Genomic DNA, 57,517 nt, shown 5'->3' on the forward strand with positions numbered 1-57,517 from the left:
CATTACCGAGGCACGTCTAGCAACCGATGCCCTGGAAGCCAAGATTGCCGAGCGTACGCAAGAACTGGGCGAAAGCCATACACGACTCATTACGGAAATCTATGAGCGTGAACGTGCGGAAGAGGCCTTGCGCCAGTCTCAGAAGATGGAAGCCATCGGCCAGCTTACCGGTGGGATCGCACACGATTTCAATAATATGCTGACCGGAATCGTCGGAGCGCTCGATCTTATCCGCATGCGTGTCATCAGTGGTCGTACCGATGATCTGGATCGCTACATCAATGCCGCCACAGCCTCAGCCGACCGAGCCTCAGCGTTGACCCATCGGTTGCTGGCATTTGCCCGTCGTCAAACCCTGGATACGAAACCGGTCAATCTGAACGAGCTTATCGATTCCCTGCGTGATCTGTTCGTCCGCACCGTAGGCGAACAGATCAAAATCCGAACACACCTGGACACTGAGCTGTGGATGGCATTCAGCGATGCCCACCAGCTTGAAAATGCCTTGCTCAATCTGGTCATCAACGCGCGCGATGCTATGCCGGATGGCGGTGACCTGAGCATCGAGACCTCAAATGTTACCCTGGACGCCGAAACGGCACGACGTGAAACCATCGAACCGGGCGATTACATTCGTATCCAGGTCAAAGATACCGGCCAAGGCATGACACCCGAAGTCATGACCAAGGCATTCGAGCCGTTCTTTACCACCAAGCCCTCTGGACAAGGTACTGGGCTTGGTCTGGCGATGATCTACGGCTTTATCAAGCAATCCGGCGGAAACGTACGGATCGATAGTGAAGTGGGACGAGGAACAGCCATCACCTTGTTGTTGCCGCGCCACCTCGACCCTGTAATGGAAACTCTCGTGACCGAAACACCCCATGGAATGCCCCGCGCCCAGGAGGGCCAGACGGTACTGGTAGTCGAGGACGAGGCTGCGGTACGCATGATCGTACTCGAAGTGCTGTCCGAGCTTGGCTACACCGCCTTCGAGGCCGGCGATGCCGAACAGGCCATTCCTCTCCTCCAGAGCGACCAGCGAATCGATCTCCTAGTAAGTGATGTGGGGCTGCCCGGCATGAATGGCCGCCAGCTGGCAGAGGTGGCGCGCAAGCACCGACCGAATCTGAAAGTCCTGTTCATTACCGGTTATGCCAAGAATGCCGAGATCCGTAGCCAATTCCTGGGCAAGGATATGGACATGCTGACCAAGCCCTTCGATATCGATGCATTGGCCAGCAAGATCCACGAAATGATTCAGGCGCCCTAAAGTTCGAACCAAGTACCCGCTCGAAAGCCAAGCGGCTCACGTCCTTTGAAGGCACTCTGCCTTCAAAGGAACTCGTTTGGCCCGCGTCTTATCTAAAGGGAACCTTTAGAAGGAGATGTTGCTATGCGCCTCAAGAAGTTTGCATTGGTTCCCCTTGTACTGCTGCCGTTTGCTGCCGGATCTGCTATGGCCGATGCCAAATTCTGGCGTCATGTCGCCACCTCGGGAGCGACAACCGGCTCGACCTACCTGAGCAGCCGTGACGACCACAAGATGGTCATTGCAACCCAGGACGACGCCAGCGCCTTCCTCGCGAGCAATGGTGAAATTCGCGGTCCTTACCTGGAAGCCGCCCTGCGCGAAATGCGCAACGCAACGCCAGGAAGCTCCGCCAGCGATATCGACCTGGCGACCAAGATCCTGACGGCCCAGCAGTAAAACCATGCGGCCATGAAAAAGCCCCGCCGGAATCGCCCGGCGGGGCTTTTTCTTTGAATGGGATCAGTCGTTGGCGGCGCTATAGGCGTCGGCATCCATCAACTTGTCCAGCTCAGCCGTATCGCTGGGCTTGAGCTTGAAGAACCACGCCGTGTAGGCGTCGGCATTGACCTGCTCAGGCGCATCAGCCAGCGCCTCGTTTACAGCGATGACTTCACCGGAAACCGGTGCATAGATATCCGATGCCGCCTTTACCGATTCCACAACGCCTGCTTCCTGACCAGCCGCCAATGTTTTGCCCACTTCAGGCAGCTCGATGAACACAACATCACCCAACGCCTCCTGGGCATGGTCGGTAATGCCGACCGTGATAGTGCCATCGCTTTCCTGGCGGGCCCACTCGTGGCTGGATGCATAGCGAAGTTCAGCGGGAATCGTGCTCATGTTCGGCTCCTTATAAGGCAATCGGCTAATCGTTATAGCCCAAGCGTAGCGTGTCGAATGGTCTGCTCGCCACGCCTGACGTGAAAAAAGCGCAAAATAGCCGATTACCTGTCAACGTGCTCAAATAAGTGTCTTGCCAAAACGTACAAAACACGGCTTGACCACACGCACCGGCAGCCATTTCCCACGAATCTCGACCTCAGCCCGGTCTCCTGTCTCTACCGGTACTCGGGCCAGCGCAATGGACTTGCCCAGGGTAGGCGCATAGCTGCCGCTGGTGATCTCGCCTTCGCCACAACCGGCGATACGTACCACCTGATGCGCGCGCAACACACCTCGCTCCTCCAGTACCAGGCCGACCAGCCGTGAGCGGGGTCCGGCATCACGCTCTTCCTCAAGGGCCTTGCGGCCAATGAAATCACGTCCTTCCGGTGCCCAGGCAATGGTCCAGTCCAGATTGGAGGCCAGAGGAGAGACATGCTCATCCATCTCATGACCATACAAGTTCAAACCGGCTTCCAGGCGTAACGTATCGCGCGCCCCCAACCCCACCGGCCCTATTCCGGCCCCTACTAGCTCATTCATAAAACTGACGACTTCATCCGCAGGCAGGATGATCTCCAGTCCGTCCTCGCCGGTATAGCCGGTCCGGGCAATGAACCATTGCCCTTCCGGCATGGCCTGGAACGGCTTGAGTGAGCGAATCAGCTCGGCGCGTTCCGGCGAGACTACATCCGCAACTTTTTCACGGGCCTCTGGACCTTGAATAGCCAGGATAGCCAGCTCCGGGCGGGGCGTGAGGGTAACGGCGTACCCCTCGGACTGCACGTCCAGCCAAATGAGCACCTTTTCGCGAGTCGAAGCATTGGTAACCAGTCGATAGCCCTGTTCGAGGCGATACAGGATCAGATCGTCCACCACGCCGCCATGGGCGTTGAGCATGATGGAGTACAGCGCCTTGCCCGGCGTGGAAAGACGCGCCACGTCACCGACCAGCAGGCGGGAGAGATAGCTTTCAGCCTGCGCACCGTCGATATCGACAATGGTCATATGAGAGACATCGAACACACCACAGTCACGCCGCACCTGATGATGCTCTTCGACTTGCGATCCATAGTGCAGCGGCATATCCCAGCCACCGAAATCCACAAGCTTGGCGCCCAGGGCCACATGCAAGTCATAAAGCGGGGTGCGCTGTCCCATGGGGATCTCCTTGTTGTCCGGCTGGCTGCAGCGGCCGGCATTGTAGTCGTTCGAGATGACAAGCGGGCGTTTGAATTTCTCCCGTCTGTCTTGATGGCAGACACAGACCGCGGCAGACGCGATCAGTGCCGTGCCGAACGACGAATCAGTCCAATGACCGGCAACAACCCTACCAGGACCAGCGTCAGAGCCGGCAGCGCCGCACGCGCCCATTCGCCCTCACTGGTCATCTCGAAGATCCGTACAGCCAGTGTGTCCCAGCCGAACGGGCGCATCAGCAGCGTGGCGGGCATCTCTTTGAGTACATCCACGAAGACCAACAAGGCAGCCGACAGCGCTCCTGGCGTCAGCAGTGGAAGATACACACGAATGAACAGCCCCAGTCCGCCGATACCCAGGCTTCGGGAAGCCTCCGGTAACGACCGCCGGATACGCGCCAGAGCGGATTCCAGCGGCCCGTAAGCGACTGCCAGAAAGCGGATCAGATAAGCCAGCAGCAGCGCACCCAGACTTCCCAGCAGAAGCGGCTTGCCCGCACCGCCCAGCCATTGAGACATCGGCACGATCAGCTCACGGTCCAGCAGACTGAAGGCTAGCATGATAGCCACCGCCAGTACCGAGCCCGGCAGTGCATAGCCCAGGTTGGCGAGCCCGATAGCGGAGCGAACCGTGCGGCGCGGCGCCTGACGACGAGCAAACACCAGCAGCAACCCTACGCCTACGGCCAGCAGCGCGGCAATCAGCCCCAGCCCCAGGCTATGCAGGATCAAACCGACATAGCGCTCATCCAGATCGAAACGGCCACGCTGCCAGAACCAGACGACCAGCTGCACGACCGGAACGGCAAAGGCGCAGGCAAAAACAAGGCTGCACCAGCCCGTGGCAAGGATTGCCTTCCAGCCTGTCAGCCGATACAGCGCGCCGCTACGAGCCCGCTCATTGGCGGGCCGGGCTACGCCACGCAGCCTGCGCTCTCCCAGCAGCACCACACCGACCCCAAGCAGGAGCAGACTGGCCAGCTGGGCCGCGCTGGAGAGGCTGAAAAAGCCATACCACGTCTTGTAGATTGCCGTGGTGAACGTGTCGAAATTGAATACCGAAACGGCACCAAAATCGGCCAGCGTTTCCATGATGGCCAATGCCAGGCCAGCACCAATGGCCGGCCAGGCCATTGGCAAAGCAATCCGCCAGAAGGCCTGCCAGGGCGAAAGTCCCAGTGTGCGGGCTGCCTCTGTAAGCCCTCTGCCCTGCGCCAGAAAGGCGCTGCGGGCCAAAAGATATACGTAGGGATAGAACACCAGCACCAGGACGACGATGACACCGCCCGTCGATCGCACTGGTGGAAACCGCAGACGCATGTGAAACAGCTCGCGCAGAAAGCTCTGTACGGGACCAGAAAAATCCAGCAGCCCCACGAACACGAACGCCAATACATAGGCCGGGATCGCAAAGGGCAACATTAGGGCCCAATCCAGCCAACGTCGGCCTGGAAACTCGCAAAGGCTGGTCAGCCAAGCCAGGCTTACCCCCAACAGTGTGACGCCCACCCCAACGCCAATCAGAAGCATCACGGTATTGCCTAGCAGGCGGGGCAGCTGCGTACTCCACAGGTGCGACCAGATCTCGGTATCGATGTGCTGCCAGCTAAGCAGGAGCACGCACAGTGGCATGAGCACCAGACCTGCTGCCATGAAAGCAATGACATACCAGCGGCGAGCAGCGAAATGAGACACGGGGTATACCTGAAAGCAGTCCAAGGGCGTGCGGTCTAGGCATCGCCTCAGGACGGTATGGCAGTAGATTCGTAACTGTCAGGGCTGGGCGCACCGCGTGATAGCGGTGCGCTGGATATCAATTCCAGCCGACGCGGTCCATCATCTTGATGGCTTCCGCCTGACGCCGCCCTGCGACCTCGACAGGAATCGTATCGGCCTTGAACTGGCCCCAGCTGGCAACCTCTGCCGAAGCCGGTACGCTCGGGTTGGCCGGGTACTCCTGGTTGATACCGGCAAACAGTGCCTGTGCGTCTGGGCCGGTCATCCATTCGACCAATGCCTTGGCGGCTTCTGGATGAGGCGCATGCTGCGTCAGGCCAACACCCGACAGATTCACGTGCACGCCACGGTCGTCTTGGTTGGGCCAGAACAGCTTCACGCCCAAATCAGGGTTCTGCTTGTGCATCCGGCCGTAGTAATAGGTGTTCACGATACCCACATCGCACTGCCCTGCATCGATAGCCTGCAACACGGCGTTATCGTCCGGGAAAACGCTGGTAGACAGGTTGCGTACCCAGCCCGCCAGGATTTCTTCAGTCTTGGCGGCGCCATGGGCTTCGATCAGGGTAGCCGTCAGCGATTGGTTGTATACCTTCTTGGCGGTACGCAGACACAGGCGGCCCTCCCATTCCGGGCCAGCCAAGGCTTCATAGGTACTCAGCTCGTCCTCGGAAACGCGGTCCGGTGCATACGCAATGGTTCGCGCCCGGAGCGTGAGCCCTGTCCAGCGCCCCGTCGAGGAGCGGTACTGTGATGGAATATTCTGGTCAATGATGGCCGACTGCATCGGTTGCAGGATACCCATCTGCTCGGCCTGCCAGAGGTTGCCGGCATCGACGGTGATCAGGAGATCGGCTGGCGTGTTGGCACCCTCTGCCTTGATCCTGGCCATCAGGGGCGCTTCCTTGTCGGTGATGAACTTGACGCTTACGCCGGTCTGCTGGGTGTAGGCATCAAACACAGGCTTTATCAGCTCATCGATTCGCGATGAGTAGACCACCACCTCATCAGCCGCCTGGGTGACCCCAGCCGTTAGCCACACTGCACACGCAGCAACCACTTTGCGAAACGGCATGTAAAGCACCTCCCTGAAAGACAGGTGCAAATGATAAAGACTCTCGCCTATCGAGCCGTCTCAACAAATGTGTCGAGTTGTGTCATTACCCTTATCAGACACGGGCCAATGTTGGCAGATCGCCGGTCTGGCCCAATGCCTGACGGACAAAGACAGCCTTCGCCTCAAAGTGATCGTTGACCAGCTTGAGACCGGTGTTACGCAGCCAGCGCACAGCCAGACTGTCATTCTGGAACAGGCGCTGAAAGCCTTCCATCGCGCCCATCATGGCAAGGTTATGCGGCATGCGACGGCGCTCATAGCGGCTCAACACACGCACATCGGCCAAATGTTCGCCCCGCTTGTGCGCATGCAGCAGGACCTCAGCCAGGACAGCGGCGTCCAGAAAGCCCAGGTTCACCCCCTGCCCGGCCAACGGGTGAATAACGTGGGCGGCATCGCCAATCAGAGCCAGCCCCGGCTCGACATAACGCTTGGCATGGCGCTGGCGCAGCGGAATACAGACGCGCGGATCGGACTGCTCGATCGCGCCCAGTCGGTTTTCAAATGCACGACCCAATGCGGCGCAGAATGCATTGTCGTCCATCGCCATCAACCGCTCGCTTTCCTTGGGCGTGCAGGACCAGACGATCGAGCACCAATGTAAGTCCCCCTCGCGATCCAGAGGCAGGAACGCCAGCGGGCCATCGTCCGTAAAGCGTTGCCAGGCGGTTTTCTGGTGGGGATGCGCGCAGCGGACACTGGTCACGATGGCGTTATGCAGATAATCCCACTCCCGCGTCTCGACACCGGCCAGACGCCGTACCGCCGAGTGGGCACCATCCGCCGCAATGACCAGCGAGGTACGGACGGCCTGCCCGCCAGCCAGCTGAATCAGCCAATCGTCACCAGAATGACGCAACAGCTCCATGCGGGCGTCAGGCATCAGCTGGACACTGGAGGCCTGCAAGCGCTCCATCAGCGCATCCTGAATGACACGGTTTTCAATGATATGTCCCAGCACATCGGCATGAACGCTACTGGCGGTAAAATCAATGGCACCGGTGCCTGAGCCGTCCCAGACATGCATGCGTCGATAGGGACTGGTACGGCGAGAGGCAATACCCTCCCAGGCCCCGAGGTTTTGCAGGATACGTCGGCTGGCTTCGGACAAGGCACTGACACGCGCCGCAAAGGGCTGGGCGGAGTCGAAGGGCTTTACCGTCATCGGACCGCGGTCCAGGAGGAGCACCTTCAGGCCGCTGCCCTCCAATGCCAGCGCCAGGGCGCTACCCACCATGCCGGCACCGACAATCGCGATGTCTACTTGGGTTTCCACGGTCAAAGCTCCTTTGCAGCGGTTATGGACCTAACAGGACAGGAATGATCAAAACAGGGCATGGGCCGGGCGTGTCCCGAGTCCCATTGCCTGACGGGCAAACGTCCCCTTTGCAGAGGGCCATAGTTCCAGGCCGATCAGCCCGGCATTACGCCCCGCCGCCAGCCACGGATTGCCATTGGAAAACAGCCGCGTTACCTGGTCGGAGAAACCGATGGTCAGCTGCTGATCAAGACGCTGACCCTCCAGGTAATGTTGCAAGGTTGCAAAGTCACCGGGCTTGGCTTCGCTGTTTTCCAGTGCTTCAGCCAACGCGGACACATCCCGTAGCGACAGGTTGAAACCCTGTCCGGCGATCGGATGCAGACTATGGGCGGCATTGCCTAGCACCACAAGGTGTGGCCTTACCTGCTCCTGCGACTTGATCAGGGTCAGCGGATAACTGTGGCGTACGCCTACCTGCCGGAATGTGCCCAGTCGATAGCCGAAAGCCTGTTGCAGCTCAGCCAGAAACGATCGCTCATCGATCGCGGCCAGCCGTTCTGCATCAGCCTGCGGGCGGGTCCAGATCAGGGCGCAGCGGTTTTCAGGCAGCGGCAGCAGGGCCAGCGGCCCGGTATCGGTAAAGCGCTCGAAGGCCCAGCCCTGATGCGGATCACCCGGGGTGATATTGGCAATCAGGGCCGTCTGGTCATAGGTCGTCTGTTCCACATGAATGCTCAGCTGCTCGCGCAGCGCCGAGCGGCCGCCATCGGCCAGAACCGCCAGATCGCAGGTCAACTCACTGTCATCATCCAGGGTCAGTGTATAGCCATCCGGCCCTGCAACCAGACGACGAACCTCGGCAGGACAACGCCACTCGATGATGTCACGGTCCAGGGCGTGCCACAGGCAATGCCCCAGCCAGGCATTCTCGATGACGTAGCCCAGCGCATCAACGCGCTGCTCGGTGGCATCTAGGCGAGCTGCACCAAAGCGTCCACGATCCGAGACATGGATGTGTTTGATCGCCTCGGCGCGCTCGGCCAGGGCCTTCCATACGCCCAGCCGTTCGTAAATCAGACGCGAGCCATAGGACAGCGCCGAGGAGCGGGCATCATAGCTGGGCTGAAAGGCATCACCCGGCGCGAAGGGCTCGACCATCACGATCTTCCAGCCACGCGCCCTTGCCAGCTCCTGAAGCGACAGGGCCAGGCTGGCGCCTACCAATCCGCCACCAATGATTGCCACCGTGCAGCGCTGCATGTCTTCTCTCCTTACACGGCCGCGTCGGACGCCGAAGCGCCACGGGCATCAGCCATCAATCGTTCAATCTCATCGACCGCCTTGGGTACGTGGCGGCTCAAAATTTCGCAGCCGTGGCGGTTGACCACGACATCATCCTCGATACGGACGCCAATGCCCCGCCATTTCTTCGCTACGCGTAGATTGTCTGACGCCACGTAAATGCCCGGCTCAACCGTCATGGTCATGCCCGGCTCCAACATCCGCCACTGATCACCGATGCGATAGTCGCCAACGTCGTGTACATCCAGCCCCAGCCAGTGTCCGGCCCGATGCATGTAAAAATCACGATACGCGCCCTCTTCGACCAGGGTATTGATCTCGCCCCGCAACAGGCCAAGATCAACCAGCCCTTCCGTAATGATACGGACCGTGACCTCATGGGCCTCGTCCCAATGGCGCCCGGGCGCAATGCAGGCAAAAGCCGCCTCGTTGGCTGCCAGCACGATCTCGTAGATAGCCTTCTGTTCAGGCGAAAACCGACCATTGACCGGAAAGGTACGGGTAATGTCACTGGCGTAGCAGTCGATCTCGCAGCCGGCGTCGATCAACACCAGATCGCCGTCCTTGAGCAGCGCATCGTTCTGCTGGTAGTGCATGATACAGGCGTTGCGGCCGGAAGCGACGATGGAACCGTAGGCTGGCATCCGCGCCCCGCCCTTGCGAAACGCATAATCAAGCTCCGCCTCCAGATGATACTCCCTGAGCCCCGGCCGACAGGCCTGCATGGCCCGAATATGAGCATCACCCGACACACTTGCCGCCTCACGCATCACCTTAATCTCAGCCGCGGTCTTGAAGAGACGGGCCTCATGCAGGAGAGGATCAAGTGCAATCAGCTCCTTGGGTGGCTGTGCCCCCTGGTTGGCCTTGGCGCGGATCAGGTTGATCCAGTCCAGTAACTGGCGATCGAAATCCGGGTTTGAGCCCATGGCGTAATAGACCCGCTCCCGCCCTTCGATCAGCCCCGGCAGGATGTCGTGGATGTCGCTGATGGGAAAGGCATCGTCAGCCCCGTATTGACGAATCGCGCCTTCCTGACCGGCGCGCGGGCCCGTCCACATCTCCTGGACAGGATCCTTCTCCCGGCAGAACAGCACGTACTCACCGTGCTCCCGCCCCGGAATCAACGCCATGACGGCATCCGGCTCGGGAAAGCCGGTCAGGTATTGAAAGTCACTGTCCTGACGGTAGGCATATTCAATATCGCGGTTACGCACACGCACGGGTGCGGCGGGCAATATCGCAATACTGCCCGCCGCCATCTCGGCCATGAGCGCTCGACGCCGACGGGCGAACTCGGCCTTCGGAATGCGGATCATGCGAACTCCTTAACGGAAAGCTCGCCCTCGCCCGCCGGGTCAATCCTCAATGGATTGAAGGCTTGGGTGCAGGCGAAGGATTCTTGCCGTACTCGCTATAAAGAATGACAGGCGCCACACGAAGATACTCGGTGACCTCCATGTAATCGTTTTCGCCCTCCTCGGACTCCTCGAGCGTGTCCTGCACCTGCGCGATGGCGGCAAGATCCTGCAAAACTTCTTTGGCTTCGTTGGACAGCTCCGCCGTACGACTGGCCAGCCCAAAGCCGGACAGGAAGCCCTGGCACCATTGCGCCATAGCGGCCAGGCGCTCCTTGAGCGGCGCTTCGTCGGTTGGCAGGAGCAGCACGATGGCCACTTCGTTGGTGGCGAATTCCTGCTGTACCATGCCCAGAAGCCCTATCAATGCTGACTTCAGGCGGTCACTCGGCGCCCCGCCCAGGAGGTCGGTAGCGGCGACGAGCCAGTCGGATTCGTCAAACCCGGCGCCGGCGCAGATACGGCCCATCAGATGGCCATGAAGCTCGGCCGGGGAGACAGGAAGAGCCGCTTCGCTCAATAATTGTGTGAACGCGGCGTATGCAGATGATGTACTCGTCATGGATGGCTATGGTCGTTAGTCGACGTGATGGCTAGAATGAACCTTGTATCCTACGCGTTGACCTTGTTACCGGCCAACCTTGTATAGCTCGGAGCAGCAGCCATCCATGCGCGAGTCCTCGATCGAAAACGATCTCCAAGTACTGACCGATAAAATTGAGCAACTGCTCGAACACATCGAACAGCTTAGGAAAGAGAATCGCCAGCTGCGCGCCCATGAGCGTGGCTGGCGAGAAGAACGCGCCAAGCTAATCGAAAAGAACGATTTGGCTCGACATAAGGTCGAAGCGATGATTTTACGCCTGAAAGCCCTGGAGCAGGACTCATGAGCACCGACACCGTCACCGTCCACATCCTCGACAAGGACTACTGCATCAGCTGTCCACCGGACGAGCGCGCCAATCTTGAAACCACTGCGCGCTACCTCGACGGCAAGATGCGAGAAATCCGTGCCAGCGGCAAAGTGATTGGCGCCGACCGCATTGCGGTCATGGCAGCCCTCAATATCACCCACGACCTGCTGCATCGCCAGGATGGCGTGAACTTCGAAGTCAGCAGCACGCGCGAGCGCGTTCGCGACCTGCTGGACCGTGTCGACCGGGCTCTGACAACAGAGCAGGACGAACGGGGGGTTTGATTCTCGTGGCGAAGGGGTATACTGGACACACTCTCTGGTGTGTTTGCCAGTCGGTCATGTCCCTGAGCCGATAAGCAACACCACGGGGGTCGCTCGCTGGGCTTGTGTGCATGTCCGCACGCCGGAAAGCCTAATGGCCCACGACTTCTCCCACCTTGAACTCTCGGGTTCAAGGGCTACACCGGCAGCGGCATTCCGGGGAGCTACCTTCACTCATGATCAAAGCTTCTGATCATTCTCGTCCGGCCCTGCGTCGACTCCTGCGTCAGAAACGTCGGGCCTTGAGCCCTACCGAGCAAAAGCAGGCTGCTCGACAGCTGCATCGTCAGCTCAGTCATCATCCCTTGTTTCGCCGTGCCCGGCAGATTGCCTTTTATCTTCCCAATGACGGTGAAATCGACCCGCGTCCGCTGCTTCGAACAGCCCAGCGCCGCGGCAAGGCCACCTTCTTGCCTGTATTGAGCCGTTGGCCAGCCACGCGTATGCATTTTCAGCGTGTCCGCTCCCACGAGCGCTGGGTGCGCAATCGCTTCAGGATCGTCGAACCCAGACCGAATCGGCTACAGCAGCGCAAACCCTGGACACTCGATCTGATTCTGATGCCGTTGGTAGGATTCGACGCACAGGGCGGTCGCCTGGGTATGGGTGGCGGCTTTTATGATCGGAGCCTGGCTTATCTCAAACGTCGCATCGCCTGGCGCTCACCTAAATTGTTAGGATTGGCCCACGAATGTCAGAAGGTGGATCAGCTGGCCCTGGCCAGTTGGGATGTGCCGATGAAGGCAACCGTGACGGATAAGGGATGGTACGGGAAGGAAGAGAAGGCCTGAACCCTGCGCCAAACTACAACGCAGGGTATTCCACAGCGCGTTGCGAAGATTCAGCGAGACACTTGCTGAATCACATGAGCGGACGGTGAATTGTCCTGCTGCTTTTCCCAGAGACTTTGGGTATAGCCTGTCGTCACAACGCCCAAGCTAAACAGCGCGACCAGTACCCAAAGCAAGTCCGGCTTGCGTTTCATCTATGTGCCTACCCCTTCATTGGCATAATTAACGACACCGCCGACCTGTTTATATGCCAGGCCGTACGGCTACTCAAAAACCGCGGCATTCTGCGCTAACCAGTTTTCTGACGCAAACGTTGCGTCAACCAACCGTCAGAAAGTCCAGAACCGTTTTGCCAGGAGCAATCTTCGTGCCTTATTGGCTGATGAAATCGGAACCCGATGAGTTTTCCATCCATGACTTGCAACGCCTCGGCAGTGGGCGCTGGGATGGCGTTCGTAACTATCAGGCACGCAACTTCATGCGGGCCATGGCTGCCGGGGATCTCTTTCTGTTCTACCACTCCAGCTGCCCCGAACCAGGCGTAGCCGGCATTGGCCGCATAGAAAATGATCCCTTTCCTGATCCGACCGCGCTGGATCCGAAAAGCCCATACCATTCGTCGAAAGCCACCCTGGAGAAAAACCCCTGGATTGCCCGCGACGTCAGTATTGTCGAGGTATTCGATCAGGTCATTTCACTGGCGCGTCTGCGCGAGGTGGCTGCCCTGAGCAGTTTTGCATTGCTGCAAAAGGGCAGCCGCCTGTCAGTCATGCCAGTAACTGACGAAGAATGGCAGGCCATCCTGGCCTGCCGATGACTTAGGGCTGAACGATCAGGTTGTTGAACAACAGGTCCTCGACCATTGGTTTGCCTTCTTCGCTATTGATGATGTCCTGGACCTGCTTGAGCGCCGCCTGACGCAGCGCTTCACGGGCGTCGGCACCGGTCAGGGTCTCATCGGTCTGCTGCTCGAACAGCATGATGAGCTGATTGCGGATCAAAGGCTCATGAAAGGACACGCGCGCCGAGTCTTCCTTGCTCATCGTCATCAGGGCAATATCGGCCTTGTAGTACTTGAGCTTTGGACCAGAGCCGTAATTACCGACCAGTGCGGGCGTCAGGTTGATGTAGTTGGGTTGCGGGGCGCCCTCTTCGGCCTCCTTTTTTTCCTCCGCCCAGGCTGGCAGAGCGAGTGAGAAAGCAAGTACGAACGCAAGCAGGGCTTTCACGGGGCAATTCCTCGAACAAAAAGAGTGGTGCATAGCCAACCGATAGCTATGCCTGTCACAGCTTATCGACTAAACGGTGCATTTCTGAAGCCATAGGATTCAGATGGGCAACCACCCGAATATGACAGACTATAAAAACAGCCTCTTTAGTTGTCGCGGACAGGTTCCGCCCAGGATGGCGCTTTGAAACAACAGGATAGCACCTGCCTCACGCTTGACCTTTCATCAGCAGACGCTCACACCCAACCTCTCTACCTGAGCATGCATCGGCATCGCCGTGTAGGGCTGGTACTGGTTGCCGCCTTGTCGATCCTGGCTGGCATGACAGATGCCATTGGCTTCTTGTCGGCTGGTGACTACGTATCCTTCATGAGCGGCAATACGACGCGACTGGCCGTAGCCGTTGCCTTGGGCGACAGCACCACCCTCTTGCGGCTGTTCCTGATTGTCGCCCTGTTTGTCCTCGGCAATGCACTCGGAATTGTCGTGGTGCGCGTGAGCGGCCGTCGGGCGTTGCCTCTCCTGCTGCTGACATCGGCCTTGTTGGCCGCGGCGGGCTGGTGCACCGGCGGTCTTCCTGGTTCAGTCTTGCTACCTCTTGTAGCCGCCGTGCTCGCCATGGGCATGATCAACGCCGCCGTGGAACAGGTGAACGGGCAGTCCATTGGGCTGACCTATGTTACGGGTGCACTTTCACGACTGGGACGAGGCCTGGGACGCTGGCTGCTGGGTGAGCGCCACTCAGGCTGGCTGATGCAAGCGATTCCGTGGGGCGGCATGCTAGCCGGCGCCACAATGGGCGCATGGCTCCAACACCACCTTGGCCTCAAGGCTCTCTTTGTCAGCAGCGCTTGGGCGGCCCTGATCGGCCTGGCATCCCTATGGATTCCCAGGCGTTGGCAGTTGCATTACATGCCCAAATAGCCGTTAGGGCGTTACCTCGAAGCGCAAGGTGCCGATCATCTGCCCATCCTCGGTTATGATCTGTACCTGCCATCGGCCGGCCACATCACTCGGGAAGTTCTGCTTGTGTGTCCAGGCCCGGTAGCCAGCCTCGCGGCCTCCGCTGATCTCGAGTGGGATACGGTCGACCTCATCCCCATTATGCAGCCAGACATGGTAAATCCGCTCACTCAGCCCACGGGGCGCGTTGATGGCCGTATAGGCATAGAGACCTTGTGAACGCAGCTGGACAGCACTGATTTCCTTCAGACTCTTACCCGGTTCGCGCTTGAGGTTGTCAAAGCTGCTGGTAACCGCTACATCGGTCAGCCACAGCGTGGCGGGCGGCACCCAGGTGCGCAGTACCCATCCTAGGCCTCCCACCATCAGGCTCAGGCCAAGCACGACAGGCCATTGCCACAGGCGTCGGATCGAGAGCGCCACAAGAATGCTTGGAAACGACAACAACACCGCCACGCCTAATGCCAGCCGGTAGCTCTGCGTGGTGGTCAGTTGCAGGATGATGGGCAGGGACGTAAGCAGAACGGCAAACAACGTCAGCGTGTGATAGCCCAGAAAGATCCAGCGCCGGCTCGACAGCGCTTTGTAGTACAGCGGGTCGACAATCGATACGACAGCCATGGCGGCCAGCAGGCCGGTAAAGATGGCCTGTCCGCTGTTCCAGGTGGTTGTGACAAACAGGAACGGCAGGACAAAAAACAGGCTTTCCTGATGAATCATCTGGGTTGCGTAGCGAAACAGCCCAGGGGGCAGGTTCCAGCCAAACCGCCTAGTCACCCACTGACGCAGCACGTTCTCAACCATCAGCCATAACCAGCTGGCCAACATTACGATGGCCATTACCTTGGCAAAGCCATGCTGGCGATCAACCAGCAGAAAGCTGCACACACCCGAAACAAAGCCTGCCAGGGCAATCAGGCGTGGATAACGGTTGATCAGGACGGTAGCGAGATCAACCAGACGTGATACGTAGCGCTTCCAGGTGGGCATAACGATCAGAACACAGGCGGTTATGGTTGAGACCCATCACGTGCGGTCAAGTGCGGTCCGGCGGGGCAGCATACGCATCCCCTTATAGAACGCCAACCGCGTTCAGTTCACACGTCACAACCTGTGACTGAACGGGCATTAGGACCTATAGGTTCGGAAAGCAACATTTTTGCGAGCGTTTATTTTCGTTTATCGCACAGCGGTATCGGTCATTTTTCTGAAATGAAACTGTAATATTTGCCCTGCACGTCTCTTCTCATAAAAACAACGATCTTCGGAGCTCAAATGCTTGGTATTTTTCGTCCGGCCCCGCATACGGCGCGCCTGCCTTCCGATCGCATCGATCCTGCTTACAAACGCCTGCGCTGGCAAATCTTTGCCGGTATCTTCATCGGTTATGCCGGGTATTACCTGCTGCGCAAAAACTTTTCTCTGGCGATGCCCTACTTGGTAGAGGAAGGCTACAGCCGAGGAGAGCTGGGTATTGCGTTATCGGCCGTTGCCATCGCCTATGGTCTTTCCAAATTCCTCATGGGCATGGTGTCCGACCGCTCGAATCCCCGCTACTTTCTGCCCTTCGGCCTGCTGGTCTCGGCGGGCGTGATGTTCATTTTCGGTTTCGCACATTGGGCAACCTCAAGCGTGACCATCATGTTCATTCTGCTTTTTATCAATGGTTGGGCGCAGGGGATGGGCTGGCCACCCAGTGGGCGAACCATGGTGCATTGGTGGTCCCAGAAGGAACGCGGCGGCGTGGTCTCGGTCTGGAACGTTGCCCATAACGTAGGCGGTGGTCTGATTGGCCCGCTGTTTCTGCTGGGGCTCGGCTGGTTCAATGATTGGCACTCAGCCTTCTACGTTCCGGCGGCCGTAGCGCTGGGTGTTGCAGTTTTCGCGTTCCTGACCATGCGCGATACGCCGCAGTCCTGTGGGTTGCCACCTATCGAGGAATACAAGCAGGACTACCCGGAAGGCTACGACGAGAGCCATGAACGCGAATTCAGTACAAAGGAAATCTTTGTCAAATACGTGCTGAAAAACCGCATGCTCTGGTACATCGCACTGGCCAACGTATTCGTCTATCTGCTGCGTTACGGCGTGCTGGATTGGGCGCCTACCTACCTGAAGGAAGCCAAGCATTTCACGGTGGACAAATCATCCTGGGCGTACTTTCTGTATGAGTGGGCCGGTATTCCCGGCACGCTGCTGTGCGGCTGGCTATCGGACAAACTGTTCAAGGGCAATCGTGGCGCCACCGGTGTAGTGTTCATGGCTCTGGTGGCAGTCGGCACCGTGGTTTACTGGCTCAACCCGCCAGGAAATCCCATGGTCGATATGTTCGCACTGATCGCCATTGGCTTTCTGATCTACGGCCCGGTGATGCTGATCGGTTTGCAGGCCCTGGAGCTGGTGCCCAAGAAAGCCGCCGGGACAGCTGCCGGCTTTACCGGCCTGTTCGGCTACCTGGGGGGCTCGGTAGCCGCCAACGCACTGGTTGGCTACACAGTGGACCTGTACGGCTGGGACGGCGGCTTCATGCTGCTGGTCGCGTCATGCATATTGGCCATTGTGTTCCTGGCCTTGACGCTGCGCCATAAAAACCCGGTATTGAGTTAGGGTAGCGGACCGATCCAGCTGCGGGCTGGATCGGTCCGGCTTACAACCCCAGCGCCTCTCTTGGCGCATAGGCGAACACGTCGGCCCACATTTGGTGAGGATCCATCCCACCTTCGACCAGCGCATCCAATGTGGCATAAACCATGGCAGGCGACCCACTGGCATACACGTGGAGTGACTTCATATCGGTGAAGTCCTCTCGCACCGCTTCATGCAAGAGGCCACAACGTCCCTCCCACCCACACAGGTCACTTACTACCTTGTTCAAGTGAAGACGGGGGTCCTGCTCCCACTCTTCCCAATGGGGTAATGCATAGAAGTCATCGGGATGACGCACGCCCCAATACAGGTGCAGGGGTTGATCGAAGCCGCGCGCACGGCAATCCTCGATGAGGCTGTGCATTTGTGCCATTCCCGTTCCGGCCGCGATCAGAACAAGCGGGCCTGGAGGCAGATCGGCCAGATGCGCATCGCCAAAAGGCAGCTGGACGCGCACCATGCGTTCTCGCTCAAGCTGCTGAATAATCGCCTGACTGCTCTCTTCACGCGTCAGAATATGCAACTCCAGCTCACGCCCCTGATGCGGTGCGGATGCCAGCGAAAAGGCCGACTGCTTGCCATCGTCCCGCTCAAGCATCAGGTATTGTCCAGCGTGATAGCGCGGGGGCTTGCCTGCTGGAGCCAGCAGCCGGACACGGCGTACATCTCCGCCCACATCCTCACATGCCAGGACCTGACAGGCAAAGGTGCCTACTGGAAGCTCGCCCGGCGCCAACACTCCATCCCAATGCAACTCACATGTTTCGAGCGGCTCGGCCAGGCAGACAAAAATCTCACCGTGGTCGATGACATCGTTCTGCTGCCTGACCCGCCCTTCGATCAACAAGGCTGCACAGACATGGCAATTACCGTTGCGGCAGCTGTGCGGACACTCATACCCCAGTCTGTGTGCCGCATCCAGGATGCGCTCGCCAGGTAACGTCTCGAGTACCGCCCCGGAGGGACGTAGCGTGACCTTCATCTCAGGACGCCTTGTGAATGGAAGTGGATGTCTGGGGATAGCTCTGCACGAATCCCATGCCTGCAAATTCCTCTGTATGCATAGCGTTCGACGCACAACGTGCGCAACTTATCCCCGTCGGGCCAACAGTATCCATCAATCGATCCCCAGGCTGGACCAGATTTCATCGACCCGCTTGACCACGGCTTCGTCCTTGACGATAGCCCGCCCCCATTCCCGGTTGGTCTCTCCGGGCCACTTGTTGGTAGCATCCAACCCCATCTTCGAGCCCAGGCCCGAAATCGGCGAAGCGAAATCCAGATAGTCGATGGGCGTGTTGTCGATCATCACGGTGTCGCGCTTAGGGTCCATGCGGGTCGTGATAGCCCAGATCACATCGTTCCAGTCCCGTGCGTTGATGTCATCATCGGTCACGATCACGAACTTGGTGTACATGAACTGGCGCAGGAAGCTCCAGACGCCCAGCATTACCCGCTTGGCATGGCCTGGGTACTGCTTTTTCATGGTGACCACAGCCATGCGGTAGGAGCACCCTTCCGGCGGCAGATAGAAATCAACGATCTCAGGAAACTGCTTTTGCAGGATCGGCACGAACACTTCGTTCAATGCCACACCAAGAATAGCCGGCTCATCCGGCGGACGTCCGGTATAGGTACTGTGGTAGATCGCGTCACGGCGGCGAGTGATACGCTCGACGGTAAACACTGGGAAGCGGTCTACTTCATTGTAATAGCCGGTATGGTCACCGTAAGGCCCCTCATCAGCCATCTCGCCGGGATAGATGAAGCCTTCCAGAATGATCTCGGCGCTGGCTGGAACCTGCAGGTCGCTGCCGATGCATTTCACCAACTCGGTACGGCTGCCACGCAGAAGGCCAGCAAATGCATATTCGGACAGCGTATCCGGAACCGGCGTAACAGCGCCCAGAATCGTTGCCGGATCTGCACCCAGGGCTACCGCCACGGGATAGGGCTTGCCTGGATACTTGGCGCACCATTCACGAAAATCCAGGGCGCCGCCACGATGGCTAAGCCAGCGCATGATGACCTTGTTGCGACCAATGACCTGCTGACGGTAGATACCCAGGTTCTGCCGTTCCTTGTTCGGTCCTTTGGTAACGGTCAGGCCCCAGGTGATCAACGGACCGACATCGCCCGGCCAGCAGTGCTGGATCGGCAAGCGGGACAGATCAACCGCCTCGCCCTCTTCGATCACCTCATGGCAAGGGGCGTCCTTCATCACCTTGGGCGCCATGCTGATGACCTTCTTGTAGATCGGCAGCTTTGACCAGGCATCCTTCAATCCCTTGGGCGGCTCCGGCTCCTTCAGAAATGCCAGCAGCTTGCCAATCTCGCGCAGTTCACCGACATCTTCTGCACCCATGCCCATCGCAACCCGCTCAGGTGTGCCAAACAGGTTGCCTAGCACAGGCATGTCATATCCGGTCGGATTTTCGAACAGCAGAGCCGGCCCCTTGCGACGCAAGGTACGGTCACACACTTCGGTCATTTCGAGGTTGGGCGAGACGGGGGTCTGGATGCGCTTCAGCTCGCCACGCTGTTCCAGGCCGCGGATGAAGTCGCGAAGGTCGCGGTATTGCATAGCGGGAGGTATCTCGGCAGAGAATGAAGCGGAAAGTGTACCGCTCCTGGCCCCCTTTTCGAAAATGAAAAGCCTGCCCAGGATGTGAAAAGGCCGGGAAACCCCGGCCTTTTCAGTCTTACTTGCGCTTCATCGAGTCGAAGAACTCGTCGTTGGTCTTGGTCTGACGCAACTTATCGAGCAGGAACTCGATGGCACCGATCTCTTCCATCGGATGCAGGATCTTGCGCAGAATCCAGATGCGCTGCAGCTCTTCCTCACCGGTCAGCAACTCTTCGCGGCGGGTGCCGGAGCGATTGATGTTGATAGCGGGGAATACGCGCTTCTCGGAGATCTTGCGATCCAGCTGAAGCTCCATGTTACCGGTACCCTTGAATTCTTCGTAGATGACCTCGTCCATCTTCGAGCCGGTATCGACCAGGGCTGTTGCCAGGATGGTCAGGCTACCGCCTTCTTCGATGTTACGTGCCGCTCCGAAGAAACGCTTGGGCTTTTCGAGCGCATGGGCATCCACACCACCGGTTAGTACCTTGCCGGAGCTCGGGATCACGGTGTTGTAGGCACGCGCCAGACGGGTAATAGAGTCCAGCAGAATCACCACGTCTTTCTTGTGCTCGACCAGGCGCTTGGCCTTCTCGATCACCATTTCGGCAACCTGTACGTGGCGGGTTGGCGGCTCGTCAAAGGTGGACGCCACTACTTCGCCGCGCACGGTACGCTGCATTTCGGTTACTTCTTCCGGGCGCTCGTCGATCAGCAGAACGATCAGGTGGCACTCGGGGTTGTTACGGGTGATGTTGCTGGCGATGTTCTGCAGCATCAGCGTCTTGCCCGCTTTTGGCGGAGCGACGATAAGACCACGCTGGCCCTTGCCAATCGGCGCACACAGGTCGATCACTCGGCCGGTGAGGTCTTCGGTGGAGCCATTACCGGCTTCCATCGTCAGGCGCTTGTTGGGGAACAGCGGCGTCAGGTTTTCGAACAGGATCTTGTTCTTCGCATTCTCGGGTCGATCATAGTTAATGGTATCGACCTTGAGCAGCGCGAAGTAACGCTCACCTTCTTTCGGCGGGCGAATCTTGCCGATGATGGTATCACCGGTGCGTAGATTGAAACGGCGGATCTGACTGGGAGAGACGTAGATATCGTCGGGGCCGGCCAGGTAGGAGGAGTCCGCACTACGCAGGAAGCCGAAGCCATCCTGCAGAATCTCCAGCACGCCATCACCGGAAATCTCTTCACCGCTTTTTGCGTGTTTTTTCAGCAGAGAGAAAATCACGTCCTGCTTGCGGGAGCGAGCCATGTTTTCCAGGCCCATGGCTTCCGCCATTTCCAACAGTTCCGTGATTGGCTTTTGCTTGAGTTCGGTAAGGTTCATAGACGTTGCTAACTGAGAAAAGGAGGGAGTAAGAATCTTTTTGGCTTGAGAGGCCTCGCCGCGGCTAACGACAGGATCGCGTTGGTTATTCTAATAAGAGAATCGGCGAAGGCATGCAGAGGGCGACACGCGTTTGTGTCGTTGCGAGATCGAATGTAGCACCCCGCTAGACAGCACGTCTAGTGCTAAATAACAAAAAGCCCCGCTAAACGCAGGGCCTTTGATCGAAAGCAATAAAATCAGATATTGCTATCGAGGAATGCCGCCAGCTGGGATTTGGACAGTGCGCCCACCTTGGTGGCTTCAACGGAGCCGTTCTTGAACAGCATCAGCGTCGGGATACCACGTACGCCATACTTCGGCGGGGTATCCTGGTTTTCATCGATGTTGAGTTTGCAAACCTTCAGTTTGCCCTGATAGTCCTTGGCGATTTCATCCAGAACCGGCGCAATCATTTTGCAGGGACCACACCATTCGGCCCAGTAGTCGACCAGCACGGGACCGTCAGCCTTGAGCACGTCCTGCTCGAAGCTGGCATCGCTGACGTTGGTGATGTATTCGCTCATGGACTTTCTCCGAATTCGGAAACGACAAAAAAAGAACGACCACTATAGCCCTGCCAGCGCTTAACAGGAAGGCACAAGCCATTAAGTCTCTTTATTGGGACAGCTAAAGCCTCTCAATTACACCATTTGGCAGACCGCCGGAAAATCAGCGGGCTGCCTGTACGAATACGCCTTGTTTTGCCCTTCTCAATGAAGCTGCGCACTAGAACGGAGCAGCATGCCTCATCCGCATGGTCTCAACATCGACACGGCACAGCGGGTGCCGAGAAGCTGGATACCAGACTCGTGCTGGTGCCAATAACCAGCACCAACCGTATTCCTTTTAAGATCAAGACAAGGTTGATTAAGTGATTTTCAGCCTAGGCAAGAATCCTTAGCAGGAAGCAGCGGGTCCAGGATGGCATGACACTGATCATGATGCCTTATGAGACACCCTTTGCCGCCAAGTGGGCGATGTGCAGGCGCTCATGCATCAAGGCAAGGTGCATGAACTGGGCAATCCCAAGACATTATTCGTCAACCCCGGGACGCCGGAGCGGGCACAGTTCATCGGTTCGGTTCATTGATCCAGACTACAGCCCATCGACTGAAACAGTCTGACTGCACGTTGAAGTTTGGCAGACCTCTTCGATCGTGGCACGATTGTCGACGTTTATGTATGAGACCGTCAGCATGCCGCATTCATCCGCAGAACCGTTTCCCCTGATTGCTGCCATCGATCTTGGCTCCAATAGCTTTCACATTGTTCGGGCGCGGACTGACCATGGCGAAATTCGTATCCTTGAACGCATGGGCGAAAAGATTCAGCTGGCCGCTGGGCTGGACGAATCACGAATGCTCAGCGAAGAAGCCATGGAACGCGGGCTCGAATGCCTGCGCCGCTTTGCCCAGTTGATCACCGGCCTGCCGCTGGGCGCCGTGCGTATCGTAGGCACCAACGCGCTTCGCGAGGCCAGAAACCGCAGCGACTTCATCATGCGTGCCCAGCAGGTACTGGGGCATTCCGTGGAAGTCATCTCCGGCCGTGAAGAAGCCCGCCTGATCTACCTGGGCGTTTCCCATACCATGCCAGATATGGAAGGCCGTCGCCTGGTGACTGATATCGGTGGTGGCAGCACCGAGTTCATTATCGGCCAACGCTTTGAGACCCATCAGCGCGAAAGCCTGCAGATGGGCTGTGTCAGTTATACCAAGCGGTTCTTCGCAGACGGCAAGATCACGCCGTCTCGCTATGCCCAGGCCTACACGGCCGCCCGGCTGGAATTGATGAACATCGACCAGAGCCTGCGCGAAAAAGGCTGGCAGGAAGCCGTAGGCGCCTCCGGCACCATCCGTGCCGTAGCCCTGGCCATCCAGGCCGCCGGGCGCGGCAAGGGTGAGGTCAATGCCGAAGGCATCGAATGGCTCAAGCGCAAGATCTTCAAGCAGGGCGATATCGAAAAGCTCGATATCGAAGGGGTCAAGCCCGACCGCCGCACCATTCTGCCGGGTGGTCTCGCCATTCTGGAGGCGATCTTCAAGGCGCTGGAGCTGCAGGAGATGAACCTGTCCGAAGGCGCACTGCGTGAAGGTGTGCTCTATGACATGATCGGTCGCCAGCACCACGAGGATGTACGGGAGCGTACGCTGTCGGCCCTAGCAGAGCGCTACCACGTGGACAAGCGTCAGGCCGAACGGGTCGAGCGCCGTGCTTTGAAGGCCTTCGAGCAGGTTACCGAAGCCTGGAACCTGAGCAATCCTTGCTATCGGGAACTGCTGACCTGGGCAGCGCGCGTGCATGAGATCGGGCTGGACATTGCCCACTACCACTATCACAAGCACGGCGCCTATCTGATCGAGCATTCCGATCTACCTGGGTTTTCCCGACGCGACCAACAGATGCTAGCCCTTCTGGTACGCGGCCATCGCCGCAATATCCCGCGAGATCGCTTCGCCGAGCTGGGTGACGAAGAAGGCGAAAGCCTGATCCGCCTGTGCATCCTGCTGCGCTTTGCCATTCTGTTCCATCATATCCGCAGCAACCAGGAGCGCCCCATCGTGACGCTCAAGGCAGGTCCGCGCAGCCTCGCGGTATGCTTCCCGGTCGGCTGGCTGGAGCAGAATCCGCTGACCCAGGCTGACTTCGAACAGGAAGCGCAATGGCTCACGCGGATCGGCTATACCCTTACCGTGTGTTGATACCCGGACTGCTCAGGCGCTCCATGAGAGTCGCCTGCACAGTCCGCGGGTTCTGGTTGCCCGTTGGCGAAATGCGCTGGTAACTCCCGTCCTCCTGCAGCACCCAGCTCTGGGTGTTGTCAGTGAGGTAGGCTTCCAGATCCTTCTTGACCCGTGAAATGAGCTTTTTGCCTTCCACCGGGAAGCAGGTCTCCACACGCATGTCGAGGTTTCGCTCCATCCAGTCCGCACTGGACAGGTACATGCGCTCATCTCCCCCATTAAGGAAGTAATAGATTCGGCTGTGCTCCAGGAAGCGGCCGATGATCGAACGCACCTGGATGTTATGCGACACGCCCGGTACGCCCGGACGCAGACAGCACATGCCGCGAACGACCAGGTCGATCTTCACACCCGCCTGGCTTGCCTTGTACAGCGCTCGGATGACCTTGGGATCGGTCAGACCGTTGACCTTGGCCATGATGTGCGCGGGGCGACCCTCGGCGGCTGCAGCGGCCTCACGGTTGATCATTTCCAGCAGGTTCTTCTTGAGCGTAAACGGCGCATGCAGGAGCTTTTTCATGCGCAGCGTCTTGCCCATGCCGATCAACTGGTTGAACAGCTTGTGAACGTCTTCGGTCAGGGCTATGTCGGCCGTCAGCAGGCTGTAGTCGGTGTACAGCTTGGCGTTGCCGGCATGGTAGTTACCAGTGCCCAGGTGCGCATAACGCCGCAACTCACCATTTTCACGGCGCAGAATGAGCATCATCTTGGCGTGAGTCTTAAAGCCGACCACCCCATAGATCACCACGGCCCCTGCCTGCTGGAGACGGCTCGCCAGTTGCAGGTTGGATTCCTCGTCGAAACGCGCCCGCAATTCGATGACCGCCGTCACTTCCTTGCCGCTACGCGCCGCTTCTACCAACGCATCGACGATTTCCGAGTTGGCACCGCTGCGGTACAGGGTCTGTTTGATGGCCAGAACGCTGGGATCCTTGGCAGCCTGGCGCAGCAGGTCAACCACAGGCGTAAAGGACTCGAACGGGTGCATTAGCAGCACATCGATCTTGCCCAGTACGTTGAAGAGGTTTTCCTTCTTCTGAAGCAGCTTGGGAATGCTGGGCGTCAGCGGGGCGTTCTGCAGCTCAGGGTGGCTGTCGAGTCCCGTCACACTGAACAAGCGCGTCAGGTTGACCGGGCCGTTGACCTTGTAGAGCTCGCTTTCAGCCAGATTGAACTGCTTGAGCAGATAGTCCGTAAGGTTCTTCGGGCAGCTTTCGACTACCTCCAGGCGTACCGCATCCCCGTAGCGGCGGGAGAACAGCTCGCCTCGCAGCGCGCGGGCCAGGTCGTCTACATCTTCGGCGTCCACCGACAGGTCGGCGTTACGGGTCAGACGGAACTGGAAGCAGCCCTTCACCTTCATGCCAGGAAACAGGTCGTCGGCATGAGCATGGATCATCGAAGAGAGGAAAACGTAGTTGTCGCCCGGGCCGCCAATTTCTTCGGGCACGCTGATGATACGCGGCAGCGAACGCGGCGCCGGAATGATGGCCAGACCCGAGTCGCGGCCAAAGGCGTCCATCCCTTCCAGCTCAACGATGAAGTTGAGGCTCTTATTGACCAGGAGCGGGAACGGGTGTGTGGGATCGAGCCCGATGGGCGTGATAATCGGGGCGATCTCGTCGCGGAAGAACTTGCGTACCCAGCCCTTGATCTTCAGGTCCCAGTTGCGGCGGCGAATGAAGCGGATCTGATGTTTGGACAGCTCCGGCAACAGCACATCGTTGAGAATGGTGTACTGGCGTGCCACCTGCTCATGCACGATGTCGCTGATACGGGCCAGGGCCTGATGCGGCAGCAAGCCGTCGGCACCGGCCTGCTCGCGGGCAAAGGCGACCTGTTTTTTCAGACCCGCGACACGAATCTCGAAAAACTCGTCCAGGTTGCTGGAAAAGATCAGCAGGAACTTGAGCCGTTCAAGCAGCGGATAGGACTCATCGAGGGCCTGTTCGAGCACCCGGATGTTGAATTGCAGCTGAGACAGTTCCCGGTGAATATACAGGCTACTGTCGTCAACACTTAAGGCCGGCACGGCCGGTGCTTCTGGCACCGCGACCGCAGGCGTGGTTTCAACGGTGGGCGTAGCGTCGGTCAATGCGGCCTCCTCGGTGCGCGCAGTAGTATCAATGAGTCCTTGGCTGTTCATGGCAGCTCCTTGGGAGCGTTAACGCTCCTGACGTAATTGTTGGGCAGCACGTTTGGCAAAGTAAGTCAGAATGCCATCAGCGCCGGCACGTTTGAAAGCGAGCAGAGACTCCAGAATCACCGCATCGGATAGCCACCCGTTCTGGATTGCGGCCATGTGCATGGCGTATTCGCCGCTGACTTGGTACACAAAGGTCGGCACGCGGAACTCGTCCTTCACCCGGCGCACAATGTCCAGGTAAGGCATGCCCGGCTTGACCATGACGGAATCGGCCCCCTCGGCCAGATCGCCCGCCACTTCCTGCAAGGCCTCGTCACTGTTGGCCGGATCCATCTGGTAGGTCGCCTTGTTGCCTTTGCCCAGATTGGCAGCCGAGCCGACCGCATCCCGGAAAGGCCCGTAATAGGCGCTCGCATACTTGGCCGAGTAGGCCATGATCTGCACGTTGTGATAACCCGCGTCTTCCAGGGCCGCGCGAATGGCCCCTACTCGGCCATCCATCATGTCCGACGGCGCAACGACCTGGGCACCTGCGGCCGCATGGGACAGCGCCTGCCTGACCAGCACCTCGACGGATATGTCGTTCAGCACATAGCCATTCTCATCGAGAATGCCATCCTGTCCGTGGGTGGTAAACGGATCGAGCGCAACGTCGGTAATCACGCCCAGCTCCGGAAAGTGTTCACGGAGCGCACGCGTGGCACGCTGGGCGATACCGTCAGGGTTGTAAGCCTCGGCACCATCGAGAGATTTCTTCTCAGGCGGTGTGACGGGGAACAGAGCGACGGCAGGAATGCCTAATGCTACAAGCTCAGCCGCTTCTTCCAGTAGAAGATCGATGGATAGACGCTCGACGCCCGGCATGGAGGGCACGCTTTCACGGCGATTTTCGCCGTCGAGCACGAACATCGGCAGGATCAGGTCGTCTACGGTCAGCGTGTGCTCACGCATCAAACGGCGGGAAAAGTCATCCCGGCGCTGGCGGCGCATCCGCGTGAATGGAAAGGAACGGCTTACTGAAGTGAAACTCACGGTGTACTCCCGGACTCAAGCAGAGTCATTGTGATGAGTTATAAGTCACTATCATGACCGAATGGTAACAACTGATGACAATAAGGCATGTCTATCAACCCTGTTTAAGGCAGACGACCTCTAGCTTCGGCTTGGCACATCGCTATGCAAATCCCCTGCTTTTAAAAAGGGTTAGACGAAGCGACAGCTTCCTTCCGGCGGCTAACCGAGTTAGGCTGCGCCTTCATTTCGCCCTGTTGTCGTGACGATGCTGCAACAATTCCTCCATGATTTCGGTTATTTCGCCCTTTTCCTCGGCACGTTCTTCGAGGGTGAAACCATTCTGGTTCTGGCAGGTTTTCTAGCCTTCCGCGAGTATATGAACATCCAGACGGTCATCATGGTGGCCTTCATGGGAAGTTATGCAGGCGACCAGCTCTGGTATTTCCTGGGTCGCCGTCACGGTCGCAAGCTGCTCAAGCGAAAGCCTCGCTGGGAAGCCATGGGAGACAAGGCGCTGGATCATATTCGCCGTCATCCCGATCTGTGGGTGCTCAGCTTTCGCTTCGTCTACGGCCTGAGAACGGTAATGCCGGTGGCCATTGGCATGTCGGGCTATCCTCCGGCGCGCTACCTGCTGCTCAATGGTATCGGCGCCATTGTCTGGGCCACTGTCCTGGGATTGGCGGCCTATCACTTTGGAGCAGTGCTCGAAGGGGCCCTGGGCAATCTCAAGCGCTACGAACTGATGGTGCTCGGCGCCCTGCTGGTTCTGGGCGTGGTACTCTGGCTGTGGCGCCGGATACGCGCTCCGAAAAAATAGTTTTTCTTTCTTTTTCCCGCCTCCACCTGTCGGTCATCCTCAAGCTTGGCCGACGGGCGGCCGATAAGGCCATTACCAACGTATTCAGTAGCCTTGCCGTGGCGATATCGAATATATCGATGCAGTGGGATGTCCTTTCGAGTCTGTAATCATGTTGCTTGCCACATCCCTGCCTGACGGCTTCGTACCGGTCGGCTCCGATCATCATCATTTCGTTCTGGTTCTGCTGTCCTATCTGGTAGCGACAGCGGCCGGTTATACCGCGCTTTACATGGCCAGACGCGCCTCGTCGGCCGCCTTGAGTAAGAACCGTTTGCTCTGGTGTGGTGTAGGCGGCCTGGCGCTGGGCAGTGGTATCTGGTCAATGCACTTTATTGCAATGCTGTCCTATGCCTCGCCGGTCAGCATGCAGTACGGCTACAGCATGACGTTGCTGTCGTTAGGCATCGCCGTTGCCGTGTCCTGCGTCGTCATGTGGCTTATCAGCCGTGAGCGGCTTGCTACCTGGGAATACCTGGCAGCTTCGGTCGCAGCGGGCTGCGGCATTGCAGCCATGCACTACACCGGAATGTCCGCAATCAATTCCGTTGGTGTCCAGGTGTACAACCCGCTCCTGTTCCTAGTCTCAATCCTAGTGGCTATCCTGGCGTCTCTGGCGGCATTGATCATGGCGTTTTACGTTCGTAACCAAGCCGGTCGCCATACCCAATTGCTCATGATCCTGGGTAGCTTGATTCTGGGCGGTGCGATCGTGTCTATGCACTTCACTGGCATGGCCGCACTAACGCTAGTGGTCCCGGAAGATACGCCAGTCATGATGATGGCCCATGATGCCCATCATGGGCTTTTGGGGACCATCATTGCATTTCTGACCTTGGTCGTGATCTGTGCAGGCCTGACAGCTACTCGTCTGGAACACCGTTTTCATGAGCAGAGCGTACGCCTGGAAGAGATGTCGACGGCGCTGAGTCAGGTTACGTTGCTCGATCCGCTCACCCAGCTTCTGAACGATTACAGCTTTACTCAGACACTGGCGCGCATCATCAACAAGGCCACCCCCGAGGAAGGCCTTGCCCTGCTTAATCTGGATCTGGATCACTTCAAGCGAATCAATGACAGCCTGGGTTACAACGTGGGCGACGATCTGCTTACCCAGGTTGCCCAACGCATCACGGCCGTGCTTGATAGCACCGTCCACGTCGCTCGTCAGGGTAACGAGTTTCTAGTCCTGGTTCCTGAGGCACAGCCTGAGCACAGTGAACACCTTGCCATGCGGCTGTTGGAGCAGCTTCGTCCGCCCTTCAACCTGAGCGGACAGCAGATAGGCATGACGCTGAGCATCGGCATTGCCCACTATCCCAAGGATGGCCGCTCTGCCAATGAACTGCTGCGCAATGCAGGCCTCGCCTTGGGGCAGTGCAAGCGCAACGGGCGTAATCGCTTCCTGCATTTTGCTCCGGAATTGCAGACCCAGGCGGAGGAAACGCTTCACTTGGAGCAGGAACTGCGTCAGGCCATTACTGAAGGCACGCTGGAAGTACATTACCAGCCTATTGTTACCAGTGATGCGCGGACTACCGCCAGCCTGGAGGCATTGGTTCGCTGGAATCATCCGACGCTTGGTCCCATCAGGCCTGACCGCTTTGTCCATGTAGCAGAGCTGAGCGGGCAAATTGGTGAGCTGGATCATTGGGTCATGCGGCGTGCCTGCCGGGACCTGAAAACCCTGCGCGGGCTGGGTTACAGCGAGCTACGGGTAGCAGTAAACTGCTCGCCTTTAAACCTTACCGATCGGACCCTTCCCAAGCGCGTGGAAGAAGCGCTCAGCGAAGCCGAGCTGCCGCCTGAGGCGTTAACGCTCGAGCTGACTGAAAATGCTCTGATGCATAACCTCAACCTGGCGATTGAGTTGTTAGAACGAATTCGAGCGCTTGGCGTAAAGGTTTCGATCGATGACTTTGGCAGTGGCTACTCCTCCCTGGCGTACCTAAGCAAGTTCAAAGTCGATACGCTCAAGGTCGATCGCTCGTTTGTGCGTGATATTCCTAATCAGCAGACCGATATGGAGATTACTGCCGCGATTATTGCCATGGCGCACAAACTGCAGCTCAGGGTAGTCGCTGAAGGTGTAGAAACAGAAGAGCAGCTGGCTTTTCTACGAGACAATCAGTGCGACTTTATTCAAGGGTATCTGTTCAGCAAGCCGCTATCGCTTACACAGTTGCAGGCTTGGCTGGAGGGGCATGAGCAGAAAAAGTACATAGAGCCAGTAGCCTATGAGCTGCAGACCTAACTCAACCGTACTGACATTGATACAAGCCTCTCCAGTGAAGGCAATTTGAGTCGCTGGCAAGCCACAAGACCAGCCGCCGTGCTTGAACTTCTCACCCGGTCGCTCCCTCTGAGCAAACGAGGCCTATGGCGTCAAAAGCTCAGTTGGGGAAGGCCATGAAGCAAATCTTTGCCGGTACTGTTGTCGTTATTACAGGCGCATCAAGCGGAATCGGACGCGCTACTGCTTATGCCTTTGCCGAACGCGGCGCCCGGCTCGTCCTGGCAGCTCGGCGTACCGAACGGCTGGAAGATGTCGTGCAGCAATGTCGCATTTTGGGAAGCGTTGCCTTCTCCATGACGGTCGACACAACCTGCGAAGAGGAGGTCGAAGGGCTGGCGCGCCAGGCCATCTCACGCTTTGGGCGCATCGACGTGTGGTTTAACAACGCCGGGGTAGGCGTATTTGGCCGGTTTGAGGATATCCCGAGTGACGTATGGCGCCGAGTCATCGAGACCAATGTTTTCGGCTATATGCATGGCGCCAAAGTGGCAATGCGTCAGTTCCGCTTACAGGGCCATGGCACCCTGATCAATAATGCATCCATCGTGGGGCGTATCGCCAAACCAGACTCTACAGCCTATGCCACTAGCAAATTTGCAGTACGCGGATTCTCTGAGTGCCTACGCCAAGAAGTATTGGACCAGCCAAATATCCATATCTGTACCCTGCTTCCTTCGGTAGTCGACACCCCTTTCTTCATCCATGCAGCAAACTTTAGCCAGCAGCGTGTACGCGCCGCGCCGCCAGCTTATACCCCTGAGAAAGTTGCCCGAACCGTATTAGACCTTGTGCAACGGCCTCGGGCCGAGGTCGCTGTCGGCGGCTCAGGCCATCTGGCCAGCACCTTACGACGTCTTGCACCCTCACTGATGACGCGGATCAACGGTCGGCTGCTGCATAAGGGCTTTTTGGCAGATGAGCCTAGCGATGACACTACCGGCACTGTGTTCGAGCCCATGTATGACGAGCACACCGTACGAGGCGGCTGGCGTAAAGGGCCAAACAACGGTGGCGTTCCCTCTTTAGCGGCCCTGGCGTTGTTGGGGCTTCCTCTTGGCGTACTGGCATGGCGTCACTGGAATCGTTCGGATCGTCATTCGTAGCCTTAATCGACACAGACGTTTCGCCTTGCTGGCAACGGCGGGCTGAGGAGATTGCCATGACCGAGCGGACTACGCTCATTCTCTCTGGGGGCAATGCGCTGGGCGCTTATGAGGCTGGCGCTTACGAGACCTTGGAGGCGCAGGGTTTACATCCTGATCAGATTACAGCTGTCTCTACCGGCGCTATTAATGCAGCCCTTATTGCCGGAAGCGCACCGGAAAAGCGGGTAGAGACACTACGCCGCTTCTGGTCAGCGGCCGCACAGGAGACGGCGGCCTGGACCTTCGTACCCCAGTATTGGCCCATAGCCTGGGATATCAAGCGAACCCGGGTCATGCAGTCCTCCTTGCTCGGCAGCCCGGGCATCTATCACCCCCATGCACCCGGCGCCTTGTCCATGTTGCCTGGAATGCCAATGGACACAAGTCTTTATGACTTAGCCCCCCTGCGTGAGAGTCTTAGAAAAGCCGTCGATTTCGGCAGGCTGAACAATGGAGAAATACGGCTGGTTATTGTGGCAGTGGACGTAGAGAACGGAGAGGAGGTGCGCTTTGATAGTACCAAGGCGCCCATCGAAATGGATCACTTGCTTGCCAGCTGCGGCTTTATTCCTTTTTTCCCACCCGTCACCGTGGACGAACGCCGGCTGGTTGATGGTGGAATGAGCTCCAACTTGCCATTGGAAGCCGCGCTGGAAGAACATAGTACGGATAACCACTTGTGTATTGCGCTGGATCTGTTTCGCCGACATAGCCAGGTTTTACAAACCGTCGGGCAATCTGTAGAACGACAGCTTGAACTACTGTTGTCTAACCAGACCACCAAGGCGCTCAAGCGCCTACGACAGGTCCATGAACTACGGCGCCAACTGCATCTGTTAGGTAACTGGCTCCCCGCAGAACGTCGGGAAGATCCGGCACTAGCACCGGCCTTGGCCGAAGGTGCAAAAATCGACAAAGCAACCACGCTGCTCCTGCTCAATCACACCCAAGTCTCGGAAGATGCCGAAATGAGAGCATTCGACTTTTCTCGACCTGTCCTGACCGAGCGCTGGGAAAGAGGCCGTACGGACATGGAGCAGGCCTTGCAAACCCTGGGCACTCAGCGCGCAGCGCCGGGAGAATTTGTGGTGCATGCCTTCAGTGGCGGTGAGCTTAAATACATTGATGGCAAAGAGTTTTGATACTCAGCAGGATGTTGGACAGGGCAGGCTCAAGTGAACAGTCTACTTCAGTTGATAAAACCTCGGCTGTCATGCGCTCGAGTTTAGCCAGGGATAGGATAAACTGGTGACGCCACCTAATGACAATGAGATGTCGTGCATGTCAGATAACAGCCGGACCAGTCCTCGCCTGATCAAGAAATACCCCAACCGGCGCCTGTACGACACGCATACTAGTACCCATGTCACCCTTGCTGACATTCGCCAGTTCGTCATTGATGACGTTCCATTTCAGGTCGTGGACGCCCGGTCGGGCGAAGACCTGACCCGCTCTATCCTGATGCAGATCATTCAAGAGGCCGAAAGCCAGGGGGAGCCCATTTTTTCAAGCGATATGCTCAAAAACATCATTCGCTTCTATGGTCCCTTCCAAGGCATGCTAGGCAGTTATCTGGACAAAAGCATTCAAACGGTAATCGATATTCAGGCTCAGGCAGGAGCGCAGTCGTCAGAGGCCTGGAGTGAGTTCCTGCATAAACAAATGCCGGTCATGCAGAACTTGATGACTCAGTATGTCGAGCACTCCAAAAGTCTCTACCTCAATACCCAGAACCTGTTTGGTCTGTTTAGTGGTGTGCCTACAAAAAAGCCAGGCGAAGGGCCTGAAAACAACAATGGCGACAAGGAATAACCCTGGCCGCCATCAGGTACCGCCTAAGCCAGATTACTTTGGTTTGACCGCCGAGCTAACCGCCTCAGCTGCCTTGGCTGCAGCATTTCGAGCAGCCTGCGCCGGACCCGAAGCAGCACTCTCACTGGCATTGGCAGTCTGTTCAGCCGTCTGGCTGGCATTTTGGGTAGTCTGGCCTGCCATTGAGGCGGCAGACGCCATGGTTTGCTGGGTCATATCCATGGCCTGCTTCATGGCCATCTGAGCGCTTTTGTAAAAGCTACTGGCGTTGTCCATAGTTGATCTGAGTACCGCCATAGCAGGGCCAGCGCCAGCCGGTGCATTCTTGGCGACTTGATCCATCATGTCCTGAACATGCTGTGTCCCAACCTCACCCTGGCGCTCAGCAAACTGGGCCATATCTGCCTGGGCGCTGGACATCAGTTCATAAACCTGTCGATTGAATGCCAGCAGACGTTCGGCCTGGGCTGCCGACTGGCTTGTGAAGGACGCCTGATACTCGGTAAACGATTGAGGATCGCGGACGGAAAGTAGCTTGTTGAACTGATTGAACTGCTCTTCGCTAAGCGTACGCAGTGCATTAAGCTGCAGCTGACTGAGCCGCTCTACGTTCTCAAACATTTTGCTACTGATCTGCTGCAACGCATCGAGATTAGCCTGCTGAGCGCTGTGCATTTTTTCTGAATCGAAAACAGACATGGATAGGATCTCCTGATAATGGGAGGACCGACATGGCCTCGCACGCGACTTCATCAAACTGACGCGCCCAACAATTGTTGCACTGCAAAAAAATCACTGCAACATTTTGCGATGCAAAACACCCAGACGCGCCACTTTGCCGACGTATGGATAATTTGACTAATTTTTAGCGCACACGTGCAAATAATGAGGTGTGTAAAAACTTACCGTCTCGAAAAGCCCTTTTTGCAGAGCAAAAACTCTTCTATTTCAAGGATTTCTCAGAGTCATGACGTGCTATTTCGTTGATCTGATGGTCAGTAAGAAAACACGTAGGCTCAAGCAGTGCCTCATACGAATCATAGGCGCCCGAAAAACGTTTCTTTGCGTGCGAGGGCCCGTATTCTCTGGTGCGCCTCCAAATGAATTCGCTTAGCTCTCTGGTTGGACATGCTCATGGCAAACAATAATCGTATTGCATTGGTCACCGGTGGCATGGGTGGCATCGGCACTGCTATCAGCCAACGCCTCTATAAAGATGGCTTTACAGTGATCGTAGGGTGCAGACCTCAATCAAGCCGTAAACCTGACTGGCTCCGTCAGCAACGTGAAGCGGGGTACGATTTTCACTCTATCGACTGTGATATTGCCGATTGGGAAAGCACCCGGCAGGCGTTTGCCCACGTACGAGAAGGCATTGGCCCTATTGATGTTCTGGTCAATAACGCCGGCATCACGCGGGATGCCAGTTTTCGCAAGCTGACCCCGGAAAACTGGAATGCGGTTATCAACACCAACCTCAACAGCCTGTTCAATACGACGAAACAGGTCATCGAAGACATGTTGGCCAAAGGTTGGGGGCGGATCATTAATATTTCGTCCGTCAACGGGCAGCGTGGCCAGTTCGGCCAGACCAACTATTCGGCCGCGAAGGCAGGCATTCATGGCTTCACGATGGCGTTGGCACGTGAAGTCAGCGGCAAAGGGGTGACCGTCAATACGGTGTCGCCCGGCTATGTCAAAAGCAGTATGACAGACGTGATACGCCCCGAGATTCTCGAGCAAATCATTGGTGGCGTCCCGGTAGGGCGTCTGGGACAGCCTGAAGAGATTGCTTCTCTTGTAGCCTGGCTGGCGTCTGAAGAGTCCGCCTATTCCACCGGTGCAGACTTCTCGGTAAATGGCGGTATGAATATGCAGTAAGGCGCTTAGCGCATTGCGCCTGCTTGCTCCAGTCGACAGACTTAATGTTATCAATAACCTCGTAAGTATTTGCAGGCGCCTTTCGGAAACGACTCGTGCAGGCCTTAACCTTCAACGTGCGGACAGTCTATGGATAACCAGCACTCCTTTACCGGTTACTGGTCAGGGCAAGCACCGTTTATTGCCAGTGTTGCACTTCAACAGCTGCGCCTGTGGGCAGGCAGCAACCCCTGGTTTTCAGGGCATGACCAGAGCGAGTGGTTTAACGTGCCGACTCAGCGTCTGGAGCAATTGCAGGCCGACTATCAGCAGGAGTGGAGTTCGCTTGGGCTACGCTTGATGATGCTACAGCCGTTCAGTTTTGAAGACCGCCGCTTTGCCAGCGGCAATTGGAGCGATCCACTGTTTGGCTCGTTAGCAGCGTTTTATTTGCTTAACTCCCGTTTCCTGCTGCAACTGGTTGAAAGCCTGCCCATTGACTCAGAGAAGCCCCGGCGCCGAATAGGCTATCTGGTAGAGCAGGCCATTGCTGCCAGCGCACCCAGCAACTTTCTTGCAAGTAACCCTGATGCGCTGCGACTGGCTGTCGAGACCCAGGGCGCTAGCCTCTTCACCGGCATGCTGCATTTGATCAGCGACATGCAGGAAGGCAAGCTGCGGCAGAGTGAGAAAGATGCCTTCCAGGTTGGTATCGACCTGGCCTGCACACCTGGCGAGGTCGTCTTCGAGACGCCGCTGTTCCAACTGATCCAGTATCACCCACGCGCCGAAAGCCAGTATGAGCGCCCTTTCCTGATTGTCCCGCCGGTAATCAACAAGTACTACATTCTGGACTTGAGACCGGAAAACTCTGTAGTCAGGCATCTACTGGAGCAGGGCCACCCGGTCTTTATGGTGTCCTGGCGTAATTTTGGACCCGATCAGGCTGATACGACCTGGGAGCAACTGATTCAGGAAGGCGTCATCGGTGCTCTGCGCGTCACCCGGGCGATTAGCGGCCAACGCCAGCTCAACTGCATGGGTTTTTGTATCGGCGGCACCCTGTTAAGCGTAGCCCTGTCGGTTCTGGCAGCCCGAGGCGATAAGGACATTGCCAGCCTGACGCTTTTAACCACGCTGCTCGACTACTCGGAAACCGGTTTGTTGAGCGTTTTTATTGATGAGGAGATGGTCAGTCATCAGGAGCAGACCATTGGCGGACAGGGCGGTATGGTCGGTCTGCGCCGCGGGGAGGACATGGGGAATACGTTTTCTCTGCTACGCCCCAATGAGCTGTGGTGGAACTACAACGTTGATAAATATCTGAAAGGCCAGAAGCCAACCTCTCTGGATTTTTTATACTGGAACAACGACTGCACCAATCTGCCCGGCCCGATGTACTGCTGGTATCTGCGGCATACCTATCTGCAAAACGACCTGAAAAACGGCACGCTTGAGTGTTGCGGCGTCAGGCTGGATCTACGTGCTATTGAGGCACCGGTCTACATTGTGGCTACCCAGGGTGACCATATCGTGCCCTGGCATAGCGTGTATGCCGGTACACGTTTACTCAATGGCCCTTGCCGGTTTGTCCTGGGAGGCTCGGGGCATATTGCCGGCATCATTAATCCACCTGCCAGCAATAAGCGCCAATACTGGACGCAGGAGTCACTGCCTGAGGACCCTGATGCCTGGCTCGCCTCAGCCGAAAAGCATCCGGGCAGCTGGTGGAGCGATTGGTTTGCCTGGCTAAAGCCTCATGCAGGCACTTCTCGCCCCGCTGCGTATCAGGTGGGCAGTGCAGAGTACCCTCCACTAGAGCCAGCCCCAGGTCGTTATGTGATGAAATGACCAAAACTCAAGGGCGAAGACCTACGCCTTAGGCGGGCGGGTCAACCGGGTAAGCAGGCGGTCGAGCGAATTGGCAAAGGCCTGCTTTTCCTTTTCTCCATAGGGCGGCTGACCGCCGCCCATCTGGCCTTGATCGCGCAGGTCCGTCATCAGGTTACGCACCGCCAGACGCTCGCCCATGTTACGGGTATCGAACTCCTTGCCGCGCGGGTCGAGCGCATCCACGCCCTTTTTCACCAACCGATCCGCCAGCGGCACGTCGCTGCAGATGACCAGATCACCCGGTTGGGCCTGCTCGACCAAGTGGTCGTCTGCCGCATCCATCCCGCTTTCCACAATGATCAACCGCACGCAGGCATACGGCGGTTTGATCTGTGGCTGGCCCGCCACCATGATCACGTTGAGCTTGCGCTTCAGGGCAAACTTGAAGACCAGCTCTTTGGCAGCCCGCGGACAGGCATCCGCGTCGATCCAGATATGCATGTAAACCTCTTACGCGTTTCCGACAGAGCCGCCTGACACCTCACCACGGCGTTCGGCATAGCGGCTGCGGGCATAGAGTAGCGCAATGGCCACGATTGCGATGCCCTGGGCGGTCAAGGTGTAGGCATCGGCGTGGATACCCAGCCAGTCGAAATCAAAGAACGGTACCGGACGGGTGCCGATCACACCTGCTTCCTGCAGCGCTGCCACGCCATGCCCGGCGAAAATCACCGACAACAGACACAACAGGACGGCATTGGCGCTGAAGAACAGGCCCAGCGGCAGACGCATGGAGCCTCGCAGGATGACCCAGGCAAGCCCTACCAGCAGAACAACCGCGGTAATCGCACCACCTAGTACCGCCGCATGACCTGCCGGGCCGGCCTGTAGCCACAGGGTCTCGTAGAACAGGATCACTTCGAATAGCTCGCGATAGACCGAGAAGAATGCCAGCATGGCAAAGCCGAAACGACCACCGCCACCCACGAGGCTGTTCTTGATGTAGTCCTGCCAGGCGGCGGCGTTGCGGCGATCATGCATCCAGACACCGACCCAGAGCAGCACCACACTGGCGAACAGACCGGTAATGCCCTCCATCAATTCCCGCTGCGCACCACTGATATTGAGCGCATACGCCGCCACCGCCCAGGTAGCGACACCAGCCAGCATGGCCAGGCCCCAGCCGATGTTCACGCTACGGATGGCGGACTGCTGGCCGGTCTTGCGCAGGAAGGCCAGCACAGCGGCCAATACCAGAATGGCTTCCAGACCTTCACGGACAAGAATCAGAAGGCTGGCGAAAAAGCTCAGCGAGGTAGACATGCCACCACCGCTCAACAGGTCGCTGGCCGCTGCCAGTTTCGTCTTGGCCGTTTCCAGGCGAGCCTGGGCTTCTTCCACGGCAAGGCCATCCTGTAAGGACTGCCGATAAGCCATGAGCGCCTTTTCGGTGTCCTTGCGCAGGGTCGCGTCCAGGTTATCCAGGGCGCTTTCCACCAGTTCGAATCCTTCCAGATAGGCTGCCACAGACAGGTCGTAAGCCTGGTCATGTTCGCCTTCGCGGTAGACCGCCAGGCTTTTATCCAGGGTTGCCCGGGTGTAATCAATCAGCTGGGCAGGGCCGCGTTGCTGCACAGGCGGTTTGGCACGCTGGGCACGGAACGCGGCCGCAGCCTCATCTCCTTGTGCGGCGGTCACTTCGGCAGGTGTGCGGCCCGCCAGCTGCGCCAGATCGAACGAGGCCGCACCCGCTTTCGTCGGATCGGCACTAAAGCTTGCAATATAAGACGCCACATCCCAGCGCTGACGCTCATCGAGTTGATTGGCAAAGGAAGGCATGTCCGTGCCGTCGATGCCCCACGTGACAGTGTTGTAAATATCGTAGAGGCTCAGATGATCCATTCGCGCCGGATCGCGCAGATCGCCGGGAGGGGGTTCTAGACCGATGCCGGCCGGGCCATCGCCCGCCCCGGTATTACCATGACAGACCCCGCACTGTTGGGCGTAGAGCGGTGCGCCACGGGTTGGGTCTGGGGTAATAGCTGGCGCCTGCGCCACGTGGTACAGCTGAGCCAATCGAGCGGCTAGCGCCCTCGCTTCCTGTCCGACCGCATCGCCGTCGGCCTTCTGCGTGATGGCCTCGCGCAGGTGGATGACGCCCTGCTCCAACTCGGTCCGTTCAGGACGCGCCGGCAGACCTTCGATCAGGGTTTGCAAGGTATGCAGGAGATCCAGCTGATCGCGGTATTCCGCTTCCTTGATAACGGCGCCCTTACTCACCGTGGCGGGATAATCCGCGCCAAGGTAGCCCAGGATATGCAAGGCGTGGGCGGCCTCATCCTCGGGCCCAGCCTGCACGGCCGGACTGAGTGAAGCAAGCATGGGCAACAACAGTACAGCAAACAGCTGGTACAGCTTAAACATGAACGGATTCCAAACAAGAATGGATGGCATTAGCCATAGTGTTCTACTTGTAATGCTTTGTTACAAGCCTGCCGAGTCACTGTTTTCAGGTTTTCGTCGGGAGACGGGATTGGCGCAAGGGCGCGCAACGAGATATCAACAGGCGAGAGCGCTCAGCCAAACCGCTCTGGCAAGCGGATCAGCTGGCATGAAAGGATTAGCGGTGTAGCAGACTCAGCTGACAGCTTGCCGAACCGTGGCCAGCAGCCCGGCAGCGCCCATGAATAATCCAGAGAAGACGCGGTTGGTGAGCCGCTGCTGACGTGGCGTGCGCAATACGCGCAGCGCCTTGGCGGCAAGACCGGTATACCCGGCCATAACGATCAGGTCGACCGTGACCATGGTAGCGCCAATGATCAGGTACTGAGCCAGCAACGGCTGACTGGGATTGATGAACTGAGGCAATACCGCCAGCATGAACACAACGGCCTTGGGATTGCTGGCATTCACCAGGAAGCCGCGAAAGACCAGCGAAGAGGCGCTGGCGGTAGCGCCGGGTTTGGGTGCATTGGAAAAGTCCATGGGCGCGGCTTTCCACTGCCGGATGGCGAGGTAGACCAGGTACAGCACGCCGAACCATTTGATCACCGCGAACGCCAATTGCGAGGTTGCGAGCAGAGCCCCTACCCCGGCTGCCACGATCGCAATCTGCAGAGCAAGCCCCAACTGCAAGCCAATAGCGTTCCAGTAACCATGCCAGAAACCATGACGCAACCCCGCCGACATGGAAGCAATGGCGCCTGCGCCAGGGGAAAGACTGATCACCCAGCAAGCTAGCAGAAAGGCCAGCCATGTATGCAGCGCCATAGGGAACTCCTTTTATCAGCGATCCAGGAAGGTGAAGGGTACGTCTGTACCACGCCAGCGGCGAACAGCCTTCTGGAAAAACAGCGAATTGGGAATCTGCAACAGCGCAGCTTCCTCACTGTTAACGCCTTCGGTCATGTCTTCCAGCGTGGTATACAGCATGTTGATCGCCACGACACGTCCTTTCACGCCGGGCTTGTCCGCCGCATCGATGATCTCGACCCGATCGCCCAGCCGGAACGGCCCTACCGTAAAGATGAGCAGCGCGCAGAACAGGTTGGACAGGACGCTCCAGATGGCAAAGAACGCAACTGCAGCCACCGCGATAAAGCCGGAAAGTGCCGCCCAGAGAACCGAGCCGGACACACCGAAGCGTTCTAGAACCATGAGCAGTGCACTGCCCATGATCAGCCAGCGCAGCAAGCCCCGCATGACCAGTACGAACTGCGGCGGCAAGTGATAACGCTCGCCGATGCGGGTAATGGCCCGTGCGATGAAGCGTTGCAGGATATACCCGGCAAGCAGGATAGCCAGGACCTGCACGCCCAGAATGACGCCGCGCTCCCAACCTGCCGGAATAAGAGAATGAAGTTCTTCGATCACGAGGCGTTCTCCAGTTCCAGCTGCAGGCTTTCCAGCCGCTCGAGGGCTTCCAGCCAGCCTTCTTCCAGTTCACTCTCGCGTGATTTCAGTTGTGCCTGTTCCGCCAAGGCCACTCGAAGCTCCTCTTTACGTGATGCTTCATACAGACCACCGTCGCTCAGACGTGTTTCGAGTGCGGCCAGCTTTTCCTGGACCTTGCCCAGCTCCTTTTCGAGCTTGTCTGCCTCGCGCTTGAGCGGGGCGAGCTGCTGGCGCAGCGCAGCCGCCGCCTGGCGCTGGGCACGCTTGTCGACCTTGTCGGCATTGGCATCCGGGGCAGACACAGGTTGCTGGCGGGCGCGAAACTCCACGAGCCAACGGGCATAATCGTCCAGATCGCCGTCAAAGGCCTGTACGCGACCATCGGCGACCAAGAGAAACTCATCCGTCGTGCTCTTGAGCAGATGACGGTCGTGGGAGACCACCAGCACCGCGCCGGAAAACTCTTGTAGGGCCATGGTCAGCGCCAGGCGCATATCAAGGTCCAGGTGGTTGGTCGGTTCGTCGAGTAACAGAAGGTTGGGCTTTTGCCAGGCGATCAATGCCAGGGCCAGACGCGCTTTTTCACCACCGGAAAAATTCAGGACAGCCTCATCGCAGCGATTGCCACGGAAGTCGAATCCTCCGAGGAAATCCCGTAGCGTCTGCTCACGCTCACCCGGCGCGATACGCTGCAGGTGCAACAGCGGGCTGGCCTTGGGGTCAAGCGAGTCCAGCTGATGCTGGGCAAAGTAGCCGATGGCCAGATTCTCACCGCAGGTCAGGCGGCCGCCCAGCGGTTGCAGTTCGCCAGCCAGGGTCTTGATCAGGGTGGACTTACCCGCCCCGTTCGGCCCCAGCAGGCCGATACGGGCACCGGGCGCCAGCTGCAGCTTGACCGGGTGCAGAATGGTCTTGTCGCCATAGCCGAGACGGCCTTCGCTCAGGTCCAGCAGCGGATTGGACAGCTTGTCGGACTCACGAAAACTGAAATCGAACGGCGAATCCACATGGGCAGGCGCCAGTTCTTCCAGCCGCTCCAGGGCCTTGATCCGGCTCTGGGCCTGGCGTGCCTTGGTGGCCTGTGCCTTGAAGCGCGCAATGAATTTTTCCATGTGCGCGCGCTGCGCCTGCTGCTTCTCGTACGCTTGCTGCTGTTGGGCCAGCCGCTCGACGCGGGTACGCTCGAAGGCAGAGTAACCGCCGCGGTAAAGCGTCAGCTTTTGCTGTTCGAGGTGAACGATCTGATCGACCACGGCATCGAGGAAGTCGCGGTCGTGGGAGATCAGCAGCAACGTACCGGGATAGCCCTTGAGCCAGTCTTCCAGCCAGAGGATGGCGTCGAGATCAAGGTGGTTGGTGGGTTCATCAAGCAGCAGCAGGTCGGAAGGACACATCAGTGCCTGTGCAAGGTTCAGACGCATCCGCCAGCCGCCTGAGAAGTCGCCTACACGACGCTCCATCTGCTCCGGCATGAAACCAAGCCCAGCCAGCAGTTTGCGGGCCCGGGCGTCCGCAGTATACCCATCGGCTGCTTCCAGCTCGGCATGCAGGCGCGCCAGGGCATTGCCGTCGTGCGCGGCTTCTGCCGCTACCAGCCCGGTCTGAATATCACGCAGGTGAACATCCCCATCCAGGACATAGTCGACCGCCAGCCGATCGAGGGTATCGACTTCCTGGCGCATGTGGGCAATTCGCCAGGCCGCCGGTAGCTGGCAATCACCGGCATCCGGCACGAGCTGCCCCCGCAGCAGGGCGAAGAGACTGGACTTGCCCGCTCCGTTGGCACCCACAAGACCGGCCTTCTGGCCTGGGTGCAGCGTCAGTTCGGCACCTTCCAGCAAACGCTGTGGGCCACGTTGTAAGGTAAGGTTATGTATTCGAATCATGGCGGCGAGTGTAGAGCCTATTGACCTGGTGAGGCGAGCCGGACAGCACCGGTGCCTTTGGAAACTGGCGAGTAAAGGCGGTTTCGCGCCCGCTGGCAAGCACTCTTCGCTGGCCGTCATGCCCATCGTCAACAGGACCGCCTTGCCTACAGGACTCTTATCATGGAAAAAATGCTCTGGCCCTATGCACTTGCGCTGTATGCCAGACCCGATGTCACCCAGGCCTGCCTGACATTACAGAGCGCCGGCGCAGATGTCTGCCTGCTGCTGACCGGCGCTTGGCTGGGCAACCGAGGCGTGGCACCAATGATTGAGCGCCAGCGGCTATTGGAGATCATGGCGGCCCCCTGGCGGGCAACTGTTGTGGAGCCCCTGCGCGTGCTACGCACTTACTGGAAGCCAGCCGCGCAAACCGATACTGCACTCGCCGCGCTGCGTGAACGCTTGAAACAATTGGAGCTGGACGCCGAGCACGAACTGCTTACACGACTGGAGCAGGCCAGTGTAGGCTGGCCCCTTACTTCCCAGCCTGACCCGGCTGGCTGGCTGACCGCACTGGCTGGCCCGGCGGGTACGGCTGAACCTGGCGCTCTGGATACGCTTATCCAGGCTGCTCTTCATGCATGAGGATGTTGTAGATGTTACGCCTTTCGCTGTTAAGCCTGTGCCTGCTCCTTCCTCTGGCGGCGCACGCCGAGGACAAGGTCAAGGACGAGCTGGCCTATAGCCTGGGGACCGAAATCGGCAACCGCTTGAAAAGCGAGCTGCCGGATTTGCAAATCGACGACCTGATCAAGGGCCTGAACCAGTCCTACAAGGGCGAGCCGCTGGCAATGGATCAGAAAAAGATCGATGAGCTGGTGGCCCAACATGAGGAAGCGATCGACCAGCAGGAGGAATCCAGCAATGTGGAAGCCGCCAGGCAGGCGGAAACCCGCTTTCTGGTCAATGAGAAGACCCGTTATGGTGTGAAGGAATTGCCAGGCGGCGTGCTGGTAACCGTTATCCGCCAGGGCACCGGGCCGCAACCCAAAGCCGATGGCCAGGTGCAGGTCCGCTATATCGGTAAACTGCCTGATGGCAGCACTTTCGATGAACAGCAAACTCCTCAATGGTTCAAGCTGTCCAGCGTCATTCCCGGCTGGCGCACAGCCCTGACCCAGATGCCGGTTGGCTCGCAATGGCGCATCGTGGTGCCCTCGTCACAGGCCTATGGCGATGAAGGTGCCGGAGATCTGATCCCGCCTTATTCGCCGCTGGTCTTCGAGGTCACGCTGGAGGCCACCCGCTAGGATCGAAAAGTGTTCAATAATTTGAACATATCAGCCTTGTAACAAAGGCTTTGTTAAATATTGCTAACACCTCTGGGCTGGTTTAGGGTGGCTGACAGCTTTGCGGATGCGCCAGGCTTCACGGCCACCGCCTCTTCTACCTTGTTTGAGAGGAAACCAGCATGAGCACGCCAACCCGCGCCGAATGGGAACAGCGCTTCCAGAGCCTGGCCATTGAAGGCCGCGCCTTCATCCAGGGCGAATACTGTGATGCCGCCTCCGGTGAGACCTTTGACTGCATCAGCCCCGTCGACGGCCGCTTTCTGGCCAAGGTAGCAAGCTGTGATGTTGCCGACGCCGACCGGGCAGTTGCCAGCGCCCGTGCCACGTTCGAATCCGGCGTCTGGTCGCGCATGGCGCCCGTCAAGCGAAAAGCGATCATCATCCGTTTCGCCGATCTGCTCGAGCAGCACGCTGCAGAGCTTGGCCTTCTGGAAACGCTGGATATGGGCAAGCCCATCAGCGACTCCTATCACATCGATATTCCACTCTCCGCCCGCGCACTGCGCTGGAATGGCGAGGCCATCGACAAGATCTACGATGAAGTCGCAGCCACTGCCCACGACGAGCTGGGCCTCGTCACGCGTGAGCCGGTGGGTGTCGTTGCCGCTATCGTGCCGTGGAATTTCCCGCTGATGATGGCCTGCTGGAAGCTCGGCCCGGCCCTGGCGACCGGTAACTCGGTCGTGCTCAAGCCTTCCGAGAAGTCCCCGCTGACCGCTATCCGTATTGCCCAGCTGGCCATCGAGGCCGGCATTCCGGCGGGCGTACTCAACGTGCTGCCAGGCTATGGTCATACCGTAGGAAAGGCGCTGGGCCTGCACATGGACGTGGACACCCTTGTGTTTACCGGATCGACCCGCACCGCCAAGCAGCTGATGGTCTACGCGGGCGAATCCAACATAAAGCGCGTTTGGCTGGAAGCGGGCGGCAAGAGCCCGAACATTGTGTTTGCCGATGCACCAGACCTGGAGGAAGCCGCCAAGGCAGCAGCCAGTGGCATCGCCTTCAACCAGGGCGAAGTCTGTACAGCCGGATCACGCCTGCTGGTCGAGCGCTCGATCAAGGATCAGTTCTTGCCGTTGGTGATCGATGCGTTGAAAACCTGGAAACCAGGCCACCCGCTGGACCCGGAAACCAATGTCGGCGCCCTGGTGGATACGCAGCAGCTCAATACCGTGCTTGGCTACATCGAAGCCGGTCACGCTGACGGTGCTCAGCTGGTAGCTGGGGGCAAGCGCACCCTGGAGGAAACCGGTGGTGTGTATGTGGAGCCGACCATTTTTGATGGCGTTTCCAATGCCATGAAGATTGCTCAGGAAGAAATCTTCGGACCGGTACTGTCTGTCATTACCTTTGACACGGCTGAGGAAGCGATCAAGATCGCCAACGACACCCAGTACGGATTGGCCGCGGCGGTCTGGACGCGTGACATCTCCAAGGCGCATCTGACAGCCAAGGCGCTACGGGCCGGCAGCGTATGGGTCAACCAATATGATGGTGGTGACATGACAGCTCCCTTCGGTGGCTTCAAGCAGTCGGGCAATGGGCGGGACAAGTCGCTGCATGCCTTTGACAAGTACACCGAGATCAAGGCGACCTGGATCAAGCTATAAGCCGATCGACCTTTTCTGCGCTGCGCTTATCATTGCCCTGCCGCAATTGAGCGTAGCGCAGTACCCTTACCAGCCCAGCCCCAGCGCTCCTATAAGGGGGTAGTTTTGCGTCATCGTTGCTGCTGTCGCGTACCTGTTCAGGGTGGAACCTATGGCGAAGCGAATTAATAAGGCCTGATTTGCTTTGCCGATCACGCTTCTGACTAACGGTGTGAGCAAATCCCTCTCTAGCCTGTCTCTAGCGACAGCGCGTACTATGCGCGCCGGTCAATCCCTTAACGAGCAGGACATGCGTATGAGAGAGTACACTTTGGGTCAGCCTGCCATGCAAGGGGTGGGCTATCAGCAAGCCGATCGTTCTGTCAGCCAGTCGATCCAGGCCGCTATCAATGTACAGCGCAACCGCGTGACCAGTCAGGTCCAGCGGATCAACGATCAGTTGTGGGAAGTTTGGCCCGATGGCCGTCGTAAACTGCTGAATCGCTGAAGCAATGGATGTAAGAAAGCCGTGCCGGTTTGACCGCGCACGGCTTTTTTGTACCTGCCTTTCTGAACGCCACAACCGGAAGGCTTATCCTCGGTAATAGCGCTGCGGTACGAAAGGCATCCTGGCGACCTTAACGGCAACCGGTTTGTTGCGCACCATGGCAAACAGCTCGGTGTCCAGCGCTGCATAGGCGTTGTCGACATAACCCATCGCAACCGGCGCACCCAGGGTTGGGCCAAAGCCGCCACTGGTCACCCTTCCGATCACCGCACCGTTTGCGTCCACCAGTTCCGCGCCCTCACGGACCGGCACCCGCTCCTGTACCAGCAGACCGACACGCTTACGCGCCACACCATTCTGTTGCTGGGCAAAGATGGTCTCGGCGCCAGGAAAACCACCGGCCCTCGCACCGTCTGCGCGACGCGGCTTGGATAGCGCCCAGACCAGACTGGCTTCAACCGGCGTTGTCTGCGTATCCATATCATGGCCGTACAGGCACAGGCCTGCCTCCAGACGCAGGGAGTCACGCGCGCCCAGGCCAATGGCTTGTACTTCCGGCTCGGCCAGCAGGGCTCGGGCCAGCGTTTCGGCGCCTTCTACCGGCACGGAAATTTCAAAGCCGTCTTCACCGGTATACCCGCTGCGGCTGACGATGCAGTCATAATCCAGCAGCGTGACGCGGGCAATGTTCATGAACGTCATGCCGGACACCTGCGGCGCCAGTCGCGCCAGCACGGTCACGGCTGCCGGTCCCTGCAAGGCAAGGAGCGCCCGCTCTTCAAACAAGGGTTCGACATGACAGCGTGAGCCGATATGCTCTTTGAGGTGCGCCAGATCCTGATGCTTGCACGCGGCATTCACGACCAGATACAGGCAATCGCCCAGGTTCGCGACCATGAGGTCGTCGAGAATGCCGCCCTGCTCGTTGGTGAACAAGGCGTACCGCTGCATGCCTACCGGCAGGCCTACGATATCGACCGGAACGAGCCCTTCCAGCGCGGCGGCGGTACTGTCGCCCGTCAGCAGGATCTGGCCCATGTGGGAAACGTCGAACAATCCAGCCTGGGCGCGGGTGTGCTGATGCTCCTTGAGCACGCCAAGGGGGTATTGCACCGGCATGTCATAACCGGCGAACGGCACCATGCGTGCGCCCAGTTCAAGGTGCAGGGCATGGAGTGGGGTTTTGAGCAGTGATTCGGTCATGGGGACTCCTTCATGAGTCGTGCAGTCGCGTCCAACGCGAGCAAAAGGGCCGGTCAGGCATGGCTAACGGCACACCGCGCCAAGCATGGACGTGCCTTACAGTAAAGCCGTAAAAGCCGTAACGGTGAAACCGCGTTGAGACCATGTACCCGGCCAGTTGACAGGCATCACGGCGCTCCATCTCCTTCTGCGGAATAGGCAGGAGGAGATGGGCAAGGTGATACGCATCCGCTGCGGATCACGCGTCCTGATACGCCTCGATCGGCGGGCAGGAGCAGATCAGGTTGCGGTCACCGTATACGTTGTCGATACGCGCCACGGGCGGGAAGTACTTGCCGTTCACCAGCGATGGCAACGGGTATACCGCCTGTTCGCGGCTGTAGGGATGCGTCCATTCGCCGGTCAGCTCGCGTGCGGTATGCGGCGCGTTCTTGAGCGGATTGTCATTGGCATCCAGCGTACCGGCCTCGATGGCACGAATCTCTTCGCGAATGGCGATCATGGCGTCGCAGAAGCGATCCAGCTCGGCCTTGGACTCGCTCTCGGTCGGCTCGATCATCAGCGTGCCGGCTACCGGGAAGGACATGGTAGGCGCATGGAAGCCAAAGTCGATCAGGCGCTTGGCCACATCGTCCACGGTCACGCCACTCGTTTCCTTGAGCGGACGCAGATCGAGAATGCACTCGTGCGCCACCAGGCCGCCTTCACCCGAGTACAGCACCGGGTAATGGGTTTCCAGACGACGGGCGATGTAGTTAGCATTCAGGATCGCAATCTGCGAGGCACGGGTAAGCCCCTTGCCGCCCATCATCTTCATGTACATCCAGGAGATGGGCAGGATGCTCGCGCTGCCATAGGGCGCTGCCGACACTGCACCTTCCTTGCGCTCGAGCCCGGCATGACCCGGCATGAACGGCGCTAGATGGGACTTCACACCAATCGGGCCTACGCCCGGACCGCCACCACCGTGCGGGATGCAGAAGGTTTTGTGCAGGTTCAGGTGAGACACATCGCCGCCAAACTTGCCCGGCGCGCACAGGCCCACCATGGCGTTCATGTTGGCGCCATCGATGTAGACCTGACCACCATGCTCGTGAACGATGCTGCAGATCTCGCGGATCGCCTCTTCGAACACACCGTGAGTGGAAGGATAGGTAATCATCAGCGCGGCCAGATTGGCAGCGTGCTGCTGGGCCTTGGCACGCAGATCACCCACATCCACATTGCCGCGGCTGTCACAGGCCACTACGACCACGCGCATACCGGCCATCGAGGCGGTTGCCGGGTTGGTGCCGTGGGCAGACGACGGAATCAGGCAGATGTCGCGCTGGGTATCGCCGCGGCTTTCATGATAAGCGCGAATGGCCAACAGGCCCGCGTACTCACCCTGGGAGCCGGCGTTGGGTTGCAGGGAGATGGCGTCGTAGCCCGTAGCGGCGCATAGCATCTGCTCCAGCTCGGCGGTCATCTGGGCATAGCCCTCGGTCTGGTCAGCAGGCGCGAAGGGATGCAGATTGCCAAATTCGGCCCAGGTGATCGGAATCATCTCGCTGGCCGCGTTGAGCTTCATGGTGCAGGAGCCCAGCGGGATCATGGTGCGATCCAGCGCCAGATCCTTATCCGCCAGGGTGCGCAGATAGCGCATCAGCTGGGTTTCGGAGCGGTATTGAGAGAAAACAGGGTGCGTCAGGAAGGCGGACTGACGACGCAGCGTTGCCGGCAAATGCTCCTCGGCCTTCGCTAGCAGGCTATCCAGGGAGGGCACCGGCTGGCCATCGCTGAAAAGCTCCAGCAGGGTCATGACGTCTTCGACTGTGGTGGTCTCGTCCAGCGAAACCCCCAGGTCGGTGTCACGGATCACGCGCAGGTTGAAGCCTTTGGCGCGGGCCGCTTCGTGAATCGCCTTGGTTTTATCGCCAAATACCAGCGTCAGCGTATCGAAAAAGGTTTCTTGAGTACGATGGCCTAGTGCATGCAGACCGGTCGCCAGCAGGGCAGTCAGGCGATGAATGCGCGTAGCGATGTGCTTGAGACCTTCAGGACCGTGGTAGACGGCATACATGCTGGCAATGTTGGCCAGCAGGACCTGAGCTGTGCAGATGTTGCTCGTCGCCTTCTCACGACGGATGTGCTGCTCACGGGTCTGAAGCGCCAGCCGATAGGCCGGGTTGCCATGACGGTCAATGGATACGCCCACCACACGGCCGGGCATGTCACGCTTGTATTTGTCCTGAGTGGCAAAATACGCAGCGTGCGGGCCGCCAAAGCCGAGCGGTACGCCAAAGCGCTGGGCCGTGCCGATAGCGACATCCGCGCCAAACTCGCCGGGTGGGGTCAACAATGTCAGGGCCATCAGGTCAGCCGCGACGGCGACCAGGGCACCCGCCTGATGGAAGGCCTCGATGACTTCACGGTAATCGCGGATTTCGCCCGTGGTCATCGGGTACTGGAACAGGGCACCAAAGAAACGGCCGTGATCGTCGATGTCCGTTTCCACACCCACTACGATTTCAATACCCAGCGGCTCGGCGCGGGTGCGGATCACATCGATGGTCTGCGGGTGGCAATGCAGGGAAACGAAGAAGGCCTCGGCCTTGCTTTTGGACAGACGACGGCAGAATGTCATGGCCTCGGCGGCCGCCGTGGCCTCGTCCAATAGGGACGCATTGGCTACAGGTAGCCCGGTCAGATCGCCGATCAATGTCTGGAAGTTCAGCAGTGCCTCCAGACGACCCTGGGAGATTTCCGGCTGGTAAGGCGTATAGGCCGTGTACCAGGCGGGATTTTCCAGCAGGTTGCGCAGGATGGGCGCCGGGGTATGGCAGTTGTAATAGCCCTGTCCGATAAAGGACTTGAACAGCTTGTTCTTGCGGGCGATGCCACGCAATTCGGCCAGGGCGTCGGCTTCGGACAGCCCCTGGGGCAAATCCAGTACGCTGGTGCCCTTGATGCTATCCGGGATGACCTTGGCTGTCATGGCGTCCAGCGAATCGTAGCCCAGCAGGTCGAGCATGGACACGATGTCCAGCTCGCGCGGGCCGATGTGGCGCGAAATGAATTCGTCAGCGGTGCTGAATGAGTCGCGAAAATCGGTCATGGTCACCTCCTCAAGCCTTGATCAATTGAGCGTAGCCGTCTTCGGTGAGCAGCGTGCCGAGTGCTTCTGGATCGGCAGGACGCATGCGGAAGAACCAGCCGGCGTCGAGAGGGTCCTGGTTGACTTTCTCAGGGGCATCGCCAAGCGCTTCGTTGATTTCCAGGATCTCGCCATCGATCGGCATGGCAATGTTGCTGGCAGCCTTGACCGACTCCAGTACCGCTACCTCTTCGCCCTTGGCGTAGGTGCGCAGCTCCGGCAATTGCACGAAGACCAAGTCGCCCAGCGCATCCTGAGCATAGTCTGTAATGCCTACGGTTACAGTGCCATCGGCTTCCAGACGCAGCCATTCGTGTTCTTCGGTAAAGCGCATAACCATTGCAGACTCCTGAATAGGGGTAACCCAGCTGGGCACTAGCTGACCTCCTTTATAGCAAGGCAAATGCCAAGGTCTTACCAATGGCGTAATGCCAGAGCACGCGCGGCCTACAGGAAAATGGGGTAATAAAGGTGGTGTAACGAAAGTGCTACACCCTATGGAAAGAAGTCTGCCAGAGCCCTTGCGAGCCCAGAATGGACAAGGCTTTTCCAGCGGTCGTATCGAATTCATTACAGCGCAATGAATTCGATACAGATTTAATCCAAGATGAAGTGGGGCAGGAAGCGCGAGCTGTCTTGGGTAATCAATGTTGCATCCTCACGGATACCCACCCCACAGGCCGTGTCACCTACCACCCAACTGCCAATAACAGGGTAGTTACCGGAAAAACAAGGCAACGGGTGACATTGCTGCACGATGCTGGGCCCCGCGTACGGGCCCGGCACGTCCAGACGCGTGCCGTCCAGACTGTACAATTCGATATTGGCACCCTCCCGTGAGAACAGCGGCTTGCGCACCCAGCCTGGCGCGACCGGACTACCGGCCTCTTTATCGAAAAAGGCTGGAAGCAGATTGGGATGCCCTTCATGCCGCTCCCACAGCAAGGCCAGAATACCTTTGTTGCTGAGCAGCGCCTTCCACGGCGGCTCATAGAATTGCGTAAAGGAGCTGGGAATAGAATGTCCAAACGCCTCGTCCAGCATGAACTCCCAGGGGTAGAGCTTGAACAGTGACGGGATGAATTCATCGTTCAGGTCCACAAACCCCTGTGACCTGTCCAGCCCGATATCCTCCACAGCGATATAACGCGTCTGAATACCCGCCTGGGTGGCGCAGTCCCGCAGATATTCGACCGTGCCGCGATCCTCCAGCGACTCTCTGACCGAGGCCAGATACAGGGGCTGATGCGGTCGCAAGGCGCGAATCGTCTGGATCAGCTGCTCCTGGATGCTGTTGTACTGATCCGCCCCGGCGGGAAGCCTGCCCGCCTGCTGCATCTGCTCCAGCCATAGCCACTGGAAAAAGGCTGCCTCGTACAGCGAGGTCGGCGTGTCGTAATTCAGCTCAAACAGCTTGGCCGGTCCCTGACCGCTATAGGCCAGATCCATACGGCCATACAGATGGCGGTCCCGACGTCTCCAGCTGGCAGCCGCACACGCCCAGAAGTACTCCGGTACAGCCAGACGCGAGAGCAGTGCCTCGCTGCCAATGATCTCGTCGACCAGTGCCATGCATATCTGATGCAGCTCGGCCGTGGGGGCTTCCAGATCGTTTTCGATCTGCTTCAGGCTGAACTGGTACGCGGCCCGCTCATCCCAGTAGGGTTCGCCGTCAAAGGTGTGGAACAGAAAGCCAAGCTGCTCCGCCTGTTCGCGCCAATCCGGGCGCTCAGTCATATCGATCCGCTTCATGATCCGCTCGACCGTGACGAGTAGGAGGCTGCCCGTGCACCAAAGCCGCCCCGGCTGACAACCCGAGACTCGCTGGTGGCATAGGCACTCTTGTTCAGATAAGCGATACCCGGTCGTGAACCGACCACCTCGTTATTGGCAGTGCGGTAATGCGCCAGGTCGTCCCGTGACTGGTACAGCGGCTGGCTGGGAAAGGTACGCGTGTACTCGCGCTGGCGTTGTCCTCCTCTGACGCTACTGGAATAACCATAAGAGGCACCGCCCGAGGAGGACGATTCGCTCTCCCGCGGCGGGCGCTGGCCCAGCAGAAAGCCGGTCATGAGCGGAACGTAGAACGAAGACCGGGGTTCCAGCAGCTCGCAACCATTGGTGCCAAAGTCGATCTCGCATTCACCCAGGGAGGCGTAACGCGGCGCACTGCGGTGATGGACCGCGCGGGAAGATTCATACTCCGAGGAGCAGAGGCTGGGCGTGAAGGTGCCGTCGCGGATGCACTCGGCAACGGATCGGTACAGATAACCCGGCTTGGGTTGGTCACACCCGGCCAGCATGAGGGGTGTCACTCCAACCAGTACCAGTTGGATGGCTCGGCTACGTTTCATACCGTGCCCTCACCCGCTAATGGCAGCGGCATTGAGCACGCCAATCGATACAGACATCGTCGCCACGAGAATACCGCTGGCCATTTCGTTATTGCTGAGCCGTTGGGGCAGCCCCGGCACGAGAAGGCGCAGCACGACGAATGTAACCAGCTGAGCGACTGCTGCGATTAGGGCCCAGAGCAGGTAGTCCAGCGCACTGACTGATACCCGCATCGCGCTGGCCAACGGCAGGACAAACCCCAGCAACGTACCACCGAACGCCAGGGCCGCCGCTGGCACGTTGTTGCGAATCAGCTGCCACTCACGGTGTGGAGTAAGCCAGCTGAAAGTGAAGGCAAACGCGCCCAGCAGCGCGAGCGAGAGAATGAAATAAATGGCGAACGCCGGCAGACCACTGAGGTAGTCAAGCACGCTGGCAAGCATGGGACACTCCTTGTCACGAATGAGCCGGCAGGCTAAGGCACCTGCCGGGGGCGCGCATTTTCGCAACTTCGCGCCCGTTCATCCATGCTCTCCATCCGCCAGCCGCTCCGCTGGTCACTCCCCCTTGCTACGGTGGACCATGTCCTGCACGCGGGCTGCCAGCATCTCGATCGGGAAAGGCTTGGTGATCATGGCCATGTTTGGCTCCAGGAAACCATTGGCAATCACCGCATTTTCCGCATACCCGGTCATGAACAGGACCTTGAGGTCTGGCCGCGTGACCCGGGCCGCATCAGCCATCTGCCGCCCATTGATGCCCGGTAGACCAACGTCGGTTACCAGCAGGTCGATGCGCAGATCGGACTTGAGTATCTCCAAACCAGAAGGGCCGTCGACAGCCTCCAGCACCCAGTAACCCAACTCACTCAAGACCTCTACCACCAGGCTGCGGACAGCATGCTCGTCTTCGACCACCAGCACGACTTCGCTGGCCTCGGACTGCCGACTCAACGATACCGGCTGCCGGATCTGGGGCTCTTCCCTGCGCTCACCATAGTAGCGCGGCAGATACAGCTTGATGGTCGTACCCCGACCAACTTCCGAGTAGATCTTGGCTGCCCCTTCCGATTGCCGGGCAAAGCCATAGATCATCGACAGCCCAAGCCCGGTCCCCTCGCCCAGCGGCTTGGTCGTAAAGAACGGGTCGAACGCCTTGGCGATAACATCTGGAGTCATCCCGGTTCCGGTGTCGGTCACGCTGATGCAGATGTACTGGCCAGGCTTGATGTCCCGGTCACGGGACGCATAGGCCTCGTCCAGATGAGTGTTGCTGGTTTCGATGGTCAGCCTGCCTCCGTCCGGCATGGCAGCGCGGGCATTGATGGCCAGATTGAGGATGGCGTTTTCCAGCTGATGAGGATCACACAGCGTCAGCCAGAGCGCCCCCGTCTTGACGATTTCCAGCTGTACAGATTCACCCATGGTGCGGTGCAATAGATCGTCCATACCGGTGATCAGGTCATTGGCATTGACAACTTTGGGCACCAACGGCTGCCGGCGGGAAAAGGCCAGTAGCCGGTGCGTCAGAGCGGCCGCTCGACTGGCCGAGGACATGGCCGTACTGGCGAAGCGGTCAAGATCCGCCAATTTGCCCTGCTGAATTCGCATGCGGATCAGGTCGAGCGAGCCGATGATCCCGGTCAACAGGTTGTTGAAGTCATGGGCAATACCGCCTGTGAGCTGGCCAACCGCTTCCATTTTCTGGCTCTGCCGGAGCTGCTCCTGCGCCTGGGCCAGCTCGGCTGCTGCCACTTTTTCCGACTCGATATCACGGCCAACCGCATGGATGTAGCGCGCATCGGGCACTGCGGTCCACGAAAGCCACCGGTAGCTACCATCCTTGTGCCGATAGCGGTTCTCGAACCGCAGTGTGGTATGTCCAAGGGAAAGTTTGCCCACTTCAGCCAGGGTGCTTTCCACATCGTCGGGGTGAACGAAATCCAGCAGTACCTTGCCCAGCAGTTCATCTTCCTGCCAGCCCAACAGGTGCTTCCAGGCCGGGTTGGCGGCCATCACGACGCCGTCAAAGCGCGCGACCAGCATCACATCGGTGGTCAGGCGCCACATGCGGTCAAGGTCTGCGGTACGCTCGGCCACCCGCTGCTCCAGGGTCTCCATCAGGCGCCGGGACGCTTCCTCCGCCTCCTTGCGGTCATGGATATCACTGTTATTGCCCATCCAGCCGGTGACGTTTCCAGCCTCGTCACGCAGGACCTCCGCACGGATATCGAACCAGCGATAGGCCCCGTCCTTGCGCCGTAGCCGTGCTTCAAGCTGATAGAACACGCCTCGGCTGCGGGCATCGAGCCAGACATCCAGAAGTCGTTGGGTATCCTCGGGGTGGATAACCTGGGCCCAGCCCATCGGCATGGCCTCTTCCGGGGTCTGGCCGGTGTAGTCGTACCAGTAACTGTTCAGGTAGCTGAGCGAACCATCAGGATTGCCGAACCAGACGATGGCAGGTGACAAATCGGTCATCTGTCTCAGTCGTGTCTCGCTGACTTCCAGCCGCCGTAAGGTCCGCCGCTGTTCGGACAGGTCCCGGGCGATGGCGGCAATCCCCATGACCTCGCCTCGTTCGTCCCGTGTTGCAAACACCGAGTAGTGAACCGGGATACCGGCCCCAGTGCGATGATCACGGAACCGAAACTCGCCTACCCATTTACCCTCGTTCAAAACGGTCGGGAGAATGGTCGACTCGGCAAAGAGACGGTCTTCAGGCAGGAAATAATCCAGCACATGGCTCTGCCTGACCGCCTCTTCACTGGCCAGCCCGACCATCCGACGTCCGGCCTTGTTGACAAAATAGGCCTGGCCGTCCGGCGCAGCGATACCAATGAAGTCATCCGACTGCTCAACGATCATCATTGCCCGGCGCCAGCCCTCATAAGCGCGGACCTGCTCGCTGTTATCCACGATCGTGCAGATGGCACCCTGTGGCTTGCCATCCTGGAAAATGGCCTGGGCCCGATATTCCACTGGGATGCAGGAACCGTCACGCCGGTAAAAGGCACCCTCCGCCACGTATTCAGCCGTTCCCTCGCGGGCCGTGCGATAAATGGGATAGTCCGCCATCGCCCGGCGTGCCGCCTCATGAGCCGGATCAATCAGCTCCTCCAGGCGCCATCCGACAATATCCTTTTCACTTTCGGCACCGAACAGCCTGACGAAAGCAACGTTGCACAGGGTAACCACGCCGTGCTGGTCGATTGAATAGAATCCTTCAGAAATCGAATCCAGCAGCAGGCGATAACTGTCGCGGCTGGCGCGAAGCTCCTGTGCGGCCAGACGCTGCTCGGTACGGTCACGGAGAATCTTGATGAATCCGTCGACCTGACCAGATGTATTCCTAAGTGGCATGAGTTCGCCACTTGCCCAGAAGCGCTGTCCGCTTTTGAGCACATGCCAGCGCTCGTCCATGCTGCGCCCCTGCTCCAGGGCTGTGTCGCGTTCTTTTTCAGGAATATTGGCAGCGCGGTCTTCGGGTGTGAAGATGATCGCAGCAGGCTTGCCCAGCACTTCCGCCTCTGTCCAGCCAAGCGTACGACGAGCACCTTCGTTCCAGGTGGTGATGTGGCCCTCAAGGTCCATGCAGAAAATGGCGTAATCCACCGCGCTGTCGAGAATCTGTTCGCGCAGGGAAACCGCGTGTTCTGCATACTGCTGCTCTTCAGCCTGGCGGGCCCTGTTTCGCTCGACGGTAAGGCCGTGAATCTCCAGTTGCGCCACGGTTGAACGGGCCAACTCATGAAGCAAAAGGCGCTGCGTAGCATCCAGCCGGCGTGGCACCGTGTCCATGAGACTGAGCACGCCAACAGGCACACCCGCAGCCGTTTTCAGCGCAACCCCTGCATAGTAGGACGAACCGGTACTGGCATTCAGGGCCGATGGCGGAGTAAAGCTCAAATCGCTCCTCGGCTCGCTGAACTCCAGAATATCGGTCGCCGTTAATGCCTCCTCCCAGGGCGCATAAGCCTCGGCCGCAGGGCAGCCGCCCTGCTCTGCGGCCAGCCAGAGCCCTTCTGCATCACATAAGTGGATGACGACTTGCGAAACGGAATAGGTCTCCTGGGCTCGCCGGGCGATATCGGCAAGTTCGGGCAAACGTGGATGGGCTAACAGGCCGTAGCGTTCAAGCGCATCCTGTAGCGCAGCAGGTGGCTGCTCGGGGTCTTGGTGAGCGTTGGTCATGTACAACTGGGTCGTGTTTGGGGGCATAAGCACCGCTCATCCTTGAGAAACTAATGACAGCCCCTCCATGGAGGTCCGTCGCGAACGGTCTATGGCTCATAGACCAGCAAGACGCGGACGAATTCGCCCAGGTCTTCAAACAGTGTCCCTGTAAAAGAACACTCAGCTCTTGCCAGGAATGCCATACTTGCGCAGCCGGTGGGCAATGGCGGTGTGAGAGGTCTTGAGACGGGCCGCCAGTTGCCGGCTGGACGGGTAGTGTGGGTAGAGTTTTTCGAGCAGGGCTTTCTCATAGCTTGAGACTGCCTCATCCAGGCTGTCTACCTCGCCATCTACCTGCCGCGCCACTTCCGTACCGGCAATATCCAGATCGCCAATATCCACCACGGTGCTTTCGCTAATGGCCGCCGCCCGGAAAATGACGTTCTGTAACTGCCGCACATTGCCGGGCCAGCGATTGCTCAGAAGCGCCGGATACGTTCCCGGCGACAGTCGGCAAGGGGGCCGCTGGATCTGGGCGCAGGCCTGCTGCATGAAGTGCCGGGCCAGCACCAGAATATCCTGCCCACGCTCACGCAGCGGCGGCACGTCGAGATTCAGGACGTTGAGTCGGTAGAACAGATCCTCCCGAAAGGTCCCTTCGGCAACGCGCTTTTCCAGATCCCGATGAGTGGCACTCAAAATACG

Annotated in this window: 51 protein-coding genes, 1 other RNA gene and 1 pseudogene (1 of these 53 cut by a window edge); 22 read left to right on the forward strand and 31 right to left on the reverse strand. The window is 58.5% G+C overall.

Annotated features, from left to right (window positions below; translation table 11 throughout):
* Window positions 1-1,273: ATP-binding protein (locus QWJ10_RS07165; RefSeq protein ID WP_289925078.1), on the forward strand; the 1,273-nt coding region annotated here is incomplete at its 5' end.
* 123 nt (window positions 1,274-1,396) lie between these two features.
* Window positions 1,397-1,711 (forward strand): DUF2388 domain-containing protein, encoded by a 315-nt coding sequence (locus QWJ10_RS07170; RefSeq protein WP_010796716.1) that lies wholly within the window; start codon window positions 1,397-1,399, stop codon window positions 1,709-1,711.
* A 63-nt stretch (window positions 1,712-1,774) separates the two neighbouring features.
* Here the strand turns inward: QWJ10_RS07170 and gcvH (QWJ10_RS07175) are convergent, their stop codons facing one another.
* From gcvH (QWJ10_RS07175) to QWJ10_RS07210, 8 genes are all read right to left on the reverse strand, one after another.
* On the reverse strand, window positions 1,775-2,155 hold the full coding sequence (gcvH, locus tag QWJ10_RS07175; protein ID WP_010796715.1) for a glycine cleavage system protein GcvH: 381 nt from the start codon (window positions 2,153-2,155) through the stop codon (window positions 1,775-1,777).
* A 120-nt stretch (window positions 2,156-2,275) separates the two neighbouring features.
* Window positions 2,276-3,358 (reverse strand): glycine cleavage system aminomethyltransferase GcvT, encoded by a 1,083-nt coding sequence (gcvT, locus tag QWJ10_RS07180; protein WP_289925084.1) that lies wholly within the window; start codon window positions 3,356-3,358, stop codon window positions 2,276-2,278.
* 122 nt (window positions 3,359-3,480) lie between these two features.
* On the reverse strand, window positions 3,481-5,091 hold the full coding sequence (locus QWJ10_RS07185; RefSeq protein ID WP_239382218.1) for an iron ABC transporter permease: 1,611 nt from the start codon (window positions 5,089-5,091) through the stop codon (window positions 3,481-3,483).
* Between the two features lie 118 nt (window positions 5,092-5,209).
* Window positions 5,210-6,208 carry an extracellular solute-binding protein gene (locus QWJ10_RS07190; RefSeq protein WP_150348187.1) on the reverse strand — a complete coding sequence of 333 codons (999 nt, stop codon included), beginning with the start codon at window positions 6,206-6,208 and terminating at the stop codon, window positions 5,210-5,212.
* Window positions 6,209-6,302: 94 nt separating this feature from the next.
* Window positions 6,303-7,526, reverse strand: a complete 1,224-nt coding sequence (locus QWJ10_RS07195; protein WP_197873028.1) for a 2-octaprenyl-3-methyl-6-methoxy-1,4-benzoquinol hydroxylase — start codon at window positions 7,524-7,526, stop codon at window positions 6,303-6,305.
* A gap of 48 nt (window positions 7,527-7,574) precedes the next feature.
* Entirely contained in the window at window positions 7,575-8,771 is a 1,197-nt protein-coding gene (gene ubiH, locus QWJ10_RS07200) for a 2-octaprenyl-6-methoxyphenyl hydroxylase (RefSeq protein WP_289925097.1), read from the reverse strand.
* Between the two features lie 11 nt (window positions 8,772-8,782).
* A complete protein-coding gene (gene pepP, locus QWJ10_RS07205) occupies window positions 8,783-10,132 on the reverse strand; it encodes a Xaa-Pro aminopeptidase (protein ID WP_074821569.1) in 1,350 nt (449 codons plus the stop codon).
* A 46-nt stretch (window positions 10,133-10,178) separates the two neighbouring features.
* A complete protein-coding gene (locus QWJ10_RS07210) occupies window positions 10,179-10,733 on the reverse strand; it encodes a UPF0149 family protein (protein ID WP_073450029.1) in 555 nt (184 codons plus the stop codon).
* Window positions 10,734-10,839: 106 nt separating this feature from the next.
* Between QWJ10_RS07210 and QWJ10_RS07215 the strand changes: the two genes are divergently transcribed.
* The 4 genes from QWJ10_RS07215 to QWJ10_RS07230 all read left to right on the forward strand — a co-directional run bounded on the left by QWJ10_RS07215 (window position 10,840) and on the right by QWJ10_RS07230 (window position 12,199).
* Entirely contained in the window at window positions 10,840-11,061 is a 222-nt protein-coding gene (locus tag QWJ10_RS07215; protein ID WP_010796707.1) for a TIGR02449 family protein, read from the forward strand.
* Window positions 11,058-11,369 carry a cell division protein ZapA gene (locus tag QWJ10_RS07220; RefSeq protein ID WP_010796706.1) on the forward strand — a complete coding sequence of 104 codons (312 nt, stop codon included), beginning with the start codon at window positions 11,058-11,060 and terminating at the stop codon, window positions 11,367-11,369. The genes QWJ10_RS07215 and QWJ10_RS07220 overlap by 4 nt, the downstream gene beginning before the upstream one ends.
* Window positions 11,370-11,397: 28 nt before the next feature.
* Window positions 11,398-11,575: non-coding RNA, 6S RNA (gene ssrS / locus QWJ10_RS07225), on the forward strand.
* A gap of 9 nt (window positions 11,576-11,584) precedes the next feature.
* Complete coding sequence (locus QWJ10_RS07230; RefSeq protein ID WP_289925111.1) at window positions 11,585-12,199, forward strand: 5-formyltetrahydrofolate cyclo-ligase; 615 nt, start codon at window positions 11,585-11,587, stop codon at window positions 12,197-12,199.
* Between the two features lie 50 nt (window positions 12,200-12,249).
* Here the strand turns inward: QWJ10_RS07230 and QWJ10_RS07235 are convergent, their stop codons facing one another.
* A complete protein-coding gene (locus QWJ10_RS07235; RefSeq protein ID WP_010796704.1) occupies window positions 12,250-12,393 on the reverse strand; it encodes a hypothetical protein in 144 nt (47 codons plus the stop codon).
* Between the two features lie 173 nt (window positions 12,394-12,566).
* Between QWJ10_RS07235 and QWJ10_RS07240 the strand changes: the two genes are divergently transcribed.
* Window positions 12,567-13,016, forward strand: a complete 450-nt coding sequence (locus tag QWJ10_RS07240) for an EVE domain-containing protein (protein ID WP_260466395.1) — start codon at window positions 12,567-12,569, stop codon at window positions 13,014-13,016.
* Window position 13,017: 1 nt separating this feature from the next.
* On the opposite strand, the gene QWJ10_RS07245 is transcribed toward QWJ10_RS07240, so the two are convergent.
* A complete protein-coding gene (locus QWJ10_RS07245; RefSeq protein WP_122040981.1) occupies window positions 13,018-13,428 on the reverse strand; it encodes a flagellar basal body-associated FliL family protein in 411 nt (136 codons plus the stop codon).
* Between the two features lie 261 nt (window positions 13,429-13,689).
* Between QWJ10_RS07245 and QWJ10_RS07250 the strand changes: the two genes are divergently transcribed.
* Complete coding sequence (locus QWJ10_RS07250) at window positions 13,690-14,352, forward strand: YoaK family protein (RefSeq protein WP_289925782.1); 663 nt, start codon at window positions 13,690-13,692, stop codon at window positions 14,350-14,352.
* Window positions 14,353-14,355: 3 nt separating this feature from the next.
* Here QWJ10_RS07250 and QWJ10_RS07255 read toward each other — a convergent pair whose 3' ends face one another.
* Window positions 14,356-15,381 carry a DUF5924 family protein gene (locus QWJ10_RS07255; RefSeq protein WP_197873024.1) on the reverse strand — a complete coding sequence of 342 codons (1,026 nt, stop codon included), beginning with the start codon at window positions 15,379-15,381 and terminating at the stop codon, window positions 14,356-14,358.
* 285 nt (window positions 15,382-15,666) lie between these two features.
* Between QWJ10_RS07255 and glpT the strand changes: the two genes are divergently transcribed.
* The gene (gene glpT / locus QWJ10_RS07260) at window positions 15,667-16,998 is read left to right on the forward strand and encodes a glycerol-3-phosphate transporter (protein WP_289925122.1); all 1,332 of its coding nucleotides are present in this window, start codon (window positions 15,667-15,669) and stop codon (window positions 16,996-16,998) included.
* A gap of 40 nt (window positions 16,999-17,038) precedes the next feature.
* On the opposite strand, the gene QWJ10_RS07265 is transcribed toward glpT, so the two are convergent.
* The 4 genes from QWJ10_RS07265 to trxA all read right to left on the reverse strand — a co-directional run bounded on the left by QWJ10_RS07265 (window position 17,039) and on the right by trxA (window position 21,565).
* On the reverse strand, window positions 17,039-18,019 hold the full coding sequence (locus QWJ10_RS07265; protein WP_289925124.1) for a CDP-6-deoxy-delta-3,4-glucoseen reductase: 981 nt from the start codon (window positions 18,017-18,019) through the stop codon (window positions 17,039-17,041).
* A 135-nt stretch (window positions 18,020-18,154) separates the two neighbouring features.
* Window positions 18,155-19,621 carry a 4-hydroxy-3-polyprenylbenzoate decarboxylase gene (gene ubiD / locus QWJ10_RS07270; protein ID WP_010796696.1) on the reverse strand — a complete coding sequence of 489 codons (1,467 nt, stop codon included), beginning with the start codon at window positions 19,619-19,621 and terminating at the stop codon, window positions 18,155-18,157.
* 118 nt (window positions 19,622-19,739) lie between these two features.
* Window positions 19,740-20,999 (reverse strand): transcription termination factor Rho, encoded by a 1,260-nt coding sequence (rho, locus tag QWJ10_RS07275; protein ID WP_010796695.1) that lies wholly within the window; start codon window positions 20,997-20,999, stop codon window positions 19,740-19,742.
* Between the two features lie 239 nt (window positions 21,000-21,238).
* Entirely contained in the window at window positions 21,239-21,565 is a 327-nt protein-coding gene (gene trxA, locus QWJ10_RS07280) for a thioredoxin TrxA (RefSeq protein ID WP_010796694.1), read from the reverse strand.
* 369 nt (window positions 21,566-21,934) lie between these two features.
* Here trxA and QWJ10_RS07285 point away from each other — a divergent pair.
* Window positions 21,935-22,131 (forward strand): annotated as a pseudogene (locus QWJ10_RS07285) (amino acid ABC transporter ATP-binding protein); the annotation flags it as partial.
* Window positions 22,132-22,237: 106 nt separating this feature from the next.
* Entirely contained in the window at window positions 22,238-23,743 is a 1,506-nt protein-coding gene (ppx, locus tag QWJ10_RS07290) for an exopolyphosphatase (RefSeq protein ID WP_074821752.1), read from the forward strand.
* On the opposite strand, the gene ppk1 is transcribed toward ppx, so the two are convergent.
* Entirely contained in the window at window positions 23,730-25,931 is a 2,202-nt protein-coding gene (gene ppk1 / locus QWJ10_RS07295) for a polyphosphate kinase 1 (protein ID WP_010796691.1), read from the reverse strand. The genes ppx and ppk1 overlap by 14 nt on opposite strands.
* A gap of 18 nt (window positions 25,932-25,949) precedes the next feature.
* Window positions 25,950-26,963, reverse strand: a complete 1,014-nt coding sequence (gene hemB, locus QWJ10_RS07300) for a porphobilinogen synthase (RefSeq protein WP_289925131.1) — start codon at window positions 26,961-26,963, stop codon at window positions 25,950-25,952.
* Between the two features lie 247 nt (window positions 26,964-27,210).
* Here hemB and QWJ10_RS07305 point away from each other — a divergent pair, with 247 nt between their 5' ends.
* From QWJ10_RS07305 to phaR, 5 genes are all read left to right on the forward strand, one after another.
* Complete coding sequence (locus QWJ10_RS07305) at window positions 27,211-27,765, forward strand: DedA family protein (protein WP_010796689.1); 555 nt, start codon at window positions 27,211-27,213, stop codon at window positions 27,763-27,765.
* 151 nt (window positions 27,766-27,916) lie between these two features.
* A complete protein-coding gene (locus QWJ10_RS07310) occupies window positions 27,917-30,058 on the forward strand; it encodes a bifunctional diguanylate cyclase/phosphodiesterase (protein WP_289925133.1) in 2,142 nt (713 codons plus the stop codon).
* 155 nt (window positions 30,059-30,213) lie between these two features.
* A complete protein-coding gene (locus QWJ10_RS07315) occupies window positions 30,214-31,203 on the forward strand; it encodes an SDR family oxidoreductase (RefSeq protein ID WP_289925135.1) in 990 nt (329 codons plus the stop codon).
* Window positions 31,204-31,259: 56 nt separating this feature from the next.
* Window positions 31,260-32,387, forward strand: a complete 1,128-nt coding sequence (locus QWJ10_RS07320; RefSeq protein ID WP_289925137.1) for a patatin-like phospholipase family protein — start codon at window positions 31,260-31,262, stop codon at window positions 32,385-32,387.
* Between the two features lie 139 nt (window positions 32,388-32,526).
* A complete protein-coding gene (gene phaR / locus QWJ10_RS07325) occupies window positions 32,527-33,057 on the forward strand; it encodes a polyhydroxyalkanoate synthesis repressor PhaR (protein ID WP_289925139.1) in 531 nt (176 codons plus the stop codon).
* 33 nt (window positions 33,058-33,090) lie between these two features.
* Here phaR and phaP read toward each other — a convergent pair whose 3' ends face one another.
* Window positions 33,091-33,756 (reverse strand): TIGR01841 family phasin, encoded by a 666-nt coding sequence (phaP, locus tag QWJ10_RS07330; RefSeq protein ID WP_289925142.1) that lies wholly within the window; start codon window positions 33,754-33,756, stop codon window positions 33,091-33,093.
* 435 nt (window positions 33,757-34,191) lie between these two features.
* On the opposite strand from phaP, the gene phbB reads away from it, so the two are divergent.
* Window positions 34,192-34,938, forward strand: a complete 747-nt coding sequence (gene phbB, locus QWJ10_RS07335) for an acetoacetyl-CoA reductase (RefSeq protein WP_289925144.1) — start codon at window positions 34,192-34,194, stop codon at window positions 34,936-34,938.
* A gap of 129 nt (window positions 34,939-35,067) precedes the next feature.
* A complete protein-coding gene (gene phaC / locus QWJ10_RS07340) occupies window positions 35,068-36,768 on the forward strand; it encodes a class I poly(R)-hydroxyalkanoic acid synthase (RefSeq protein WP_289925145.1) in 1,701 nt (566 codons plus the stop codon).
* A 21-nt stretch (window positions 36,769-36,789) separates the two neighbouring features.
* Here phaC and QWJ10_RS07345 read toward each other — a convergent pair whose 3' ends face one another.
* The 5 genes from QWJ10_RS07345 to QWJ10_RS07365 form a co-directional block, all read right to left on the reverse strand.
* Entirely contained in the window at window positions 36,790-37,251 is a 462-nt protein-coding gene (locus tag QWJ10_RS07345) for a YaiI/YqxD family protein (protein ID WP_289925148.1), read from the reverse strand.
* A 9-nt stretch (window positions 37,252-37,260) separates the two neighbouring features.
* Window positions 37,261-39,174, reverse strand: coding sequence for an FTR1 family protein (locus QWJ10_RS07350; RefSeq protein WP_289925150.1), 1,914 nt, complete (start codon window positions 39,172-39,174; stop codon window positions 37,261-37,263).
* 213 nt (window positions 39,175-39,387) lie between these two features.
* Window positions 39,388-40,020 carry a homoserine/homoserine lactone efflux protein gene (rhtB, locus tag QWJ10_RS07355; protein WP_197873022.1) on the reverse strand — a complete coding sequence of 211 codons (633 nt, stop codon included), beginning with the start codon at window positions 40,018-40,020 and terminating at the stop codon, window positions 39,388-39,390.
* Window positions 40,021-40,035: 15 nt separating this feature from the next.
* The gene (locus tag QWJ10_RS07360) at window positions 40,036-40,620 is read right to left on the reverse strand and encodes a mechanosensitive ion channel family protein (protein WP_233432108.1); all 585 of its coding nucleotides are present in this window, start codon (window positions 40,618-40,620) and stop codon (window positions 40,036-40,038) included.
* The gene (locus QWJ10_RS07365; RefSeq protein WP_289925154.1) at window positions 40,620-42,530 is read right to left on the reverse strand and encodes an ATP-binding cassette domain-containing protein; all 1,911 of its coding nucleotides are present in this window, start codon (window positions 42,528-42,530) and stop codon (window positions 40,620-40,622) included. The genes QWJ10_RS07360 and QWJ10_RS07365 overlap by 1 nt, the downstream gene beginning before the upstream one ends.
* Before the next feature lie 162 nt (window positions 42,531-42,692).
* Between QWJ10_RS07365 and QWJ10_RS07370 the strand changes: the two genes are divergently transcribed.
* From QWJ10_RS07370 to QWJ10_RS07385, 4 genes are all read left to right on the forward strand, one after another.
* Window positions 42,693-43,157 (forward strand): TIGR02444 family protein, encoded by a 465-nt coding sequence (locus QWJ10_RS07370; protein ID WP_289925155.1) that lies wholly within the window; start codon window positions 42,693-42,695, stop codon window positions 43,155-43,157.
* Window positions 43,158-43,168: 11 nt separating this feature from the next.
* Window positions 43,169-43,822: an FKBP-type peptidyl-prolyl cis-trans isomerase gene (locus QWJ10_RS07375; protein ID WP_125888650.1), complete on the forward strand. Its 654-nt coding sequence runs from the start codon at window positions 43,169-43,171 to the stop codon at window positions 43,820-43,822.
* 161 nt (window positions 43,823-43,983) lie between these two features.
* On the forward strand, window positions 43,984-45,477 hold the full coding sequence (locus tag QWJ10_RS07380) for an aldehyde dehydrogenase (RefSeq protein WP_289925160.1): 1,494 nt from the start codon (window positions 43,984-43,986) through the stop codon (window positions 45,475-45,477).
* A 295-nt stretch (window positions 45,478-45,772) separates the two neighbouring features.
* The gene (locus QWJ10_RS07385; protein ID WP_074821529.1) at window positions 45,773-45,964 is read left to right on the forward strand and encodes a hypothetical protein; all 192 of its coding nucleotides are present in this window, start codon (window positions 45,773-45,775) and stop codon (window positions 45,962-45,964) included.
* An 84-nt stretch (window positions 45,965-46,048) separates the two neighbouring features.
* Here the strand turns inward: QWJ10_RS07385 and gcvT (QWJ10_RS07390) are convergent, their stop codons facing one another.
* The 8 genes from gcvT (QWJ10_RS07390) to QWJ10_RS07425 all read right to left on the reverse strand — a co-directional run.
* Window positions 46,049-47,167, reverse strand: coding sequence for a glycine cleavage system aminomethyltransferase GcvT (gene gcvT, locus QWJ10_RS07390; RefSeq protein WP_289925162.1), 1,119 nt, complete (start codon window positions 47,165-47,167; stop codon window positions 46,049-46,051).
* Between the two features lie 238 nt (window positions 47,168-47,405).
* Window positions 47,406-50,264: an aminomethyl-transferring glycine dehydrogenase gene (gcvP, locus tag QWJ10_RS07395; protein WP_289925165.1), complete on the reverse strand. Its 2,859-nt coding sequence runs from the start codon at window positions 50,262-50,264 to the stop codon at window positions 47,406-47,408.
* A 10-nt stretch (window positions 50,265-50,274) separates the two neighbouring features.
* Complete coding sequence (gcvH, locus tag QWJ10_RS07400; RefSeq protein WP_010796676.1) at window positions 50,275-50,643, reverse strand: glycine cleavage system protein GcvH; 369 nt, start codon at window positions 50,641-50,643, stop codon at window positions 50,275-50,277.
* Window positions 50,644-50,900: 257 nt separating this feature from the next.
* Entirely contained in the window at window positions 50,901-52,055 is a 1,155-nt protein-coding gene (locus tag QWJ10_RS07405; RefSeq protein WP_289925166.1) for a glutathionylspermidine synthase family protein, read from the reverse strand.
* Entirely contained in the window at window positions 52,052-52,657 is a 606-nt protein-coding gene (locus tag QWJ10_RS07410; RefSeq protein WP_289925168.1) for a DUF1190 domain-containing protein, read from the reverse strand. Before QWJ10_RS07410 ends, QWJ10_RS07405 begins: the two co-directional genes overlap by 4 nt.
* A gap of 9 nt (window positions 52,658-52,666) precedes the next feature.
* Window positions 52,667-53,080, reverse strand: coding sequence for a DUF350 domain-containing protein (locus QWJ10_RS07415; RefSeq protein ID WP_010796673.1), 414 nt, complete (start codon window positions 53,078-53,080; stop codon window positions 52,667-52,669).
* A gap of 114 nt (window positions 53,081-53,194) precedes the next feature.
* Window positions 53,195-56,857, reverse strand: a complete 3,663-nt coding sequence (locus tag QWJ10_RS07420) for a PAS domain S-box protein (protein WP_289925172.1) — start codon at window positions 56,855-56,857, stop codon at window positions 53,195-53,197.
* Window positions 56,858-56,992: 135 nt separating this feature from the next.
* A protein-coding gene (locus QWJ10_RS07425) for a sigma-54-dependent transcriptional regulator (protein WP_010796671.1) crosses the window boundary here: on the reverse strand, window positions 56,993-57,517 show its 3' portion. It continues 1,014 nt past the right edge of the window; the window shows 525 of its 1,539 coding nt (coding positions 1,015-1,539); the start codon falls outside the window, past its right edge — the gene reads right to left on this strand; it ends in the stop codon at window positions 56,993-56,995.

Source organism: Pseudomonas sp. WAC2 (assembly GCF_030403525.1).
GTDB lineage: Bacteria > Pseudomonadota > Gammaproteobacteria > Pseudomonadales > Pseudomonadaceae > Chryseomonas > Chryseomonas luteola.

Excerpts from the sequence above, each read along its gene's own strand:
- QWJ10_RS07170 (WP_010796716.1), top strand. The coding sequence starts at position 1,397 with ATGCGCCTCAAGAAGTTTGCATTGGTTCCCCTTGTACTGCTGCCGTTT.
- gcvH (WP_010796715.1), bottom strand. The coding sequence starts at position 2,155 with ATGAGCACGATTCCCGCTGAACTTCGCTATGCATCCAGCCACGAGTGG.
- gcvT (WP_289925084.1), bottom strand. The coding sequence starts at position 3,358 with ATGGGACAGCGCACCCCGCTTTATGACTTGCATGTGGCCCTGGGCGCC.
- QWJ10_RS07190 (WP_150348187.1), bottom strand. The coding sequence starts at position 6,208 with ATGCCGTTTCGCAAAGTGGTTGCTGCGTGTGCAGTGTGGCTAACGGCT.
- ubiH (WP_289925097.1), bottom strand. The coding sequence starts at position 8,771 with ATGCAGCGCTGCACGGTGGCAATCATTGGTGGCGGATTGGTAGGCGCC.
- pepP (WP_074821569.1), bottom strand. The coding sequence starts at position 10,132 with ATGATCCGCATTCCGAAGGCCGAGTTCGCCCGTCGGCGTCGAGCGCTC.
- QWJ10_RS07210 (WP_073450029.1), bottom strand. The coding sequence starts at position 10,733 with ATGACGAGTACATCATCTGCATACGCCGCGTTCACACAATTATTGAGC.
- QWJ10_RS07215 (WP_010796707.1), top strand. The coding sequence starts at position 10,840 with ATGCGCGAGTCCTCGATCGAAAACGATCTCCAAGTACTGACCGATAAA.
- QWJ10_RS07220 (WP_010796706.1), top strand. The coding sequence starts at position 11,058 with ATGAGCACCGACACCGTCACCGTCCACATCCTCGACAAGGACTACTGC.
- QWJ10_RS07230 (WP_289925111.1), top strand. The coding sequence starts at position 11,585 with ATGATCAAAGCTTCTGATCATTCTCGTCCGGCCCTGCGTCGACTCCTG.
- QWJ10_RS07235 (WP_010796704.1), bottom strand. The coding sequence starts at position 12,393 with ATGAAACGCAAGCCGGACTTGCTTTGGGTACTGGTCGCGCTGTTTAGC.
- QWJ10_RS07250 (WP_289925782.1), top strand. The coding sequence starts at position 13,690 with ATGCATCGGCATCGCCGTGTAGGGCTGGTACTGGTTGCCGCCTTGTCG.
- QWJ10_RS07255 (WP_197873024.1), bottom strand. The coding sequence starts at position 15,381 with ATGCCCACCTGGAAGCGCTACGTATCACGTCTGGTTGATCTCGCTACC.
- glpT (WP_289925122.1), top strand. The coding sequence starts at position 15,667 with ATGCTTGGTATTTTTCGTCCGGCCCCGCATACGGCGCGCCTGCCTTCC.
- QWJ10_RS07265 (WP_289925124.1), bottom strand. The coding sequence starts at position 18,019 with ATGAAGGTCACGCTACGTCCCTCCGGGGCGGTACTCGAGACGTTACCT.
- ubiD (WP_010796696.1), bottom strand. The coding sequence starts at position 19,621 with ATGCAATACCGCGACCTTCGCGACTTCATCCGCGGCCTGGAACAGCGT.
- rho (WP_010796695.1), bottom strand. The coding sequence starts at position 20,999 with ATGAACCTTACCGAACTCAAGCAAAAGCCAATCACGGAACTGTTGGAA.
- trxA (WP_010796694.1), bottom strand. The coding sequence starts at position 21,565 with ATGAGCGAATACATCACCAACGTCAGCGATGCCAGCTTCGAGCAGGAC.
- ppx (WP_074821752.1), top strand. The coding sequence starts at position 22,238 with ATGCCGCATTCATCCGCAGAACCGTTTCCCCTGATTGCTGCCATCGAT.
- ppk1 (WP_010796691.1), bottom strand. The coding sequence starts at position 25,931 with ATGAACAGCCAAGGACTCATTGATACTACTGCGCGCACCGAGGAGGCC.
- QWJ10_RS07305 (WP_010796689.1), top strand. The coding sequence starts at position 27,211 with ATGCTGCAACAATTCCTCCATGATTTCGGTTATTTCGCCCTTTTCCTC.
- QWJ10_RS07310 (WP_289925133.1), top strand. The coding sequence starts at position 27,917 with ATGTTGCTTGCCACATCCCTGCCTGACGGCTTCGTACCGGTCGGCTCC.
- QWJ10_RS07315 (WP_289925135.1), top strand. The coding sequence starts at position 30,214 with ATGAAGCAAATCTTTGCCGGTACTGTTGTCGTTATTACAGGCGCATCA.
- QWJ10_RS07320 (WP_289925137.1), top strand. The coding sequence starts at position 31,260 with ATGACCGAGCGGACTACGCTCATTCTCTCTGGGGGCAATGCGCTGGGC.
- phaR (WP_289925139.1), top strand. The coding sequence starts at position 32,527 with ATGTCAGATAACAGCCGGACCAGTCCTCGCCTGATCAAGAAATACCCC.
- phaP (WP_289925142.1), bottom strand. The coding sequence starts at position 33,756 with ATGTCTGTTTTCGATTCAGAAAAAATGCACAGCGCTCAGCAGGCTAAT.
- phbB (WP_289925144.1), top strand. The coding sequence starts at position 34,192 with ATGGCAAACAATAATCGTATTGCATTGGTCACCGGTGGCATGGGTGGC.
- phaC (WP_289925145.1), top strand. The coding sequence starts at position 35,068 with ATGGATAACCAGCACTCCTTTACCGGTTACTGGTCAGGGCAAGCACCG.
- QWJ10_RS07345 (WP_289925148.1), bottom strand. The coding sequence starts at position 37,251 with ATGCATATCTGGATCGACGCGGATGCCTGTCCGCGGGCTGCCAAAGAG.
- QWJ10_RS07350 (WP_289925150.1), bottom strand. The coding sequence starts at position 39,174 with ATGTTTAAGCTGTACCAGCTGTTTGCTGTACTGTTGTTGCCCATGCTT.
- rhtB (WP_197873022.1), bottom strand. The coding sequence starts at position 40,020 with ATGGCGCTGCATACATGGCTGGCCTTTCTGCTAGCTTGCTGGGTGATC.
- QWJ10_RS07365 (WP_289925154.1), bottom strand. The coding sequence starts at position 42,530 with ATGATTCGAATACATAACCTTACCTTACAACGTGGCCCACAGCGTTTG.
- QWJ10_RS07370 (WP_289925155.1), top strand. The coding sequence starts at position 42,693 with ATGGAAAAAATGCTCTGGCCCTATGCACTTGCGCTGTATGCCAGACCC.
- QWJ10_RS07375 (WP_125888650.1), top strand. The coding sequence starts at position 43,169 with ATGTTACGCCTTTCGCTGTTAAGCCTGTGCCTGCTCCTTCCTCTGGCG.
- QWJ10_RS07380 (WP_289925160.1), top strand. The coding sequence starts at position 43,984 with ATGAGCACGCCAACCCGCGCCGAATGGGAACAGCGCTTCCAGAGCCTG.
- QWJ10_RS07385 (WP_074821529.1), top strand. The coding sequence starts at position 45,773 with ATGAGAGAGTACACTTTGGGTCAGCCTGCCATGCAAGGGGTGGGCTAT.
- gcvT (WP_289925162.1), bottom strand. The coding sequence starts at position 47,167 with ATGACCGAATCACTGCTCAAAACCCCACTCCATGCCCTGCACCTTGAA.
- gcvP (WP_289925165.1), bottom strand. The coding sequence starts at position 50,264 with ATGACCGATTTTCGCGACTCATTCAGCACCGCTGACGAATTCATTTCG.
- gcvH (WP_010796676.1), bottom strand. The coding sequence starts at position 50,643 with ATGGTTATGCGCTTTACCGAAGAACACGAATGGCTGCGTCTGGAAGCC.
- QWJ10_RS07405 (WP_289925166.1), bottom strand. The coding sequence starts at position 52,055 with ATGAAGCGGATCGATATGACTGAGCGCCCGGATTGGCGCGAACAGGCG.
- QWJ10_RS07410 (WP_289925168.1), bottom strand. The coding sequence starts at position 52,657 with ATGAAACGTAGCCGAGCCATCCAACTGGTACTGGTTGGAGTGACACCC.
- QWJ10_RS07415 (WP_010796673.1), bottom strand. The coding sequence starts at position 53,080 with ATGCTTGCCAGCGTGCTTGACTACCTCAGTGGTCTGCCGGCGTTCGCC.
- QWJ10_RS07420 (WP_289925172.1), bottom strand. The coding sequence starts at position 56,857 with ATGCCCCCAAACACGACCCAGTTGTACATGACCAACGCTCACCAAGAC.